We start from the raw sequence: 53,926 nt of genomic DNA on the forward strand, positions 1-53,926 counted from the left end.
GGCCGCAAAACGGGGCAGGAGGCGGCAAATCTGGAAGAGTTGATCGGATGGGTGGGGTTGCGCGCCCGCGCGGATGCCCTGCCGCCGGAATTGTCGGGCGGCGAGAGGCAGCGCGCGGCCCTCGCCCGCGCGGTGATCATGGACCCGGATGTCATTCTGGCCGACGAGCCCACGGGCAATGTCGATTGGGAGATGTCGCTGCGCCTGCTGACTTTGCTTGTGGAGTTGAACAAGATGGGCAAGACCGTCCTGATCGCCACCCATGATCTTGCCCTGATCCGCGCTGCCAAGGCGCAGGTTTCGGCCCGTGTGCTGCGCATCGGGGGCGGACGGATTCATCTTGCGGGGGCGGATTTATGAACGTCGTCTCCCGATTTCTGCGGTTTGTTCAAGGCGATAGCCAGGCCGATCGCGTGGTGCCGCCGACGGGCTATTCCGCGCGGCTGACCGTGTTCACGGCCGGGGCGATGGCCTTTCTGGCGGTCTTCGCGATGGCCTTGTCGCTGGCCGCGGACCGGTTGGCGGATCGCTGGTCCGACGCGCTGGCCCGCACCTCGACCATCCGTATCTCGGCTCCTTTGGCCGAATTGGAGGCGCAGACATGGGCGGTTCTGACGGTGCTGGAGCAGACCTCCGGCGTGGACAGTGCGCGGGCCCTCACCGATGACGAGCAGCGCGCGCTGCTGGAGCCTTGGTTCGGCCCCGATCTGCCGGTGGCCGACTTGCCGATCCCGCGGCTTGTCGAAGTGGTCGAAACGGCGGAAGGATACGATGCCGAAGGCCTGCGCCAGCGTCTGGCGGCGGAGGCGCCGGGCGCTGTGCTGGACGACCACACCCGCTGGCGCCGCCCGCTGGTGGAAGCCGCAAACGGTCTGCGTCTGCTCGGATGGGTCGCCATCGCGCTGATCCTTGCCTCCACCGCGGCGATGATCACCCTTGCCGCCGGGTCCGCTCTGGCGGCCAATCAGGGTGTCATCAAGGTGCTGCGTCTGGTGGGTGCGCGGGACAATTACATCGCGCGCGCCTTCGTGCGCCGGTTCACACTGCGCGCGCTCAGCGGAGCGGCGGCGGGCACGGTTGCCGGCATGATCGCTGTTGCCCTTCTGCCACGGGCGGGGGACGAACAGGCGTTTTTGACCGGGCTCGGCTTTTCCGGTCTTCATTGGCTCTGGCCGCTGACCGTGCCGGTCCTTGCCGCCGTCACGGCCTTCTGGGCCACGCGCATCGCCGCATTCCGAACGCTTGGAGGGCTCAGATGATGCAATGGCTGCGATCGCTCGCCTTCATCGTGCAGATGTATCTGGCGATGCCGGTGGCGGCGATCATCTATCTGCCATGGGCAGTGTTCAGCCCGGCGGGCGCTCACGCGGCGTGTCACGCCTATTGCCGGTGGGTGTTGTGGACGCTGCGATGGATGGTCGGCCTTCGGGTCGAGGTGCGCGGCACGCCACCGACGGATGAGGTGATGGTCGCCGCGAAACACCAGAGCTTTCTCGATATCCTCGTGATCTACAACGCCATGCCGCGCGGCAAGTTCATCATGAAACGCCTGATCATGTTCGCGCCTATCATCGGGCAGTTCGCCTTGCGCATCGGCTGCGTCCCGGTTGATCGGGGCAAGCGCGGGGCCGCGATCAAGAAGATGCTGAGCGATGTGAAAAGCGGGCGGCAACAGGGCGGGCAGTTGATCATCTATCCGCAAGGAACCCGCGTCGCGCCCGGCGTGTCGGCCCGCTACAAGGTGGGAACCGGTGCGCTCTACGAACAGCTCGGGCAGCCTTGCGTTCCGGTGGCCACCAATGTCGGCGTCTTCTGGCCCAAGCGCGGCATCACCCGCAAGCCCGGTCTTGCGGTTGTGGAGTTCCTGCCGCGGATCGAGCCGGGCCTTTCAGTCGCCGATTTCATGGCCCGGCTGGAGCACGACGTCGAAAGCGCAAGCGACGCGCTACTGCAAGAAACCGGATTGGATCGGAGCCTGACATGAAGACGATCACGGATATCGAGGCGCTGGAAACCCTCTACGATGTTGTGAACCCGCTGGCGATCCGCAAGGTCACTCCGGTTCTGACCCCGCTCTACCGGCAATGGGTCGGGGCCGCGCGTTTCGTGGTGTTGTCGACCATCGGCCCCGAGGGCACCGATGGCAGCCCGCGCGGCGATGACGGCCCGGTGGTCCGGATCGTTGACGACCGCACCCTCTGGATGCCCGACTGGCGCGGCAACAACCGGATGGATTCCCTGCGCAACATCGTGCGCGATGGGCGCGTGTCGCTGATGTTCATGATTCCCGGTGAAAACAACGTGGTCCGCATCAACGGCACCGCCGTGATCAGCGATGATCCCGAAGTGACACGCACCTTCGAACAGGGCGGACGGCATCCGCGGACGGTCATCGTGATCCGCACGGGCGAGGTCTATTTCCAATGTGCCAAGGCGCTGATGCGGTCCGGGCTCTGGACCCGCGACGGGATGGAGGGGCTGCCGACTGCGGGGCAGTTCCTGAAGGAACGTCAGCAGGAGTTCGACGGCGCGGCCTATGACGAAAACTACGCCGATTATGCGAAGGACCGGATGTGGTGAGGCCCCCGGCCGGGCACGTGCGTCCCGCCTGCGTTCAGATCGCGCCGAGTGCCGCCAGCGACACGTCGGCCTGATGATCGCGGCCATAGGCCACCAGTCCGAGAGAGCGAATGTCCTCCGGCCGGATCCGGGCCCTCAACATTCCGCCCGATGGCGTAAAGTCGGCCAGCGGGATCGTCACATCGACCCAGTCCAGCGGCGCATCGAACCCGGCCTGGTAATACTGCCACGGCAAGCGCGAGCCCGTTGTGCGCAGATGGATGAAGTATCGCTGCTCATTGCCGCGCACACGCAGCCGCAGAGCCGTGGCGGCCGGGGGCAACCCATCGGGTAGGGCGGTCCGGGCCTGAATGAAACCGCCCCGGTTTTCCGTGCTGACCGAGCCGCTCAGGCGCAGGGCCTCGCCGTGAAGCGCCGCGTTCCCCTCGGACACGCCGCCCATGACCGTGTCGGCCAGGTAGGTCCAGTCATAGCTGTTGGCCGGGGTCATGGTCAGGTTGCTCCAGCTTTCGGACAGCGCCGCATGGGGGGCAAGGCCCGCCGCCCACCCGGTCAGGAGGAGAAAGCGCCGGTCAAGAGGTGTCAGGCTGCCAATCCTTTGGAGCCCATATCCAGATACTTCTTCCGCCGGGCCTTCACGAGCGCCTTGCCGCTCTGCCCGTCCATCTCGGCCAGCAGCGCCCCGATCGCCTTGCCGACGGCGGCGATTGTCGCGTCGCGGTCACGCTGCGCGCCGCCCATGGGCTCCTTGATGATGTGATCGGCCACGCCGAGCCGCTTGAGATCCTGCGCCGTCAGGCGCAGCGCCTCGGCGGCTTCGCGCATCTTTTCGGCATCTTTCCAGAGGATCGAGGCGCATCCTTCGGGCGAGATCACGGAGTAGATCGAGTGTTCCAGCATCGCGAGCCTGTCCGCGGTTGCAAAGGCTACCGCACCGCCGGAGCCGCCCTCACCGATGATAACCGAAATGAGCGGCACCCGGATCTGAAGGCATTTCTCGGTACTTCGCGCAATCGCCTCGGATTGCCCGCGCTCTTCGGCGCCCTTGCCGGGATAGGCGCCGGGCGTGTCGACAAGGGTGACGACGGGCAGGTTGAACCTGTCGGCCAGATCCATCAGGCGCACGGCCTTGCGGTACCCCTCGGGCCGCGCCATGCCGAAATTCCGCTCGATCCGGGTCTTGGTATCGTGCCCCTTTTCATGGCCGATCACCATCACAGGCATGTCGTCGAACCGGGCAAGCCCGCCCATCACCGCATGGTCGTCTGCGAAGTTCCGGTCGCCGGCCAGCGGCGTGTATTCGGTGAAAAGCGTCTCGATATAGTCACGGCAATGGGGCCGGTCCGGGTGGCGCGCGACCTGACATTTCCGCCACGGGCTAAGATCGCGGTAGAGATCCACAAGCATGTCCGACGCTTTCTTGTCCAGCGCCTTGGCCTCCGCCTCGACATCCATCTCCTCGTTGCGACGTGCCAGCGCGCGCAGCTCCTCTGCCTTGCCTTCGATCTCGGCAAGCGGTTTCTCAAAATCGAGATAGTTCATGCGGGCCTCCGCCAAGCGATCCTTGCGAGGTTATATGACGGTGTGGACCGGCGGATGCAACTCGGCAAGATTTGTGAATGCAAGGCGCGGCATGACAGTGGCCGAACGCTCCGGAGGACCGGCCATGGCCACAAGCTACGAAGACAGGCTGCTGCGCGTGCTGGAATACATCCACGACAATCCGGCCGGTGACCTGTCGCTGGACGAACTGGCCGATGTCGCTGCGATGAGCCGGTTTCACTGGCACCGCGTCTTTCGTGCGATGACCGGCGAAACCTGCGCCCAGGCCGTGCGCCGGGTGCGCCTGAATCACGCTGCCGTGTGGCTGGTGCAGACGGACCGGCCGCTCAGGCGGATCGCCGCGGATGTCGGTTACCCCAGCCTGTCCAGCTTCAGCCGTGCCTTTGCAGCAAGCCATGGCCTGACCCCCGGTGCGTTCAGAACCCGCGGCGAGTTGATGCCGCCGCTTCTGACCGCTGAAAAAGGAGGCTACCCCGTGTACCCGATTGATATTGCCGACCACCCCGCGCGCCGTTTGGCGGCCATCGCCCATCGTGGCCCCTATGCCATGATCGGCAAGGCATTCGAAAGCCTTGGCGCCGTGTTCAGCTCCCGCAACCTCTGGCCCCACGCGGGCGGGATGGTGGGGGTCTACTATGACGACCCCGATGCCGTTGACGCCGACGACCTGCGCAGCCTGGCCGGTGTTGTGGTGGATGACGCCGCGCCCGTGGCCGCGCCGCTGGAAGAAGTCAAGCTTCCTGCCGGGCGCTATGCGGTCATGCATTACAAGGGCCCCTATTCCGGCCTCGCCGCCGCCTACAAGCATATGTATGGCGTCTGGCTGCCGCAATCGGGGGAGGAACTGGGCGATCACCCGCCGATCGAGGTCTATCTCAACAACCCGCAAGACACCGCGCCCGATGATCTTCTGACGGATGTCTGTGTGCCGGTGGTCTAGCCTGCGATCATCTCGGATTGCCTGACGATCACTTCGGCCTGCTTAATGGACGCGATATCGACCAGGCGACCCTTGTAAACCGTTGCTCCCGAGCCGCTTTTCTTGGCCGCCTCCATCGCGGCCAGGATCTCACGGGCTTCCGCCACGGCCTCGTCCGACGGTGTGAACACCTCATTGGCAAGCGCGATCTGTTTTGGATGAATGGCCCATTTCCCGACCATCCCGAGCGTTGCAGAGCGGCGGGCCTGGGCGCGGTAGCCGTCATCATCGCTGAAATCGCCAAACGGCCCGTCGACAGGCAGCACGCCATGGGTGCGGCAGGCGGCGACGATGGCGGTCTGGGCCCAATGCCAAGGGTCGCTGAAATGCCGCGTCTCGTCGTGAAGCATGTAGTAGTTTTCCTGCGTGCCGCCGATGCCGGTCGTCTGCATCCCCATGCTGGCGGCGAAATCGGCGGCGCCGAGGGACATGGCCTGAAGCCGTGTCGATGCCGCGGCGATCTCCTCCACATGGGACAGGCCGGCGGCACTTTCGATGATCACCTCGAAGCTGATCTTCCGGTCACGGCCCCGCGCGGCTTCAATCGCCGTCACAAGCGCGTCCACGGCATAGACATCGGCGGCGCAGCCCACCTTGGGAATCATGATCTGATCCAGCCGGTCGCCGGATTGCTCCAGCAGATCGACCACATCGCGGTACCAATAGGGCGTGTCCAGCCCGTTGATCCGTACGCTCAGGGTCTTGCTCCCCCAGTCGATGTCCCCGATCGCCTGAATGACATTTGCGCGGGCTTGCGGCTTGTCGTCGGGCGCAACGCTGTCTTCCAGATCGAGATTGATCACATCCGCCGCGCTATCGGCCATCTTCTGAAACAGCTTGGTATTGGAGCCGGGCCCGAACAACTGACAACGATTGGGGCGAGCAACGGGCTGGGGCTGGATACGGAAGGACATGGGGACACTTTCGGCGCAAGGATGTTTCGTGGGCGTTGCCGGAATGGGTAGGTTATTGCGTGGCCGGGCGCAAGTGCTGCGGCGCGGCATGGCGATGTACGGTAGTGTTCCGGCTGCGCGACTTTGCTCAGAACGGGCGCGACGCGGAGTTTACTGCAGGTCCTGGAAAGCGGATCGCATCCGCCGCACCGCATCCTCGATCACTGCCCGTGGCGCGGCGATGTTGAAACGCAGGAAATCCTCCCCGCCCTTGCCGAAGGTCGGCCCGTGGTTCACGGCGATTTTCGCTTCCTCCGCGGTGCGCCGGGTGAATTCCGCCATATCCATGCCCGTGCCCGAGAAATCGACCCAGGCCAGATAGGTGCTTTCCAGTTTCATCGAGTGCAGGCCGGGGATGGCGTTGATCCCGTCATCGAAGATCCGCGCGTTTTCGGCGAGATACGGGGTCAGGCTGTCAACCCAGGCGGCACCCGCGGGTGTGTAGGCCGCCGTGGCCATGAACAGCCCGAAAGAGTTCGGCGACATGCCCATCGCCATCATCCGGGTGTTGAAGCGCGCGCGCAGATCCGGATCCTCTATGATCACGTTGCCCACATGGGACCCCGCGATATTGAACGTCTTGGTCGTGGCCGTCATCATGATCAGCCTGTCGGCGATACCGTCGATCTTTGCCATCGGTATATGGGTATGCCCGGGCAGCACCAGATCGTGATGGATCTCATCGGAGACGATCAGCAGTTCGTGGCGTTTGGCAAAGGCGGCCAGCGCCTGCAACTCCGCTTGCGTCCAGACGCGGCCACCGGGGTTGTGCGGCGAACACAGGATCAGCATCCGCTCATTGCCGGTCATCTGTGCATCCCACGCGTCGATGTTCAGTTCGTACCGGCCGTCGGCATTGACCATCTCGCATTCCACCAGTTCACGACCGGCGGCACGGATCACCTTGGCGAAGGCATGATAGACCGGCGTCATCAGAACGATGCCATCGCCTGGCTGGGTATAGGCGTCGAGGCACATTGCCGTGCCGTTGACGAGGCCGTGGGTGGTGAAGATCCAGTCCGGCTCGATGGTCCAGTCATGGCGGTGCTTCATCCACCAGCAGATCGCCGCGCGGTACTTGCTGTCATCGCCGAAATAGCCGTAAAGGCCGTGGTCGATCATCGCCTGCAGCGCATCCTGAATGCACTGCGGCGGGCGGAACTCCATATCCGCCACCCACATGGCGATCCCGTCCGACGGAGATACGCCGTAAAGCTGCTCCATCATGTCCCATTTCACGCAATGTGTGCCGCGCCGGTCGATGATCTCGTCAAATGACATGAATGCCTCCGTCCTGTGTCCGCGCCAAGCTAGCTGACGCGGAGCCGGGCGCAAGAGCTAGCCGTCGGGCGGCAATTCGAAGAGATCATGCACACTGACCTCCAATTCATCCGCAAGACACAGGGCGAGATAGGTGGAGGGCGTGAAGATCCCGTTCTCGATCGTGTTGACGGTCTTGCGCGAAACGCCCACCGCGTCGGCCAGTTCGGCCTGGGTTAGTCCAGCCTTGGTGCGGTGGGCTTTCAGGTGAACGATCAACCGTGCCGTCATTCGGCACGGCCCCGCAGGATCGAGGCGAGGTAATGGGCCGGCGGCGCGGCGCCCAGAACCGGCCCGAGCCAGAAGAACGCCATGTCCGCATCAAGGAGCCCGCTCAGCACCAGCACGAGGAAAACAATAAACACGGCAAGGACGGCCCAGAACCCGAAGATCAGGCTGTCGCGATGCGCGGCGGTGTTCTGTTCGTCCCACGCCGCCTCTGCGGCTGCGGGGTGGCGCAGATTCATGATGAAGGACAACACGGCATAACCGATGCCCGCGCCGCCGATCAGCCAGGCCCAGGTCAAGCCCGAAGGCCCGATGGAAGCAAGGGACGCGATCACCGCTGTCAGGGTGAGGATGACGATCATGGCGCTGCCGATCAGGCGGATGCGGCTGACGGGATTGGTGGACATCAGAGGGGGTCTCCATAACAAGGAATAAGTAACCTTGGGGTTACATATCCGACTCAAAAAGTAACGTCAAGGTTACACATCGCATAACTTGCGAGATGTGCGGCGGGTCGCTAAATGCATGGCTATGAAACGTTCCATACTGATCCATCCCGACCCACGCCTGAAAAAGGTGGCCGATCCGGTGGCTGACAGCAGCGATGAGTTGCGCAGCCTTGCCGATGACATGCTGGAAACCATGTACGCCGCCCCCGGGATCGGGCTGGCCGCGCCGCAGGTGGGAATCCTGCAGCGGCTGATTGTCCTGGATTGTGTGAAGGAGGAGGGTGCCGCACCCCGCCCGCTGACGATGTTCAACCCCCGCGTGCTGTCCAGCTCCGACGAACGCAACGTGTATGAAGAGGGTTGCCTGTCGCTGCCCGAAATGTACGCGGATGTGGAGCGCCCTGCCGAGGTGACCGTGGAATGGATGGACCGGGACGGGCGACCGCAGACCGAGACCTTCGACGGCCTTTGGGCCACCTGCGTGCAGCATGAGATCGACCATCTGGACGGCAAGTTGTTCATTGACTATCTGCGCCCGCTGAAACGCCAGATGATCACCCGCAAGATGGTCAAGCTGAAACGCGAACTGGCCCGGGAGAAGGCGTGAGCCTGCGTCCCATCCTGCGGTGGCCCGATCCGCGCCTGAGCGAAACCTGTGCGCCGGTGACCGGCGATATCCGCGAGCTTTCCGGGGACATGTTGGAGACGATGTACGCTGCGCGCGGACGGGGGCTGGCCGCGCCGCAAATCGGTGTTTTGCGTCGGCTGTTCGTGATGGATGTAGGATGGAAAGAAGGCACTCCAACCCCCTTGATCTGTGTGAACCCGGAGATCGTAGACCGGTCTGAGCGGCAGATCAGGGGCCCGGAGGGTTGTCTGTCTATCCCGGGCGTCACGGCGCAGGTTATGCGCGCCGAATGGATCGTCCTGCGCTGGACCGATGCAGGCGGCACAGGCCATCAGGCGCAACTGGACGGGTTTGCCGCAATCTGCGCACAGCATGAACTCGATCATCTGGACGGGATTGTGACATTTGACCGGCTGGAGCCTGCGATCCGGGCCGAACTGGAGGCCGACTATGCCGGTTAAACCGTTTGTCATGTGGCCGGACCGGCGGCTGCAAACAGTCTCTGAGCCGGTCGAGGAGGTGACCGGCGCGGTGCGGGCGATCTGGACCGATATGATCGACACGATGGATGCCATGCCGGGTGTGGGCCTTGCTGCGCCGCAGATCGGCGTGATGTTGCGGCTGGCGGTTGTGGATGCGTCCGATGAGCGGGGCCGGGCGATACGCATGGCAAACCCCGAACTGCTTCATGCAAGCGTCGAGTTGCGGTCCCATCCGGAAGGCAGCCCGAATCTGCCGGGCGTTCACGCGGAGATCAGTCGCCCGCGCGCCGTGACCGTGGCCTATCTGGATGAAACCGGCGCACGGGTGGAAAAGGATCTGGTCGGGCTGTGGGCCACAAGTGTGCAGCACCAGATCGATCATCTGGACGGGCGGATGTATTTCGACCGGCTGAGCCGTGTCAAACGCGACATGCTGCTGAAAAAGGCGAGGAAACGGGCGTGAACATCCCGTCGGAGAGGCACGTATGAGAGTTGTGTTCATGGGCACGCCGGCGTTTTCGGTGCCGGTGCTGGAGGCGCTGGTCGACGCGGGCCACGATATTGCGGCGGTCTATTGTCAGCCACCGCGCCCCGCGGGCAGGGGCAAGAAGGACCGGCCCTCGCCGGTGCAATCGCGCGCCGAGGCGCTGGGGCTGACGGTCCGCCATCCAATCTCGCTCAAGACGCCCGATGCGCAGTCGGACTTCGCCGCGCTTGGTGCCGATGTCGCCGTGGTCGTGGCCTACGGGCTGATCCTGCCGCAGGCGATCCTGGACGCGCCGGCAGGCGGTTGCCTCAATATCCATGCAAGCCTGTTGCCCCGGTGGCGGGGCGCCGCGCCGATCCACCGGGCGATCATGGCGGGTGACCGGGAAACCGGCATCTGCATCATGGAGATGGAGGCCGGGCTCGATACCGGGCCTGTCCTGCTGCGCAGGACCGTCGAAATCGGGGCTGAGGAAACGGCCGGCGATTTGCATGACCGGTTGAGCGCTCTGGGCGCGGACGCGATTGTCGAGGCTCTGGCGCGGCGCGATGAGCTTGTGGCTCAGCCGCAGCCGGAAGCCGGTGTGAGTTATGCGGCGAAGATCGACAAGGCCGAGGCACGGGTGGATTGGGCCCGACCGGCGATGGAGGTGGATCGGCTGATCCGTGGACTCTCCCCCTTTCCGGGGGCGTGGACGATGTTGGCCAACCGGCGGATCAAGCTCTTGCGCAGCCGGGTCGTGCCGGGCGAGGGTGAACCCGGCGTCGTGCTGGACGGGCTGCGCGTGGCCTGCGGCACGGGCGCGGTGGAACTGACCGAACTTCAGGCCGAGGGGCGCGCCCGGCAGGATGGCGAGACGTTTTTGCGCGGAACCCCGGTTGCTCCGGGCACAGTGTTGGGAGACGGATGATGGGCTTTTTCGCGTTTTTCGGCTCGTTGATGATCGGCGGGCTCATGGGCTATCTCTTCGAACGCTGGGGGATCACCCATAACGGGATCATTCCATCGGTCCTGATAGCGCTGGGGGCGGTGATCGTCGTTTTCATGCTGCGGGTGATGTTTCATCTGAGCTTTGGGTCGCCCGGTGTGGATGCGATCATCGGGTCGGCGGCGGCACTGGTGCTGATCCCGACGGAATGGGCGCATCGGCGGCGCAACCGCCGGAAGTGACCGCCGATTTCCCGGAGAGGACGGGATTCGGGCGAGGGGCGTTTCACCCCGCTGTGGTTTGCCGTCGCTCAGGACCTGGGCGGGCGTGGCCGGTAGACCGGTAATCGCCAGCCAAAGGCAAGCGAGCCTGCCCGCAGGGCAAAGGTGGTCAGGATGCAGGCCATGATCGGGGCAAGCGGATCGGCGGTCAGATACGGTATGGCAAGGGCGGCCCCGGCCCCGGCAAGGGCGGCGGTGACGTAGAGCTCCCCCTGTTTCAGGACCAGCGGCACCTCGTTGCAGACGACATCGCGCATCAGGCCGCCAAGCGTGCCGGTGGCAACTCCCATCACAAGGATGATCGGCACCGACTGATCCATCGCGCCGGCCACACTGACGCCTGCGGCGACCGCGATGGCCAGGGCCGCGGCGTCCAGCCAAAGCAGCACCGTATACCGACTTTCCAGAAGATGGGCGGTGAAGAAGACGAGAAACGCGGCGGCGCAGGCAATGGCCAGATGGGTGGGATCGGCAAGCCAGAACACCGGGTCGCGGTCAAGCAGCAGGTCGCGGATCGTGCCACCGCCGACCGCCGTCAGGCAGGCGACGAAGAAGAAGCCGATGATGTCCAGCTGCGCGCGGGACGCGACCAATGCCCCGGTCAGCGCAAAGACCGCCACGGCGGCATAATCCAGCATGGCGATCATGTCGGCTTGTACGGGGCCATGCCGGCCCGGGCCAAGGCGTCGGCGCGTTCGTTTTCGGGGTGGCCGGCATGCCCCCTCACCCATTCCCAGGTCACAGTGTGGCGGGCATTCGCCGCATCCAGACGGCGCCACAGATCCTCGTTCTTGACCGGTTTTTTCGTGGCTGTGCGCCAGTTGTTCCGTTTCCAGCTATGCAGCCACGCGGTGATGCCGCCTTTGACATAGGCGCTGTCGGTGATGACGGTCAGCGTGGAGGGACGGTCCAGCGCCTCAAGGGCATGGATCGCGGCCAGCAGTTCCATCCGGTTGTTGGTGGTGTCCGCCTCGCCGCCTTTCAATTCGCGGGTCTTCAAGACGCGGTCGCCGTCGCGCGCGATCAGCAGGGCGCCCCAGCCGCCGGGACCGGGATTGCCGGAACAGGCCCCGTCGGTATAGGCGAACAACTCAGCCACGGGCGATGATCAGGATATAGGGGTCGAGCGTTCCCGCAAGGCCGCGGCCCTCGCCGGTTTCGGTGCTGAGAACCGTCAGACCGGCATCCTCCAAATGTTCGCGCAACGCGGGCTCGGTGTAATAGGTGTAGAACCGGCCGATATCGTCCCGCGCCTCGCCCGTGCCCAGCTTCATCCCGAGAAAGAGGAGCCCCCCCGGTTTCAGGGCCTTCGCCAGGGCGGTGAGATGGCGGGCAAAGTCGGCGCGACGCGCATGAAGCAGGGAAAAGCTGGCCCAGACCCCGTCATACAGATCGGTTCCGGTGACATCATCGAAACCGCCAAGTCTGGCATCCACCCCGCGCGCCCGTGCGACCTCGACGAATTCGGCGATCGGGTCTAGCGCCGTGACCCGAAGCCCGGCGGCCTGCATGGCCGCCGCATGGACACCCGGGCCGCAACCAAGATCGAGAATGTGCGCGCCGTTTGGCAGATGGGATATGAAATCCACCATTGCCCGGGCCTGAATTTCCGTCATCGCGACGGCGGCATATTCGTCTATACGGTCGGAATAGGCCCTGAGCGTCTCGTGATCCGTCATCTGACAATTCCCACCGCAAGGCAGGCCGCGACAACCGCCGTCAGCAGCAGACGCAACGCCATCCACCAACGTGGCGCGAGCCCCTGTTGCCAGAACATGTAATCCATCGGCAGCAACGCGATGAACCCCGCCAGAAGCGCGACTATGGCGCTATCGGGCCGGCCCTGGGCCATGAAAAACGCCCAGAGCGCGGGCAGCACCGAGAGCGCATACCCGGTTGCGGCGACGGCGCCCGTGGCCTTCGTGGCGAAGCCCCACAGCGCGCCGGACATGAAGCACAGGATCACGATGCCATAGGTTTGAAGCACAAACGGCCCGGTGAGTGCTGACCCCAGCACGCGCGCGGACCAGCCTTGCAGGGCGGGGTTGGTCAGAGTGGCGGCGCCCCACAGAAAAGGGATCAGGCCGGCAAGTCCGATAAGAAGGGCGAAGCGGGGAATTCTGCTCATGGTGCCTATGTGCCGGGGCTTGGCCGCTGCGGCAAGAGGGTTCCCCGCAAATGCCGCCATTCGGCAGCGGGGTGCAGCGGTTGCAACATGGGGTGTGCTTTCGCCCGGGCTCCGGCGGGTCGGAACGGATCAGGGGCCGTAGGTGGTGCAGGTCACGGCACGCGCCATCAACCGGGCACAGGCGCGCGCGGCCTGATCCTCGGTCATGCCGTCAAACCGCGCCTCGAACCCGCCGGAGCGGCTGACGACGCGGCGCAGGGCTTCGTCGAACGTGCCGAGTTCCGCCAGCGCCGTGGTCAGCAACAGACGTTCGGCACCGTGACGGGTTGGGTAGCGACCAAGCGAGACACCGTAAAGCCGGCTGCCGGTGGAAGAGGCGCGGGTCACGACCTCGGGTTCAAGCGGCATGGCGCGGGCCACAACCTCGGTCAGTTGCATGGGCCGGGGCGCGGGGGATGTATCCGACGGGGTCAGCGCGGCAACTTCGATGGCGTCGGGTTGGGCGGGCTCCATGGCCGCCGCCTCGGCAATCAGTGTGGCTGCGGGCGCGTCGGAGGGTTCGGCGGGGGCGGCCACCGTGGCTGCTGCATCTTCCGCCGCCGGGGCCTCCACCGTAGCGGTGACCGCATCTTCCAGGGCGTCTTCCACCGCGGCGTCGATCGCGGCAAGCAGCACGGGCGAGGCTTCGCGGACCGGACGGCGCACCGGAACGATGCTTTGTGCCACGGCCAGGGTTGCGGGGCTGCCGGGCCGGCTTGGCTGGTTGTCATAGGTCGGCAGACTTGGCCGCCGGATCGTTGCGCGCGTGGGTGCACGGGCGAACCCCATATCCAGAAGCTCCATGATCCGCTGATTTCGGGAGGCCGTGGATTGGCCCCCGAAAACGGTCGCGATGATCCGCTCCTGACCGCGCTCGGCCGAGGCGACGAGGTTGAACCCGGCTGCCCGGGTATAGCCTGTCTTGATCCCGTCCGCTCCGCGATAGGCGTCAAGGAACCGGCGGTTGGTGTTGCGAACCGTTGCAATTCCCGCATCGGTCGAACGCCGGGAGAAGATATTGTAATATTGCGGGTAGTCGAAAAAGAGACGGCGCCCCATCACGGTCATGTCACGGGCCGTCGACAGGTGGCCTTCTTCGGTCAAGCCGTGAGCATTGCGGAAGGTCGTGCGGGTCATGCCCAAGGCGCTTGCTGTACGGTTCATGCGACGTGCGAAGGCTGCTTCGGAGCCTTCTATCGCCTCGCCGATGGCTGTGGCCGCATCATTTGCCGATCGCACGGCCGCAGCGCGCACGAGATAGCGCAAGGAGATCCTTGATCCGGCCCTCAGACCCAACTCCGAAGGCGGCTCCGCAGCGGCATTGGCCGAGATCGTCACTGGTGTATCCATGGTGATTTCGCCAAGGCGCACGGCTTCGAACGCGATGTAGAGCGTCATCATCTTGGTCAGCGATGCGGGATGAAGACGGGTATCGGCGTTCCGGGAATGCAACACCTCTCCGGTCCGTGCATCCATGACCATGGCGGCATAGGGCGCCGCGCGTGCTGGCGCACTGATCGTCAGCACCACGCACAAAAGCGCAATGAACCCGAAGAGGGCCAATGAAATCCGTCTGTGTCTCACGAGACCTGCTCTATCTGCCTCTGGTGCCGTCTTGTGCGGCGTTTCCCCAATCGTAGGGGATTTTCCCAAGGAAATCCATGACAAAGACGTTAACGCCGGAAGCAATTTTTTGCATGCGGCGGGTTGTGAGGAACATATCGGTGATGCTCCGGATGATGCCGCAACATCTGCCACCGGCGAGATGATCCAGGGTCAATCGGTCGCGCATCTTGCTCTGGCCGAATGGTCTGGGCATAAATCGTCCGGAGCGAGAGAAGGACCACCATGACCGACATGTTCGAGACCCGCAAAGCCCGCGCCTCCGCGTGGTTCCGCAGTTTGCGCGATGAAATCGTCGCAGCCTTCGAAGGGCTGGAAGACACGCAGGGCGGCGGGCAGGAACCCGGCCGGTTTGATGTCTCCGAAACCACACGCGCGTCCGATGACGGCAGCGATGCGGGTGGCGGACTGATGAGCGTTATGCGCGGGGGGCGGGTGTTCGAGAAAGTCGGCGTCAACGTTTCCACCGTCTATGGCACGTTGGGCGAGCGCGCGGTGCAGGCCATGGCAGCGCGCAAGGACCTGTCGGGCCTCAGGGACGATCCGCGCTTCTGGGCTTCGGGCATCTCCCTGGTGGCACATATGCAGAACCCGCATGTGCCGGCCGTTCATATGAACACGCGCATGTTCTGGACCCCCAGTGCATGGTGGTTCGGCGGCGGGTCTGACCTGAACCCTGCGATCGAGTACCCTGAGGATACGGCCACGTTTCATGACGTGCTGAAGGATCACTGCGACCGGCATCAGCCGGCTTATTATCCGCGCTTCAAGGCCTGGGCGGATGAGTATTTCTTCGTGCCGCACCGGGGCCGGGCCCGCGGGGTCGGCGGCATTTTCTACGATGACCTGAACACCGGCGACTGGGAGGCCGACTTCGCCTTCACCCAGGATGTGGGCCGGGCATTCCTGCCCGCCTTTCTGGGGGTGGTCGAGAAGCGCCGGCATGCGGCATTCACCGAGGCCGACCGGGAGGCGCAACTGGTTCATAGAGGGCTCTATGCGGAGTATAATCTGGTCTATGACCGGGGCACGAAATTCGGGCTGGAGACGGGTCACGATGCGAATGCCGTGTTGATGAGCTTGCCACCGGTCGCGAAGTGGACCTGAAACAGGTTACAAAAAAGCACGATTTTCGGATCTTTTGCAACCTATTCCGCAGCATCCAGAAGCGCGCGGTAGATGGTCACGATCGCCTCTGCCTCGCGCTCGATCCCGAAATCTGACACCACATGGGACCGGGCGTTGGCCGATTGGCGGGACAGCTCGGACGGGTCGTCAAGCAGCTTCGCGGCAGCGCTGACCATCGAGGCGACATCGCCGGGCGGAATGAGTGCGCCCGTTTCGCCGGGAACGATCAGCTCCTCGAACGCGCCGACTGTCGTCGCAATCACCGGAACACCACAGGCCATGGCTTCCAGCGGGGTGAGGCCGAACCCCTCCCATCTTTGCGGCGCGATGAACAGATCGAGTGCCTGATACCATCTGGCAATGTCGTGAACGGGGACTTCCGGCGGAAACAGAAACCTGTCGGAAAGGCCGGTGGCGGCAACCCTTGCCTTCAGATCCCGCTCGAAGCCGCGGTGTTTCTCGGTCGCGCGCCCCATGACGATCGCCGCGGCCTTGGGCCGGTCGCGCAGCAGTTCGATCATCGCGTCGACGAAGACATCCGTGCCCTTCTGCGCGCGGATGCGTCCGAAGCACCCGACAATCGGCCCTGGCGGCAAGCCAAGCGAGGCCTTGATCGCTGCACGGTCTGCGGGCGGAGAAAAGTTTCCGGTGTCGATGCCATGCAGGATCACGCGGGACGGGCGATCCAGATAGTCAGCGGTTTTACATGAAGTGGAAATCAGGGCGTCCATCTGCCGGATCAGCCATTTCGAATACCCGGTGTGGCGGCGTTGGGAGGCGGAGGTGAAAAGCAGCTTCAGCCGTTTGCGAAACAGATGTTTCAGGACCAGTCCGGCCAGCATTTCGGAGTTCCGCCGCGCATGCCACACCCGGTGTCCCGACGGGCCGGAGGCGGACATCGTCAGAAGGTCGCGCCGGCGGATCTGCGGAACGTGATCGGGGAGCGCGGGCGCAACGGCGGCAATCGCGATACTGTCGGCCTGCAACGGCACCAGCCGCACCACGGTTGCCGTCACGCCCGACAGGCGACGCTTGAAATTCGGCGCAAGCACGTCGATCTGCCCGGGGTCGCGATAGGTCATTCTGCGCGCATAACTCTTGTGCGGGAGCCAGACAAGCGCCGAGCAGGGAACCTGATGACGGGTTCGGGCGTTCACGCAATAGTTAACAACCCGCGCGCTTGCTGCGTTTCGGGTTCGTTCTACTATCGATTATTATGGGTTTTGCCCATCAATAAACACGGAAAGAGGAAAAGATGCGTATCAAGACACTTGCACTAAGCACTGCAATGCTTGCGCTGGCCGCTCCCGCGCTTGCCTCTGGCCCGGTGCAAACGACAACGCCGCCGCCGGTGACGATCGTTCCGCCCGCGCCGGCCTATGACTGGACCGGCCCTTCGGTCGGTCTGCAGTTTGGCCAGATCGATGTGGAAACCAGCGGTGTGGCCGCGCTCAGCGGCGACGACATGCTGATCGGTATCCGCGCCTATTACGATTACGATTTTGGCGACTTCATCGTCGGTGGCGGTCTGCAATACGACACCACGGATGTGGATCTGGGCGGCGTGACGAATGTCGATTCCGTCCTGCGCGTCGGTGCCCGGGCCGGTATCGACCTGAACCGTAACTGGATCTATGCGACCGCCGGTTGGGCGCGGGTTGAAACCAGCGCCGCGGCCGTGGGCGATTCCGACGGGTACTTCGCCGGTTTGGGTTATGAGATCTTCCTGTCTCAGAACGTGACCCTTGGCGCCGAAGTTCTGTACCATGAATTCGACGATTTCGATCTGGGCGGACTGGAAGCCGAGGCAACGACCGCGGCACTTTCACTGAACTTCCGGTTCTGATCCGGGTCTTCACAACACAACCCCCCGGCTCGCCCGATGGACGGGCCGGGGGTGATTATGTGGGGTTCAGTCAAGCATGGCGCGAAAGTCCGTGTCGTATCCTTCCGCGTTCAGGTGCTGCCCGCGGGCAACCATCGCCCCTAATCGCCCCAACTCATCACAACATTTCGCGCCCGCCCCATTGCCACCTGTCAGAAGGGTGAGCCTGTCGGACAGCCGCGCGATATAGGGGAAGCCGGTTTCGGTAAAGCTGACCGCGCAACTGCCCGTATGTACCGACCGGATCGCCAGACCCGGCATCAACTCGCGAAGATGGCCGATCAGGTCCGAGCCGACCGCAGAGTTGCCATCGCCCTGAAACCACTCGGTCATGCCGGCATAATCCTGCAAGATCGGGCTGTCTCCCTCACCGCCGATTTTCAGGTAGAGCCTGCCATCGGGATAGCGGATGGGCGGCAGAACATAGAGATCATAAGCCAGCCCTTCAGGGATGAAGATAAGGGTTGGCATATGCGCCAGCCGCGCGGCCTCGGCCTCATCGACCTCGGCGAATGCGATGGTGCGGGCGTAAACCCGCAGGCGCGGGCGCGCGGGCAAGAGCCGGTCGGTGGCGGCATAGCCTCCGGTGGCCACGACCGCATGATCCGCCTCCAGATGCGTGCCGTCCGCCAGCCTGACCTCCCTGCCTTGCAAGCGTGTGGCGGGGCTGCGGACCAGTTCGGCGCCGGCACGTTCGGCCAGCAGAGCTTCGGCATCCCGGATCGCGCGGGGGTTGATGTGGCCGCCGGTCGCCTCCCAGGCGGCGCGGGTGCCGGGGGCAAACCGGAAGAACGGGAAGCGATCAGGCAGGGTGGTCGCATCGTGATACTCATGGGCGATGCCCAGATCCCTTGCGACGGCCAGGAAACCCTTGGTGAAGCTATCGCCCCGACCCGACACGGGGCCGGCCATCATGCCGCCACACGAGGTGAAGATGGAAAGGCCGCTGCGTGCCTCCAGATCGCCGTAACGCGCGATGGAGCGGCTCGACAGGCGGGACCAGTCCGGGTCATGGGCCAGTTTCCGCGTGATCCGGCCCTGATCGTGGTGGCTGCCGAAAGGGCCGGTAAATGTGGCGCGATCATCGGGTTCGTCGGGCCCGACCAGGACCACTGACGCGCCGGCTTCGGCGAGATGGCGGGCGCAGGCGCTCCCCATCAGCCCGCGTCCGATCACGGCGACGTCGAAGCCCGGTGTCATCAGCCGCGGATCGCCTCCAGCATCCGGTGCACGTTCTCGGGGTCCGCGTCCGGGGTGATGCCATGGCCCAGGTTGAAAATATGCGGTCCGCCCCTGAATGCCGCGACGATGGCGCGGGTATCATCGACCAGCGCCTGACCCCCGGTAACCATGTGCCGGGGATCCAGATTGCCCTGAATGCAGCTGTCAGGTTGCAGGTGCTTCGCCGCCCATGCGGCATCCACCGACGTGTCGATGGCAAGCCCGTCGGCGCCGACGGCCTTTGCGAAACCCAGATAGGCGTCGCCGGCTTCGCGCGGGAAGGCGATGACGGGCAGGCCGGGGTGGCGGGATTTCAGCTCGGATATGATCCGCTTTGCGGGCGCCAGCGCGTATCTCGCGAAATCGTCGCCTTTCAGCGACCCGGCCCAGCTGTCGAAGAGCTTCACGACCTCCGCGCCGGCTTCCACCTGTTTGGAGAGGTACTCGATCGTCGCCTCGGTCAGAAGGTGCAGCAGCGCATCGAATGTTGCGCGGTCCTCGGCCTTCAATTTGTGGGCCGGGGCCTGATCCGGCGTGCCGCGCCCGGCTATCATGTAGGTCGCAACCGTCCAGGGGGCACCTGCAAAGCCGATCAGCGCGGTCTCAGCCGGAAGCTCGCGCGAGAGGATACGGAGTGTTTCGTAGACCGGCGCCATGTGATCGTGGATGTCATCCTTGCCCTTCAGAGGCGCAAGCCCTTCGGGCCCCGTGATGGTTGACAGCCGCGGGCCTTCGCCGGTGACGAACCAGACATCCGCCCCAAGCGCATCGGGCAGGAGCAGGATATCGGCAAACAGGATCGCCGCGTCGAAACCATAGCGGCGGATCGGCTGCAACGTCACCTCGGCCGCCAGATCGGAATTGTAGCAGAGCGACAAGAAGTCCCCCGCCTCCGCGCGCGTTTCCCGGTACTCTGGAAGATAGCGCCCGGCCTGCCGCATCATCCAGACGGGCGGGGTTGGCAATGTCTCGCCGGCGAGGCTGCGGAGGAGTTTTTTGGTGTCAGGCATTCGTATGATCCTTTGTCTTCGCCGCACCGTCCCGTCCGGCAGGCAAACTGTCAAGCCAAGGCCCGTTGTCAAGACAAGTTGACACATATAGGAATATGAAATGACGACCGAAATGCCCTCCCCCGCCTCGCCTCTGAAGATTGGAACCCGTGGCTCGCCGCTCGCGCTGGCGCAGGCCAACGAGACCCGCGCCAGGCTGGCCAGAGCCTTCGATCTGCCATTTGAGGCCTTTCAGATCGTGATCATCAAGACCACCGGTGACAAGGTGCTGGACCGACCGCTGAAAGAGATCGGGGGCAAGGGACTGTTCACCAAGGAAATCGAAGAGGACATGTTGTCGGGCAAGATCGACATTGCCGTTCATTCGATGAAGGACATGCCGGTGGAGCAGCCGCCAGGATTGCTGCTCGATACCTATCTGCCACGCGAGGATGTGCGAGATGCGTTCGTATCGTTGACCCATGGCGCGATGGGCGACCTGGAACCCGGCGCAAAGGTGGGCACCTCAAGCCTGCGCCGGCGGGCGCAGCTTATGGCGCGGCGCCCCGATCTGGAGGTGGTGGAGTTTCGCGGCAATGTGCAGACCAGAATGATGAAACTGGGCAACGGCGTGGCGGATGCCACATTCCTTGCAATGGCTGGGTTGCGTCGGCTGGGCATGGAAGAAGTAGTGAAATCGGCGATTGAAGTGGAGGAGGTGCTGCCGGCCGTAGCACAGGGCGCCATAGGCATCGAAAGACGGGCCGACGATAGCCGCGCGGCAAAGTTTCTGGAGGCGATCCATGACGGACCAACAGGTCAGCGGCTTGCGGCGGAACGCGCATTTCTGGCCGGGCTCGATGGATCCTGCGAGACGCCGATCGCGGGGCTGGCCGAGCTGGATGGCGGCACGCTGCGCCTGCGCGGGGAGATCCTGCGCCCGGATGGATCCGAAGTGCTTAATGACGACAGGCGCGCGCCGGTTGAAGACGGGCCCGAACTGGGCGCCGCGATGGCGGCTGCGCTGCGGGCCGAGGCGGGGGAGGGGTTTTTCGACTGGATTTCCGGATAGAAAGCCCTTGACCTTCCAGTTGCTGGAAACCTTATGTGAGGCAGGACCGCAAATGCTGGACCTGCCCGATGCCCAAAGATCAAAGCTTTTCAGAAACCCGACTGAAGGTTGAAAACCTCACCTGCGGCAGCTGCGTGGCCCGGGCCGAGGCAGCGTTGGCCGCGCAACCCGGCGTCGTTTCAGCGACGGTGAACCTGGCCACGAAACGGGCGGATGTTACAAGCGAAGGGCCGTTGGACATGCCTGCGCTGGAACAGGCGATGTCTCAAGCCGGGTACCCTGTACATGCCGAGACATCCGCACAGATCACCCGGCTGAGTGTCGAAAACCTCACCTGCGGAAGTTGTGTGGCACGCGCCGAAACCGCGCTGCTGAGCATCCCTGGCGTGGAGAAGGCGCATGTGAACCTCGCAACCCACAGCGCGGAAATCGAAAGTGGCGGCCCGCTGGACCTGCACGCGATGCAATCGCATATGGCGGCGGCCGGCTACCCGGTCACGCCCGTTGCCGAGGCGGGCGACCCGGGTGACGACTCTGCCAGCGAGATCGCCGCGCTCTGGCGCAGCTTCTTGCTGGCCGGCGTTCTGACCCTGCCGGTTTTCATTCTGGAAATGGGCAGCCACCTGATCCCGCCGTTTCACCACTGGGTGATGGCCAATATCGGAACCTTTCCTTCGCATTTCACTCAGTTTTTGCTGACCACGCTCGTTCTGGCGGGGCCGGGGCGTATCTTCTTTCGCCATGGGGTGCCCGCGCTCCTGCGTGGCGCGCCTGAGATGAACTCGCTTGTGGTGCTGGGAACCTTCGCGGCCTGGGCCTTTTCCACGGTGGTGACCTTCGCGCCCGGGCTCGTCCCCGAGACCTCGCGCTTCGTCTATTTCGAAGCGGCGGCGGTGATCGTGACGCTGATCCTGCTTGGCCGGTATCTGGAGGTTCGTGCCCGCGGGCAGGCCGGCAATGCGATCCGGCAATTGATGGGGCTGCGACCGGAGACGGCGACTCGCGCCAATGGCGAGGCCGTCGCAGTGGCCGCCATTGCTCCGGGCGACGAGCTGCGCCTTTTCCCTGGTGAGCGGGTGGCCGTGGACGGGGTCGTGATCGACGGGGAAAGCTATATCGACGAGGCCATGATAACGGGCGAACCGGTGCCATCGGCCAAGGCCGCCGGTGACACGGTGACGGGCGGTACGCTGAACACGACCGGATCTCTGGTCTATCGCGCGACCCATGTCGGCGCCGATACGGTGCTGGCCCAGATCGTGCGGATGGTAGAGGATGCGCAGGCCACGCGGCTTCCCATCCAGAGCCTGATCAACAAGGTCACGGGCGTGTTCGTGCCAATCGTGCTGGTCATTGCGATCACGGCGGCCGGAGCATGGTTCCTGTTTGGTCCCGATCCGGTGAAGGCCTTGGTGATCGGGGTTTCCGTACTCATCATCGCCTGTCCCTGTGCGATGGGGCTGGCCACGCCCGTCTCGATCATGGCGGGGACCGGGCGGGCGGCGGAACTGGGCGTACTTTTCCGCAAGGGCGATGCCCTGCAAAGTCTCGGCCGCGTGGATCTGGTGGCGTTCGACAAGACTGGAACGCTGACCCTGGGCGCTCCTGCGGTGACGCGGATCGCTCCGGTTTCCGGGCCCGGCGACGCGCTTCTGGCGCTGGCTGCGGCGGTTGAACAGAACTCGGAGCATCCCCTTGGCCAGGCGGTTGTGGCTGAGGCCAGAGCCCGGAACCTTACGTTGCCCGAGGTGTCCGGCTTCCAAAGCGTCACCGGCGTGGGTGTGACCGCGCAGGACGGCGAGGCGGTGATCCGGATCGGGACCGAAGCGATGATGGCGGAGGCGGGCATAAGCGAAGAGCTGTCCGGCGACGGCAGCGAAACGCTTATCCATGTCGCCCGCGACGGCGACTATCTGGGAGCGATTGCCCTGGCCGACCCGGTCAAGGAGGATGCGGCCCAGACCATCGCCACGCTGAAGGCGCAGGGCAAACGCGTGGCGCTTTTGTCAGGCGATGCGCGGGGGCCCGTCGACGAGGTTGCGCATAGGCTTGGCATCGACGAAAGCTTTGCCCGGCTCAGCCCGGAGGACAAGCTGGCCCGGGTCGAAGCGTGGCAGGCCGAAGGCCTCAAGGTCGCGTTCGTGGGCGACGGCATCAACGACGCGCCCGTACTGGCGACGGCGGATGTGGGTGTGGCCTTGGGATCCGGCACTGATGTGGCGATGGAGGCCGCGGATGTGGTTCTGATAAGCGGGGCGCCATCAGGCGTAGCGACGGCGAGCGAGGTCAGCCGCCGGACGATGCGGAACATCGTGCAGAACCTCGTCTGGGCCTTCGGATACAACGTGGCGCTGATCCCGGTGGCGGCCGGTTTTCTGGCACTGTTCGGCGGGCCGTTCCTGTCGCCTATACTGGCGGCCGGTGCGATGGCTGCAAGTTCGGTTCTTGTGGTAATGAACGCGCTGCGGCTCAGACGGATGGAGGCGGCATGAATATCGGCGATGTGGCGGAGCGGACCGGGTTGCCGGCGAAAACCATCCGCTACTATGAGGAAATTGGACTGATCCACCCCCTGCGCGGCACCAATGGCTATCGCAGTTTCACCGACGCGCATGTTCACAAACTGGCCTTTCTGGGCCGGGCGCGCGGTCTGGGGTTTTCGATCGAGGAATGCCGGGCGCTGCTGGCGCTTTACGAGGATCGGGGCCGTGCATCGGCGGATGTGAAGCGGATCGCCAAGACGCATCTGGCCGGGATCGAGGAAAAGATGAAGGAGCTGTCAGCCATGCGCGATACGCTGGCCGATCTGGTCGAGAAATGCGCCGGCGATCACCGGCCGGATTGCCCGATCCTGAAAGACCTCTCCGAGGTCGGGCAGGACGCACCCTGACCGGCGGTCATGCGGTGGCGAAATCGGCGACCGCGTGATCCACCAGCGCGCGCAGATCGCTGAAGTATCCGCCGGATCGCGCGGGCAGAGTCGGATCGGACGTGATGGAAATAGACATGTCCAGCGCGGGCACCACCACCAGCATCTGGCCGCCGTAGCCCCGGCCGTAGCAGGCCTGCTGACCGGCAAAGCTGGTGAGGAACCAGCCATAGCCATAGGCATCGCCCGACCAGCGCGAGCGCCCCCGCGGCTGCCAGGAGGTGCGGATCCATTCGGCGCTCACCACCTGCTCGTCGCCGACGCGACCTTCATTGAGAACCAGTTCGCCGATCCGCGCCAGATCGCCCGGCGTCATTGCCATCTCGTTGCCCCCGAGATAGCGGCCCTGACGGTCCTGCACCCAGGGCGGGAACGCGATGCCCATCGGCGCGCCAAGCCATACGCGGGCCATCTCCAGCAGGCTGAGACCACTGGCCTGCGACAGCGCCGCGCCAAGAATGTGCCACGATCCGGTGGAATAGATGAAGCGTCCGCCCGGCCTGCTGACCAGATCGCGGGTCAGCGCGTAATCGACCCAGTCGCGGCTGGCGATCCAGGCACCGTAATTCTCGCCCGAGGTGCTTTCCAGCCCGGCCCGCATGGACAGAAGATCGCCGATGGTCAGATCGTCCCGCGCGTCGCCGAAGGGCGCGCGCCCCAAAACGGGCAGAACCCGTTGATCCGCCCCCTCCAGGATGCCGCGGTCGATGGCGATGCCGGTCAGCGTGGCAAGAACGGTTTTCGAGACGGATTTGATATTGGCGCTCTGGTCGAGCCTGCGACCGCCGAATGCGTTTGCGAAGCGGGTTTGCCCGCCGATCGTGATGATCAGCGTGCGAAGCTGATCGAGCCTGCCGGCATGGGTTGTCAGATCGTCTGGGCGGGGCGGCGTCTGCGCCAGAAGCGCAGGTGCGGCCAGCGTTGCGGGCAAAGCCCCAAGCAAGGTGCGGCGAGACATCAAGCGGCGCATGAACGGGGTGCCTGTGGTGTTGTTCGACCTCTTAGAACCTAGCTAAACCCGAACTGTCCCGAAGTCCAATATCTTGTGGCCGAAGGTGGGTAACGCCTCCGTTGGTTGTGTGACATGCCGGGTTTTCGGGCCGTGACGGAGCGTGTTGCCAACGTGGCGGGCGTTATCGCAGGCGCAGGCCGGATTCCGCGTCGAAGAACAGTGGTGCGTCGGCATCGAAGCTGAGCCCTACGGTGCTGCCGGGTGCGGGCGCGTTCTGATCATGGGCTTCGACGATGATGCGCGTGCCGTCCTGCGCCGTCAGATAATGATAGGCCACGCCGCCAAGCTGTTCGCTGAGATCCACACGATGGGTTTCCCCTTCCACGATCTTCAGATGCTGCGGTCGCAGGCCCACGGTTACCGCGCCGGTGCCGATATTGGTGAGGCCCGGAGCCATTTCCGCGCCGCCGAGGCCCGGCACGGTCACCAGCCCCGCGGCGGCCTGACCGGGGAAGAAATTCATCGCCGGCGAGCCGATGAAGCCTGCCACGAACTGATTGTCCGGATCGTTGTAGAGATCCAGCGGACGCCCGGCCTGTTCGATGATGCCGGCGCGCAGAACCACGATCTTGTCGGCCAGCGTCATCGCCTCCACCTGATCATGGGTGACATAGATCATCGTGGCGCCGATTTCCTGATGCAGACGCGCGATTTCCACCCGCATCTCGACCCGCAATTCGGCGTCCAGATTGGACAAGGGCTCGTCGAAGAGGAACACCTCGGGCCCGCGCACGATGGCTCGACCGATGGCAACACGCTGCCGCTGGCCCCCCGACAGGGCCTTGGGTTTGCGGGTCAGATAGTCGTCGAGCTTCAGGACGCGGGAGGCCTCGGTTACCTTTTTCCTGATCTCTTCCTTCGGATGGCCGTTCATCTTGAGACCGAAACCCATGTTCTCGGCCACGGTCATGTGTGGATAAAGCGCGTAGGTCTGGAACACCATCGCCACGCCGCGATCTGCGGGGTCCATATGGGTGACGTCGCGGTCGCCGATCTCGATCCTGCCGCCCGTGGTCTCCTCCAGCCCGGCCACCATGCGCAACAGCGTGGATTTCCCGCAGCCGGACGGCCCGACGAAAACGCAGAAATCGCCGTGATCGATTTGCAGATCGACGCCATGGATGACCTGCACGTCACCGTATTTCTTCACGACATTGCTGAGTGTGACGCCTGACATGGGTTATCCCCTCCCGATTTTCGGTGTGGTGTCCGCATCGGGAAAGCGCCAGCTTTGCGCCTCCTCTGCGATGGCTTGCGCGGTTCGCCGGATAAGCGGCACATGATCTTCCAGCGCGTCGAGAGAGGTGCGTTCTGTCGAGGATGTGACCGACAGCGCCCCGAGAACCCGGCTACTCGCGGTAAGAATCGGAAGCGCGACGCAGATGATGCCCGGCTCGTGCTCTTCCCTGTCGAAGGCGTATCCGCGCGACCGGATGCGCGCCAGTTCGGTGCGAAGCGCGGCTTCGGAGGCAAGCGTGTTCGGCGTGAACCTGTGAAAGGATTGCTGGGCCAGTATGGGCGAGAGGTCGTCCTCGGGCAGAAAGGCGATCATCGCCTTGCCCACACCGGTGCAATAGGCCGGGCCGACCTTGCCCGCCTGCGAATACATCGGCAGCGGGTCACGCGCGTTACGCTTGTCGACATAGAGAACCTGGGCCGCGTCAAGCTGCGCCAGATGCACGGTTTCCCCCACGGCTTCACTCAGCAGGTCGATATGGGGCCGAGCAATGGGGGCAAGCGACGAGGTCTGCCATGCCGCATGGGCCAGCCGGACCAGCCGGATGCCAAGCGTATAGGTCTGCCGTTCGGGCTCGTAGGCCAGCATGCCCTGATTGGTGAGGGTTTGCAGAAACCGGTAGAGCGTGGCCTTGGGATAGGGGCTTTGCGAGAGCAATTCGCCGAACCGGACCGGACGGCCGAACCCGGCCACTTCGTCCAGAACGCCAAGCGCCTTGCCCACGGTTCCGTCACCGGGTTTGTCTCCGTCACCGGGTTTGTCGCCGGAATTGTTCGCGGCATGTCCCAAAACTGTTCCTCCCATCGCGTCCTCCGTTCTCGGTCGGCACTCTGGCGGTGCGGAGGAAACTGTTGACAAGCCTAAGCCGAGTCGCGTTATGATTTCAACATAAGAAACTAAGTTTCACATAATGGAACCAATCGGGAGGAAACCATGCGGTCCATCTTTACCACCGGCGCTGCTGCCCTGGCGGCGGCCACCATCCTGTCTGGCTCGGCTTTTGCCGAGAGCCACGCGGCGCTTTCGGGCGATCTTGTGATCTTCTCGGACATGTCCAACCCCGCGCCCCGCGCGGTGATGGAAGGCATGGTCGAGCGGTTCGGCGAAATGCACCCCGATCTGAACATCGAACTGACGATCATCGACCGGGAAGCCTACAAGACGCAGATCCGAAACTTCCTTCAGGCCAACCCGCCCGATGTGGCGAACTGGTATGCGGGCAACCGGATGCTGCCCTATGTGGAGGCGGGCCTATTCACCGATATCTCCGATCTCTGGGAAGAGGGCGGGCTGACCGAGACTCTGGCTTCCACGCAGGCCTCGATGACGATCGGCGACGGCATTTATGGCGTGCCCTACACCTATTACCAATGGGGTGTTTACTACCGCGAGGACATCTTCGAAGAACTTGGGCTTGAAGCGCCCGAGACCTGGGATGAGGAGATTGCGAACTGCCAGGCGATCATCGATTCCGGCCGGTTCTGCTATACCATCGGCACCAAGTTCCTTTGGACCGCCGGCGGCTGGTTCGACTATCTGAACATGCGCACCAACGGTTATGATTTCCACATGGCGCTGACCAATGGCGAGATCCCGTGGACCGATGATCGTGTCCGGGCCACATTCGCCAACTGGCAGCAACTGATCGACATGGGCGCGTTTCTGGAAAATCACCAGACCTACAGCTGGCAGGAAGCGCTGCCCTTCATGGTCAACGGCGAAGCGGCGGCCTATCTGATGGGCAACTTTGCCGTGGCGCCGATGCGCGAGGCGGGGCTCACCGACGATCAGATCGGGTTCTACCAGTTCCCGCAGATCGATCCCTCGATCGAAATGGCCGAAGATGCGCCAACCGATACGTTCCACATCCCCTCCGGCGCCAATAACGTGGAGGCGGCGCGGGCCTTCTTGCTGTTCGTGACCTCGGCGGAAAACCAGACGCTGATCAACGGCGGCGATGGTCTTGGCCAGTTGCCGGTGAACTCCCAGTCCTCCGTCGATGACGACGAGTTCCTGAATGCCGGGTTCGAGATGCTGAGCCAGAACAGCCCCGGCGGTATCGCGCAATTCTTCGACCGGGACGCCCCGGCGGAGATGGCACAGGTGGCGATGCAGGGGTTCCAGACCTTCATGGTCGACCCCTCCTCGCTCGACTCGGTTCTCGACCGCCTGGAACAGGCGCGCCAGCGCTTTTATTGAGGATGCGAATGGGGGTGAGCCCCTTGGCCCATCCCCGTGGATCTGCGGCTCGCCGGTTTCCGGATCGGCGGGCCACCCTACCGGACCCAGGCCGATATGCATCGGCTGTGTCTCTGGATCATCCGCGGTGCGTGCAGCCTGCGTGAATCGCTCGCCGGAGGGCTCCCGCCATGACCATGACAGCCATGCCTGAAACCGAGATTGCCGCGCCTCCGCGCCGGTTCCGCCAGCAGGCCATCGCGCCTTGGCTGTTCCTTCTGCCCGGCCTCCTGTTTTTCTCGGTCTATGTCATCGTCCCGATTTTCCAGAGCTTCCAGATATCGTTCTACGATTGGAACGGGCTGGACCGGCCCGATGGCACCAGCACGGCGGTTTATGTCGGTCTGGAGAATTACCGCGATCTTTGGGACGATCCCGATTTCTGGACATCGCTCAGAAACAACGCGATCTGGCTGGTCCTCTATCTTCTGGCGATCCCCGGCGGTCTGTTCATCGCGCTTTTCCTGAACCAGACTGTCACCGGCATCCGCCTTTACAAATCCCTGTTCTTCTTTCCGTTCGTGATCAGCCAGGTGGTCGTGGGCCTTGTCTTCACATGGTTCTACGACCCGACTTTCGGCATGATCAACGAGCTATTGGGCCTTGTCGGTCTGGGCCCGGTGAACATTCTGGGCGATACGCGCTATGCCACATACGGCATCATCGCTGCCGGCCTCTGGCCGCAGACGGCCTATTGCATGATCCTCTATCTCACGGGCCTGAATGCGGTGGATCCGGAACAGATCGAGGCGGCGCGGCTGGACGGTGCCAAGGGTCCCAAGATGCTGTGGTACGTGGTGCTGCCGCAGCTTCGGCCGGCGACCTTCATCGCCTTCGTCGTCACGGTGATCGGGGCGCTGCGTTCCTTCGATCTGATCTCGATCATGACCGATGGCGGGCCCGGCTTCTACTCCACCAGCGTTCTGGCTTTCTACATGTGGGACGTCGCGCTCAGCGAGTTCGGGTTCCGGATGGGCTATGGAAGCGCCATCGCGGTCATCCTCTTCCTGATTATGCTGATCTATATCGCGGGCTTCCTGTGGAAGATGTACCGCGACGAGAAGGGGGTCTGAGAGATGTTTCCGACGCCTATCGCAAAAACATCCCGCACTTGGCAGCTAACCTATCAGACTTTGCTGCCTGTCGCGATGGTCCTGTGGCTGTTGCCGCTTCTGGCGGTGATGTGGTTTTCCATCAAACCCGGCGCCGATTTCACCACCGGCAACTATTGGGGCCGGCCAAGCAGCTTCGAGGGATTTGCCAATTACTTCCTCGTGTTCACCGGGTCGGACATGCCGCGATATCTGTGGAATTCGGTGATGATCACGGTGCCGACCGTGGCGGGCGCGGTAGCGCTTTCCTGCATGACCGGGTTCGCGCTGGGCGTTTATCGCTTCAAGGGCAATCTCCTGATCTTCTTCATGTTCGTGGCCGGTAACTTCGTGCCATTCCAGATCCTGATGGTGCCCGTGCGCGACCTGACGCTGGATATGGGGCTCTATGACACCCGCATCGGGCTCGTTCTGTTTCACATCGCCTTTCAGACCGGGTTCTGTACCTTGTTCATGCGCAATTTCATCCGGGCGTTGCCGCGGGAACTGATCGAAGCGGCGCGCGTCGAAGGGGTCAGCGAATGGCGCATCTTCTGGTATGTGGTCCTGCCGCTGATGCGGCCCGCGATTGCGGCGCTGGCGGTGCTGATCTTCACCTTCATCTGGAACGATTACTTCTGGGCGGTGGTCTTGACCCAGAGCCCCGAAAGCCAGCCGGTCACCGCCGGGATCACCAGCTTTAACGCGCAGTACCGGGCGATGTATCACCTGATGAGCGCGGGCAGCATCGTGGCGGCGATCCCGCCCGTGGCAATGTTTTTCGCCATGCAGAAACACTTCATAGCGGGCCTGACGCTGGGGGCCGTGAAATAACGATCTGGGTACCTTGATGGCGAGTTTTCCCGACAGCGCGGATATCCCTTCGGCCCCGGCGCATGCGCCGGTTGACGACCGCGCGGTCCTGCCTGTCCGCGGCGAGGCGCGGACATGGCGGCTGGACGATGGCGGGCGGCAGACGCTTGTGCTGGCCGCCCATGGCGACCGCCTGCCGCAAGTCGTTTATTGGGGCGCCCCGCTGCCCGATGATGAGGATCTGGCCACGCTGCACGCGGCCCATGCGATCGACGTGACCGGCGGTATGCTGGACGAAAACCCCGATCTGTCGCTCTGCCCCGAGGCTGTGCGAACGTTTCCGGGCCAGCCCGGGCTGATCCTGCGTGCGGGCGACGGTACGCCGCTTTTGCCGAAATTCTGCTTCATCGCCGAGGAAGGCGACGGGCAGAGCCTGCGGCTGATTTTCGCGGATGCCGAGAACGGCCTGACGCTGACATTTTTTTTCCTGGCCGATACCAGCACGCGGGTCATCACCGCGCGGTCGCGTCTGGATGCGTCGGACCCGGTACATCTGCACTGGCTGGCGGCGCCGGTTCTGCCCGCGCCGCAGCAAAGCGTGGAGATGATTGATGTCTCGGGGCGCTGGTGCGGCGAGTTTCAGTTGAATCGCACACCCTGGTCCGCCGGGATGCGATATCGCGAAAACCGCACCGGACGGACAGGGCATGAGCATTTTCCGGGCCTTCTGGTCCCCTGCATCGGGTGCAGCAATACTACCGGGGAGGCCTATGGCTTCCATTACGGCTGGTCCGGCGGGCACAAGATGATCGCCGAGGAGTTGCCCGATGGGCGGCGTCAGGTGCAGTTCGGCCATGCCGCGCGGATGGAAACCAGGCCTGCGAAACGCTTCGAAAGCGCCGCGCTCTACATCACTTATTCCGCAAGCGGGCTGAACGGTTGCGCGGTCGCGTTTCAACGTCACCTCCGGGACAGGATCGTGAACTGGCCAAAGCCTGCGGTCCCGCGGCCGGTGCATTACAATTGCTGGGAGGCCGTCTATTTCGACCACTCGCTTCCGGTTCTGAAGGATATCGCGAGCCGTGCGGCCGATCTGGGGGCGGAGCGGTTCGTGCTTGATGACGGATGGTTCGGCCAGCGCGATGACGATACCCGCTCCCTGAGCGATTGGGAGGTCGATGCGCGCAAGTATCCCGAAGGACTCGACCCGCTGATCCGACATGTCCACGGGCTTGGAATGAGCTTCGGGATCTGGTTCGAACCCGAGATGATCAACCCCGACAGCGACATTCACCGGGCCCATCCCGACTGGGCCCTTGGCGGCGAGGACCAGACGCTCGGGCGCCAGCAGAAAGCGCTGAACATGGCGCTGCCGGAGGTGCGCGACTTCATCTATGATCGGATGGCCGCCATCCTCTCGGCGCACGAGATCGACTATGTCAAATGGGACCATAACCGGGTTCTGCCGATGCCCGATGCGGACCAGACCCGTGGATCCTATGCCTTGATCGACCGGCTGCGCGCGGATTTCCCCGAGGTGGAGATCGAAAGCTGCGCCTCGGGTGGGGGGCGGATAGATTTCGGGATCATGAAACGGACTCAGCGTGTCTGGCTAAGCGACAGCAACGATGCGTTGGAGCGTCTTCGGATCCAGCATGACGCGGCGCTGTTTCTGCCGATGGTCGTCACCGGCTCCCATGTGGGACCTCGGCGCTGCCACACCTCGGGGCGTGTTCTGGATATCGCTTTCCGGGCCTGGGTGGCGGCACAGCGGCATATGGGCTTCGAGATGGATCCGCGTGAGCTGGACACCCGCGAAGCCGCCGTTCTCAGGCAAGTCACCGCGTGGTGGAAAGCCAACCGCGACTGGATGGCGGGCGCGGATATCCTCCGGCTGGACAGCGCCGACCCCGCCGTTCTTGCAGAGCAGCAGATGACCCGCGAGGGTGACAGGTTCGTGATCTTTGCGGGCAAGGCCGCGACCTCGACCCAGATCTCGCCGCGGCCCCTGCGGCTGACGGCGCTGGACCCGCCCGCGCGTTACCGGATCAGGTTTCTGAACCGGGCCGGCATTCCGGCGCTGAGCCGGGGGGAGCCGGTGCTCAAGACCGGACCGATCGAGGTTTCCGGCGCGTGGCTGATGCATCATGGTTTGGTTCTGCCCTGGGCCTTTCCGGAAACCATGTGGGTAATCGAAGGAGAACGGTTGTGATATCGGACCCGACGGAGATGACGGCCATTTTTCCCGACCTCAAAGGCGCCTCGGTGTTCATCACCGGCGGCGGGTCGGGCATTGGCGCGGCCCTGACCGAAGGGTTCTTGCGGCAAGGCGCGCAGGTGGCGTTCGTGCAGCGCTCCGACGCATCGGAGTTTGTGGCGCAGATGGAGATCGATACAGGTGCGCGCCCGCATTTCATGCCATGCGACATCACCGATGTTTCTCGGCTGAGAGCCTGTATCGCAGAAGCCGCCGAGGTGAACGGGCCCGTCACCGTTCTGGTCAACAACGCCGCAAATGACAGGCGGCACGCGACCGAAGACGTGACCGAGGAGTTCTGGGACTGGTCGCAGGCGATCAATCTCAAGGCCTATTTCTTTGCCTGCCAGGCCGTAATCGACGGTATGCGCAAGGCCGGCGGTGGTGCGATCGTGAACTTTTCGTCAGTATCCTACATGATGGGGAATGCGGGCTATCCGGCCTATACGACCGCCAATGGCGGCATCACCGCGATGACCCGGAGCCTCGCCCGGGAATTCGGCCCGGACGGTATCCGCGCCAACGCCCTGCTGCCTGGCTGGGTTCTGACCGACAAGCAGCTTGAGATGTGGGCCAGCCCCGAGGATCTTGCCGCACATATGGAAAAGCAATGCCTCAAGGCGCATCTGGCGCCGGCCGATATCGTGGGCGGAACACTGTTCCTGGCCTCCGAGGCCAGCCGTATGATGACCGGCCAGTCCCTGGTGATCGACGGTGGCGTGGTGTTTCCGGGATGAGCGGCGAGGCTGCATATGCCGACTGGATCGCGGTGGACTGGGGCACCTCGCGGCTGCGGGTCTGGGCGATGTCGCGGGAGGGTGTGGCGCGCGCCCGGGCCAGTTCCGAAGACGGCATGAACGGGCTTGCCCGCGATGCGTTCGAACCGGCCCTGCTGCATCTGATAGAGCCATGGCTGGGAACCGGGCAGGTTTCGGTTCTTGCCTGCGGTATGGTCGGCTCCCGGCAGGGGTGGGCGGAGGTGCCCTATCAGCCGGTGCCCTGTGTGCCCGGGGCGCTCAAACCGGTTGCCGTGCCTACACGGGACGCGCGGATTCGGCTGTTCATCATGCCGGGCATGAGCCAGATGACACCCGCCGACGTGATGCGTGGCGAGGAAACCCAGATCGCCGGTTTTCTTACAGAAGAGCCGGCGTTTGACGGTGTGCTGTGCCTGCCCGGCACACATACCAAATGGGTTCATATCAGCGCCGGTGAAGTGGTCAGCTTCCAGACCTTCATGACGGGGGAGCTGTTCCGGCTCCTGTCCGAGCAGAGCGTGTTGCGGCACGGGGTTTCACGGGAGAACATGGATGGCGCGCGCTTCACGTCTGCGGTGTCGGACGCGCTGTCGCGGCCCGAGAGGATGGCGCAGCGCCTGTTCGCCATCCGCGCCGAAGGTGTCTTGCAGGGTCTGACGCCCGAGGCGGCCCGGGGACAGCTTTCGGGAGGACTGATCGGGGCTGAACTTGCCGCGGCGCGCCCTTACTGGCTGGGCCAGCAGGTGGTGGTTGCGGGCGCGCCCGCGCTTGCCGCGCTCTATGTCGAGGCGCTTGCGTCGCAAGGTGCCACGGCGCGGATGCTGGATGCCGGTCCGCTGACCCGAACCGGATTGGCGCGCGCCTATCTGACCCTCGCGGAGACAACATCATGAGCCGGCCCCTCATCGCGATCCTGCGGGGCATAACGCCTTCCGAAGCCGCGCCGGTCGCTGACGTGCTGATCGCGGCGGGTATCGACCGGATCGAGGTGCCGCTGAACTCGCCCGACCCTTTGGACAGCATCGCCGTGATGGTGCAGAGCTTTGGCCGGGACGCGCTGATCGGTGCGGGAACCGTGTTGACCCGACAGGACGTGGCGCATGTGGCCGGTGCGGGCGGGCGGCTGATCGTCTCTCCCAATTTCGATGCCGAGGTGGTGGCGGCCACGAAGGCGGCGGGTATGCAAAGCTTTCCCGGGGTGCTGACCCCGACGGAATGCTTTGTAGCTCTGAAAGCGGGCGCCGATGGATTGAAGGTCTTTCCCAGTCATCTGATGGGGTTCGACGGGCTGAAGGCGTTGCGTGCGGTACTGCCGCGGGGCGTGCAGGTTTACATGGTCGGCGGTGTCGGGCCCGCGAATTTCGCGGACTGGATCGCCGCCAGCGCCGACGGTTTCGGGCTTGGCACGGGCATTTATACGCCGGGGATGCAGGTGGCCGATGTCGCCGCACGCGCCGCGGAGATCGTCGCGGCCTTCGACGAGGCATCGGGATGACAGCCGAGGTTTTCGATGACCGACGGAGTATTCTGGGCGAGGGGGCGCTGTGGCACCCCCGGCTGGAGCGCTTGTTCTGGTTCGATATCATGGGCAAGCGGCTGTTTTCACGGATGGGCGGGGAGCGGCAGGAATGGACGTTCGATCGTCATGCATCAGCGGCGGGCTGGGTGGATGACAGCACGCTGCTGGTCGCCACGGAACGGGACCTGATCCGTTTCGATATCCTGACAGGCGCGTCGGACGTGGTCGTGCCGCTGGAGGCCAGCAATGCCCTAACGCGCTCCAATGACGGGCGCGCCGACCCCTATGGCGGATTCTGGATAGGGACCATGGGCAAAATGGCCGATGCCGGGGCGGGCAAGATCTATCGCTATTATCAGGGCGAGATCAGGCCGCTTTATGACGGTATCACCATCCCCAACGCGATTTGCTTCACCCCGGACGGGCGGCAGGCCTGTTTCGCCGACACTGATAAACGGCTGGTCTGGCGGGTCTCGCTGAATGAGGAGGGCTGGCCAAGGGGGGAGCCGGAGATCTATCTTGATCACCGGGCGGCAGGGGTCAATCCCGATGGCGCCGTGATTGATGCGGAGGGATGCTTCGTCTGCGCCGAATGGGGCGGCTGGAGCGTGGGACGGTACGATTCCGGCGGCACTCTTATAGAAGAATTCTCCGTCCCGGTGGAGCAGCCATCCTGCCCTGCCTTGGCGGACGGGATCCTCTATGTCACGACGGCCCGGCAGGGTCTGCCCGAGGTTCAAGCCGACTCGCAGCCTCTGGCCGGCATGACCTTCAGGATCGAGACCGGCATGACCGGACAGCAGGAACATCAGGTCATCTTATGAAGCGCACGCTTGGAACCTGTTACTATCCCGAACACTGGACCGAGGATATCTGGGCCGAAGATGCCGCGCGCATGGCCGATCTGGGTCTGACCTGGGTGCGGATCGGGGAGTTCGCGTGGTCCCGGCTGGAGCCTGCCCCGGGCGACCTGCAATTTGGCTGGCTGGATCGGGCCTTCGACACACTGGCGCAGACAGGCCTGAAGATCGTGCTTGGCACGCCGACCGCTACGCCGCCGCGCTGGATGCTGGAGCGGCACCCGGACATGCTGGCCGTGGATGCACAGGGGCGGGCGCGGGGCTTCGGTTCCCGTCGGCACTACTGTTTTTCTCATGACGGGTACCGGGCGGAGGCGGTGCGGATCACAGCCCTGCTTGCCGAGCGCTATGGGCGGCATCCCGCGCTCGGAGCATGGCAGACTGACAATGAATACGGCTGCCACGATACCGTCCTGTCCTATTCCGAAGCGGCGCGCCGCGCGTTCCGCGATTGGCTGGCGCAGCGGTATCAGTCACCGGACGCTTTGAACCGGGCCTGGGGCAATGTCTTCTGGTCGATGGAATACCGCGATTTCGATGAAATAGAACTGCCCAATCTGACGGTGACCGAACCCAACCCGGCCCATGCGATGGATTTCCGCCGCTTCAGTTCGGATCAGGTCGCGCGATTCAACGCAGCACAGGTCGAGACGATCCGGGCCCACTCCGACGCGCCGATCAGTCACAATTACATGGGCCGGATCACGGAATTCGATCATTTCGCGACCGGGCGGCAGTTGGACATTGCCACCTGGGACAGTTACCCGCTGGGGTTTCTGGAAGACCGCCTTGAGGAGGCGGATGCCCACAAGCGTCGCTATGCGCGGCAGGGCGACCCGGATTTTCAGGCCTTTCACCACGACCTTTACCGAAGCGTCGGCCATGGCCGGTGGTGGGTGATGGAACAACAGCCCGGTCCGGTGAACTGGGCACCGCATAACCCCGCGCCTCTGCCGGGCATGATCCGGTTCTGGACATGGGAGGCATTTGCCCATGGCGCCGAAGCGGTCTGCTACTTCCGCTGGCGTCAGGCACCCTTCGCGCAGGAGCAGATGCATGCCGGTCTGCTCCGGCCCGATCATGCCGAGGCCGTCGGCCATGCTGAGGTGGCTGCGGTGGCGGCGGACCTGACCGCGGCACAGGATGTGGAAACGACGAAGGCCCCGGTTGCGCTGATCTTTGATTATCAGGCCGCGTGGAGCTGGGACGTGCAACCACAGGGCAGGGGCTGTGACTACTTCCGTCTGGTGTTCGAGGTCTATCGGGGCCTCAGAAAACTCGGGCTATCGATCGACATCCTGCCACCCGATACGAGGGATTTCACCGACTACGATCTGATATTGGCGCCGGGGCTGGACATGCCCCCGCCCGATCTGATCCCGGCGATTGCGGTGTCGGGTGCGCAGGCGCTTTTCGGTCCGCGTTTCGGCTCAAAGACCGATGCTTTCGCGATCCCGGTTCCATTGCCGCCCGCGATCTCCGGGCTGGATGCGGTGGTTGCGCGGGTTGAAACCCTGCGCCCAGACATGCCCGTGCCGGTGACGGGCGGCGGTGCCATCACGCTCTGGCGTGAACATCTGGAAGGCGGGGCGCAGGTGCTTGACCGTGATGCGGACGGCCTGCCGGTTCTTCTGCGCGCGGGGTCCCTGCATTATCTGGGCGGTTGGCCCGACCCCACCTATCTTGCGCGGGTTCTCACTCGTTTGGCAGGCGCGGCGGGGGTGCTCGTGCGGGAACTGCCCGACGATATTCGCATACGCCAATCCGGTCCGACACTTTTCATCTTCAACCACGGGCCCGATCCGGTCGAGTTCGACGGGACACGTATTCCGCCCGCCGGATTTCTGCGGCGCTAGCTTCGTGCGACCGGGGCGTTATAGGTCGCATCAAGCCGGGACATCAGGTAATCCGCGGCGCGCACGGGCGGATATTTCGGTGCACCGGTGCCGGGCAGGGCCGTCACCACCACATCCGGGTTCGCCTCCACGAAAAATGCGACGGATCGGCGGGCCCGTTTCGGTGGCAAGACCCGATGCGGGGTGGAGACGTAGATATCGTTGGTCCAGCGCATCAGGCAGTCGCCGATATTGACCACGTAGGCCCCGTCGATATGGGGGGCGTCAATCCAGTCTCCGCCGCGCGGGCGCACTTGCAGGCCCGCCTCCCCATCGGTCATCAGAAGCGTGATCGCACCGTAATCGGTATGCGCGCCCGCGCCGATCTCTCCGGCGGCGCCGGTGCCGGGCGGATAGTGCAGCATCCGCAACGCAGCCAGAGGATCGACAAAGGCACTGTCGAAATGGTGCTCATCAAGGCCCAGATCGAGAGCGATGGCGCGGTGGATATCCACGCCAAGCGCCATGGCCGCATCGTAATAGGCCAGCATCGTTTCGCGAAATCCGGGCAGGTTCGGCCATTGGTTCACACCACGAAAAGGTTCCCCCGCCAGCACGCGCGGATCGTCGGCGGCCAGATCAAGGCCCATGTTGAAGCTTTCCTTGCGGTCCGCCTGTCCGCTGCCTTCGTCCAGAGATTCCAGCCCATCGCGGGCCCAGCCCCGGTAATGAGGCGTCTTCAGGATCGATATCACCTCTTTTTCCGATTGCGGCAGGGCGAAGAACAGATCGGCCATCTCGAAGATGCGCGCCGACAGGGATGGGTCAACCCCATGCCCCGTCAGCAGGAAAAACCCCGGCCCCCGCGCCGCCGCGCCCAGATCGGCGACGAACCCGTTGCGATCCTCGCCCGAGGCAAAGCGCTGCCAGTCCAGAATCGGGATCATGCAGGGATCTCCGTCTTGCGTTTGACCGGGGCCGCCTTGCCGATGAGCCGGTCCATCTTGGCGGCGACCCTGGCCAGATGCGCGGCCCGGCTGGCATCGGTCGAACTGTCCATCAGGTAATGCGCGGCAAAGGCGGTTTTGCATCTTCTGGCGCACATCAGCCGCACACCGCGCAGCAAGGTCCGCCTGCCCGGCGCGCCGACGAAACGTGTCAGCCACCAACTGGCCCCGCAGGTCGTGAAGACGCCCATGCGCGTGATATGGGTGAGGCCGGGGCGGATATCCGTGTTGGTTTCGTCGGGCATCCTGAAGGCGACGCCCGGCACCATCACCCGATCCAGCCAGCCTTTCAGCATCGCCGGCAGGCCATACCACCATGTCGGATAGACGAAAATCAGCGTATCACACCATATGACATCGTCGATATCGCCCTGAACGGGGTCCCTGTTCAGGCCTTCATCCTCGTAATTCTCCAACTCCCGACCGCTCAACACCGGGTCGAACCCGTCTGCATAAAGATCCGTCACGCGGATATCGGCGCCTGCGGCCCGGAGCTTGTCCAGCACGACATCCCGCACGGCCGATGTGAAACTGCCCTTCCTCGGGTGGGAATAGATCACCAGCGCGCGCATTTTCAGAACGTCTCCATCTCTTGGCCGACGCGGCTCAGAAACCCGGCGCGCCGGACATCGCTTGCCCGGTTCATGTCATACAGGGCCAGATACCGCATCTTTTCGGGCCTGCACACATGCCAGAGCGCCCTTGTGACGCATTTGCGCGGCGGGTCGCCCGCGAGCAAGGCACGCATCCGCGTGCCGCCATAAGTGGTCACGGCAGCCAGCTTGCGGATATGGGTCAGGTTCGGGCGTACCTTGCCCGCCTCCAGCCGGAATGAGACGCCGGGCAGGAACACACGATCCAGAAACCCCTTCAGGATGGCCGGATAACCGAAGTTCCAGACCGGGAAGACCATCACCAAAGCCTCCGCCGCACGCAACCGCGCGACGTATTCCGCCACCGGCCGGGTGTTGTCTTCCAACGTATGATAGCCGCGGCGTTCGGCCTCCCCCAGAACCGGATCGAAGCCTTCGGCGTTCAGGTCGCAATCATCCACCTGCCAGCCCGCGCCTTGCAGCCGGTCCACCACGCGTTTGTGCAGGGCGGCCGAAAAACTCTCCGCGCAGGGATGCGCGAACAGCACCAGCGCCCGGCTCACCGGTTCCGCCCCGTATCCTGGCCGTACGAGGTTCGTGGGCGGTCCGCGGCGCCGATCCCGCAGCGGATCGAGGTGACCGGCGCGGCGATGGCACGCTCGTCCCTCATTCCGCTGCTTCCGCCGGTTTCGACATCGCGGGATAGGCATACATGCGGTCATACTTCCAGCCCGGGTCATCCCATGCGATCATCTTGCCGGGGTTCAGCAGGCCCTTGGGATCTGCCTCCCGCTTGAAGGCAAGCTGCCGGTCATCCACCGACTGGCGGCCGCCCTCCTCCAGCGTGTAGCGGTGGGGGTTGAAGATCATCGCACCGGCCTCTTCGTGGATGCGGATGATCTCCTCCAGCCGCGCCTCGTCTGAGAATTTCACCAGCGACAGGCCGGCGAACATCACCTTCCCGTTCTCCCGCAGGACCTCCAGATGTTGCAGGATCTCGGGCGTGAACTCATCGCGCATCCGTTCGATCAGTTCCAGATGCCGGGGGAAGGCATAGCGGACCTGCAGATAGGTTATGGCCGGGTCCACTTTCAGGGCTCTGAGTGTTGTGTGGTTCCAGCCATACTCGAAAACCGGGCCGGGTGTTTTCGGCCAGTCGGACCTGTCGGACCGATAGATGAGCCGCGCTTCCGGCCTGCGGGCCAGAAAGGTCTCGAACCCGTCCATGGAATGGGGTGCGACCATCAGGCCGATCAGGGTGTCATCGGCTTCGATATGCGGCCTGACCCGGCTGAAATAGTCGAACGGCGCCGGTGCCTCGTAAACGGACGCGAGCTTGATCAGAATGCCGTCTTCATTTGCGAGTTCCTCGGCAAAGCGCGCGGCCGCTATGAAATCCTTGGTCGCGACGAACATCTCGACCCAGTCATAAGCAGGCGCAAGCGGCATCTCGATCTCGGTGATGATCCCGTTGGTGCCATAGGCATGGCTGACCCGCGCCAGTTCCTCGCCACGAAATTCCAGAACGCGGGGTTCGGCTTCCATCGTCACCACACGCAGGCGGATGATGTTGCCGAGGTCGCGGAGGCTGCCCCAGGTGCAGGAGCCGACCCCGCCCGAGCCGCCAGCGATGAAGCCGCCAATGGTGGCGGTGGCCCAGGTGGAGCTGAACATCCGGATCTCCTGCCCGGAATGCTCCTTGCAGGCCGAGTCGAGGTCCTTCAGCAGGATGCCAGGTTCGCAGATTACGCGGCCCGGGTGGATTTCCTTCACCGCTGTCATGTGGCGCAGATGCATGACGCAGCCGCCCCGCATCGGCATCGCCTGACCGTAATTGCCGGTGCCGGCACCGCGGGTGGTGACCGGCACGTCATGGGCGTAACAGACCCGCAGGATCTCGATCACCTCGGCCTCGGTTTTCGGGTTTACCACGAAATCGGCCTCCAGATGGTCCATCCGGTCCTTCAGAACCGGTGAATACCAGAAGAAATCGCGGGATTTGGCTTTGATCGTGGCCGGGTTCTCGTCCTGTTCGATATGGGCAAGGGCGGCTTTGGCTGCGGCGGTGTTCGTGTCCATCATGTCCTCATCAGATCGTCCAGATCGGCGTAGTCGGGCAATGTGCGGTCGATCTGCCGCCCGTTGCGCAGCACGATCCGGTCCGCCTGCGGGCGGGCGAAGAGCTCGGTCCAGCTGCGGGCCTTGCAGATCACCAGATCGGCGGGCGCACCTTCGCTGAGATCCGGCGGCTCAAACCCGCAGATCGCGGCCGGCGTCACGCTGAAGGCTCCTGCCCAATCGGTGCGCGAGTGGTCCAGATGCCCGATCCGGGTCGCCTCGCGCATCACCTCCAGCATATCCATGTCGCCATAGGCATAAAAGGGATCGCGGGTGTTGTCTGACGCGAAACAGACGCGGATGCCGCGCGCCCGCATTTCATGAACCAGTGTGATGCCACGAAAGCGCGGGGTGCGGGCGGTACCCCTGGGCGCGCGATCCTGAAGATACAGATTGCACATGGGCAAGCTGACCACATCGATCCCTGCCTTTGCTACCAGATCGAGAGTGTCCCGGGCGCGCGCCTCCTCCTGCGTCGACAAGGAACAGCAATGGCCTACGACGATCCGCCGTTCGAAGCCGGTTTCCTGTGCGATCTCGGCAATATCGCGCAGTGTCTCGACCCCCGGATCCATCGTTTCATCCACATGGAAATCCACATCCAGCTCGCGCGCTGCGGCCTGACGGAAGAACCCCCGCAAGCGCTCGCGCAGATCGGCCATCGGGTAGGTGACCATACCCAGAACGCCGCCCGGCGTGGCGGCGACCAGATCGGCGGTATGACCGAAGGGGCCGCTGTCATCGGTCCATTTGTCGCAACCGATCAGACAGGCGGCCTGCAGCGTGATCCGCCCGGCCCAGTCGGCCCGTATTTCGCGGAAGACGGGCCAGGAGATGTCATCCTGAGGGGGGATCGAATCCAGATGGGTGCGGATCGCGCGGGTGCCATGGGCATAGGCCGACCGAAGGGAGAACCCGATCCGCCCGTGCAGGTCTTCGGCGGTCCAGTGGGCTGTGCTGTCGGCCCGGACCGTGTCCAGCGCGCCTGCGAAAGTCCCGTCCGGGTTCGGCGCGCGGCCCCAGATATGACCCTTGTCCAGATGGGTGTGCATGTCGACGAAAGCGGGCAACACCATCGCGCCCTGCATATCTACCGCCAGCGCTTGCGCGGGGCCGATCCTGCCCTCGACAATCGAGATATCGGTGCGGATCAGATCGCCCTCCCGGCCCAGAAGACAGCCGGGCACCGTCACATTCGACAGCGTGATCGGTCCGTTGGGAAGGGTCCGGAAATCCATTATCCCTCCCGCTTCAGGGCGCTTTCATGCCATTTGCGCAGCAAGAGGTGGGAAAAGATCGAGAGCGCGGCAAAGATGAACACTCCCATCGCCGCAACGAGCGAAAGCGCGGCGAACATCCGCGCGATATTGAGCCTGTAGCCGGCCTCCTGAATACGGAAGGCCAGACCCGATCCGATACCGCCGGTTCCTGCGACGAGTTCGGCCACTACCGCCCCGATCAGCGAGAGACCGCCCGCGATCTTCAGGCCGCCGAGGAAATAGGGCAAGGCCGATGGCAGTTGAAGATAGCGCAGCTTCTGCCAGCGGGAGGCGCCGTAGATGCGGAAGAGATCCCGCAGATTATGGTCCACGCTGTTCAGGCCGAGGGTTGTCGAACTCAAGACCGGAAAGAAGGCCACGATCCAGGCGCAGAGCAACATGCCCGCGATCTTGCTGTCCACATAGATGAAGATCAGCGGCGCGATCGACACCACGGGCGTGACCTGCAGGATCACAGCATAGGGGTAGAAGGACAGTTCCAGCATTTTGGACTGGTTGAACAGGATCGCCAGCCCCGCGCCCCCGACCACGGCCAGAAGCAGCGCCAGAAGCGTGATCCAGCCGGTCAGATAGGCCGCATCGAGCAGCATCCCCCAATCCTCGACCAGGCTCGTCCAGACCCGGCCAGGCCCCGGCAGGATGTAATGCGGAATGTCGTTGGCCGCCACGACCCAGGCCCAGCCGGCGATGGCCAGCACCATCATGACCACCGGCAGCGCCCATTTCGCGATGCCTTCGACCCGGCGGGCGCGGGCGCGCCGGGCCTCGTCCTCGTCCAGGGCCTCGGCAACGGGCAGCGGCCTGTTCTCCGCAATCGTCATGCAAGCTCCCCCATGGCTTCCTTTAGCGCTCCGGATGCGGCGCGGGTATGGGCCGCGTATTCGGCTGAAGTGCGGAACTCTTCGCCGCGGGGGTAGGGCGCATCCACCCGAAGCTCCTGCAGAACCCGGCCCGGGCGCGCGGCCATGACCACGATCCGGTCGGACAGGAAGACACTTTCGAAAACTGAATGGGTCACGAAAATGACGGTGCAGCCGATCTTGTCCTTAAGCCGCAACAGGTCGTTGTTCAGCTTGTGCCGCGTAATCTCGTCCAACGCGGCAAAGGGCTCGTCCATCAGGATCAGACGCGGGTTCGTCACCATCGCGCGGGCGATGGACACGCGCATCTTCATGCCGCCCGAAAGCTCGCGCGGATAGGCGTTGAGGAAGTTTTCCAGACCCACCAGCCGCAGCGCCTCCAGTACCTCGTCTTTCACCGTATTGTAGGTCTTGCCGCGCAACCGGTAGGGCAGCCAGACGTTTTGAGCCACCGTGGCCCATGGCATCAGCGTGGGCTCCTGAAACACCACGCCCAGATCGCCGATGCCGTGATCCCCTTCCCAGATCACCTTCCCGCGGGTGGGGTGCAGAAGATCGGAAATAATACGGAGCGCCGTCGATTTACCGCAGCCCGACGGCCCGAGAAGCGAGATGAAATCGCCCTGATTGACCACAAGGTTCATGTCCTTCAGAGCGACGACCGTGCCACCGAATACCTTGTCGACGGCTTGCATCTGCAACAGCGGCGGGCGTTCACCAAGGGGCAGGGTGGGGCGCCGAAGGGCACTCATGTGGGCGGCTCCGAAAATCAGCAAAGAGAGAGCGGTTGGGCGGGGCGCGGCCCCCGCCCGCGCGGCGAGTGGGTTTACTGGGCCGGGCGCAGATCCAGCCCGAGGCCCTGATTGACAAAGGCGGTCGTGTAGGTGGATTGCCAATCGAGCCCGGCCTCGACCACGCCTGCCTCGACCATGTCCTGATAAAAGCCGCCGACGACCTCCTCGGTCATCGCGCCGATACCAAGCTCTAGCGTGTCGCCTGAATCGACGATGCCATTGTCGATCATCATCGCTATGGCAAAGTCGATCTTGTCCTGGGTCATGTCTGGGTTGGCCTCCAGGATAAGCTCGTTCGCGGCGGCATTGTCGCCATAGAGGTAGTTGTACCAGCCCAGGATCGAGCCGTTCACGAAGCATTCCACCATCTCCGGGTGTTCATCGATCGTGGCTTGCATGGTCTCTATCGTGGTGGCGTAGCTGGAATAGCCCGCATCGGCGATCAGGAACACGTTTGGGGTGAAGCCGCCCTCCGTCTGGATCACATAGGGTTCCGACGACAGATACCCCTGCATTCCCAGCTGATCATCGGCGAGGAACGGCGCGGGGTTGAAGGTGTAGGGTTGGCGTTGCTCGACGGTGAACCCGTGCTCGGCAATCATCCACTGATAATAGGAGGCAAATCCGTTATCTCCGATCAGAAGCGTCAGGTCGCGCAGGTCTTCCCAGCTTTCGGCAACGCCCGGATGGGCCACGATCACCTGCGGATGTTTCTGGAAGATGGCCGCAACGGCGACGACGGGAATATCCTCGGCCGCGGCATTGAACGCCTGCAGCAGATCTCCGCCCATGTGGAACTGGATCCGGCCGGCCAGCAGCAGCGCGCGGTTGTTCACCTGCGGACCGCCCGAGATAATCTCCACATCCAGCCCGCATTCGGCATAGGTGCCATCGGCCACGGATTGGTAGAACCCGCCGTGTTCGGCCTGCGCCAGCCAGTTGGTGCCAAAGGTGACGGAGGTGTTTTGCGCAGCCGCGTTGCCGGCCGCGAGAGCCGCGCCGAACGCAAGACAGGATATCCGGATCATCATCGAGGTTTCTCCCCAGGTTGAAAACTGCCGCAAGCCTAGGTGGCCTGAGGGCGGAGCGAACGGGCGCCCCCCGAATTGCCCCGGCAGATGGCTGCGGATGCGCAGATCGGTGGCGTGTCCCGCGATGTTTGCATAGAAATTGAGCGTCAGGCAAAGGGATTGAGACCATTGCTGGACATTGGCCCGCACAGATCGTCTGTTGAGGGCAGAAATCGAGTCTCTCGCCGTTCGGAGGGCCCCATGCTGCGTGCTCTGACCCCTGCCGCGATCCGTCCGCCCTTTGCGGCCTATGCCCATGGCACCTATGTGCCCGCCGGAGCCGAATGGGTGCTGGCCTCAGGCCAGTTGGGCATCGCGCCCGATGAAACGGTGCCCGACGACGCAGAAGCCCAGGCCAGCATCTGCTTCGCCTCCATCGACGCTATTCTGGTCGAAGCCGGATTTTCCCGCGCCGACACCGTCCGGATCAACGCCTTCGTGACCGACCGCAGCCATATGGCCGGCTACATGGCCGCCCGAGACGCGTGGATCGCCGGGCTGGCACGCCCTCCGGCGTCGACCCTGGTGATCGTTTCCGGTTTCACCAGAGAGGAGTTCAAGGTTGAGGTCGAGGTGACCGCTGCGCGTGTGCCATGAGGTGTGCGCCCGGCGATTTTGAGGTTGACGGAACGCGTGGGCTGTCTTAGCACCGCGCACGGTCTGGCGGAGTAGCTCAGTTGGTTAGAGCAGCGGAATCATAATCCGCGTGTCGGGGGTTCAAGTCCCTCCTCCGCTACCATTGCACCCCACACTCCTTTCACGCCTTGTGGAAAGGCCTTTGGGCCGAGCAGGTGGTTGAGTCGTCCAGCGATTTCGACTTCCACTCCACCTTTGCGGTTGAGATCGCGTGAGACAGTGACAGTATCAACGAGTTCGCGCATGGCGTGAGCCGCTTCGGTGTCGCCGGACCGGACGCCCTTGGCGAGGGCGGCTTGGAGGTCTGCGAGTTGTTCCTCGTAATGTTTGAGAGTCGCCGGGTGCAGTGAGATGACTTCGGGTGGCTCCGGTGCCACTTCCAATTCTGCGCGGAGTTCTGTCTGCTCACCTTGAAGCGCCAGCATCTTGGGTTCGAGTTGCTGGATGACAACTGAACCGTCGCATATCGCGTCAACGAGCCGGGCAGTCTCACGTTCAATTGCGGCTAGCCGTTTCTCGATTCTGGTTCTCCCTTTGGCTACGTCGGCAGAGAGGCGCTTGCGCTCTTCATGGTAGGTGCGGACGTACTCAGCGATCACCTCGGGATGCCGAAGTTCGGCTCGAAGCCCGGACAGAACCGCTTCTTCGATCCGGTCTAGATAGAAGGTCTGCGCATTGGGGCAGGATCCACTTTCAGAATGTGCCGAACATCGAACGCGGACGCGACCGCTGCGATCCCGCCCATTGGTCGACATACCCGCGCCGCATGCCGCGCACCGCAGCAAGCCCGAAAGCAGATGGCGAGGACGCCGCCTGTCCGTTGGCGACGCGATGGATCGCGCCGCTTTCTTCTTTCCGGCTGGATAAGTCGGCCGGGCCGAGATAGGCGATGTCAATGCGCCCGTCCTTTTGAGCAACCTGAGCTCGCAACAGTCCGACCCGCCCGGGATTGAGCGCAGCTTTCACTGTGCCAAGCAACTCCCCATCCGGAGCAAGTACTTGTGGCTGACCCGCCATGTGCGCCATGTGATGGATCTGAACGGGCGAACCTGTGGGGGGCTGGACGCCACCCCATTCAACGTTCGCCCAGTATCGACGATCAGTCCAGACCGAGCTGTCTGCAGGAACGAAGCTCTTTGTGAACGCCAGCCACATATCCCTGGTGTCGGGCGTCGGCCATTCAGGTTGCGCGCTCCACGCGGTGACTGATTCAGAGTTCAACCATTGGCGAAGCTCTGAACCGGTCTGGAAGTTGGTGCCCGTGGAATGAGGACTACAACCAACACAGACCGCACTCATCCCTCGGAAATCTCACGCCGCAGGAATTTGCGATGAAATCGAGACTGGAAACCAAGGCCGCATGAGGCCAGAAATCACCCGACGGATTCTCCGCAAAGCTGGAGGGAGGTCGGGCCTCATGTCAGTAGCATGGGCTCTTGTGCCACAGCACGTTTCAGATAGTGATGCCCCCATCCATATTGATCGTCTGACCAGTGACAAAGCCGCTTTCTGGGGACGAAAGATACATCGCGAGCGCGGCCACCTCTTCCGGAGTTCCCAGACGACCGGTTGGTTGGCGGCTCAGGAAGAAGTTCCAAGCCTTGTCCATATTGCCAAATTTTTCTGCAAGATCTGCAACGCGCTCTCGCAGCGATGGGCTGTCCACGGTGCCAGGGCAGATTGCGTTGGCGCGGATGCCAGCGGCCAGATAATCCGCCGCAACCGATTTGGTCAGCCCGATCACGCCCGCTTTCATAGCGCCATAGGCGGCACGTCTGGGAAACCCCTTGATCGACGAACAGACCGAGGCGATGGTCACGATACTTCCGCCTGCATCTTTCATTTTGGGAATGCCTGCCCGCAATACGGTATAGCAACTGTCCAGCGTGATCCGGCTGGAGCGACGCCATTCGTCCGGGGTACATTCCTCGATCGTGCCCTGGTGAACATACCCTACGGCGTGTATGAGAATGTCGATCCGGTCCAGCCTTTCAAAGGCGGCTGCAACTTCCTTCTCGGATGTCGCGTCGAACACCGAGCACGTCGCGCCGCTCAGCGTCGAAAGTGTCTCGGAGTTTATGTCCGAGGCATGAACCTCGGCGCCCGCCGCGATCAGCGCTTCCGCACAAGCGCGGCCGATACCTTGCCCTGCCGCCGTGACCACGGCGATCTTCCCTGCCAGTTCTACGCTCATGATCGCTTCTCCGAAGCAATGACGGTCTGTTTTTGCTCGCCAAGCCCCGATACCGACAAAACCACCTCGTCACCGATGTCGAGATAGCGTTGCGGGGATTGGCCCATGCCAACCCCGGGTGGCGTGCCCGTGCATATCAGATCCCCGGGCTCCAGGAGGCAGAACTGGCTGAGATAATGCACGATCTCGGCGACCGGAAAGATCATCGTTCGTGTCGAGCCGTTCTGGAACGTCTGGCCGTTGACTGAAAGCCGCATCGCAAGATCGCCGGGATCGCCAAGCTCGTCGCGTGTGACCAGCAGCGGGCCGGCCGGACAGAAATGCGGATAGCCCTTGCCTTTGGACCACTGCCCGCCCCGCTCCAGCTGCCAGGCCCGTTCCGACACATCATTCACCACCGTGTAGCCGAACACATGATCCATTGCCGCGTCGGGCCCGATTTCCAGTGCGGCCTTGCCGATCACAACGCCAAGCTCCACTTCCCAGTCGAGCTTGGTCATGGAGGGTGATTTCAGGATCGGATCATTTGGCCCGCAGACTGTGCTGCCGGATTTGGTGAAGAGGATCGGCTCGGTGGGAACAGGCATGCCGGCCTCGGCGGCGTGATCGGAGTAATTCAGCCCTATGCACCAAACATTGCGGGGCCGGGCGAAGGGCGCGCCGATACGGGCGCCATGGATCGGCACTTCGGGCAGGTCCGACAGCGTGAGCGGCGCCATGCGGGTTTCGAGATATGGCAGAGTCTCCGGCCCGATATCGGAAACGATTTCCGAGAGATCGCGGGCAATCCCGTTTTCGTCCAGCACCGCGGGCGTTTCGGCGCCGACCGCACCAATTCGCATGAATTTCATTCCGTATCCTCCTTCACGCTCCGCTCGGCAGGGTGCCTGCGGGCATCTCTTCGGCTTCCGGCACACGCACGATCACGGGGCAGGCGCTCATTTGCTCAAGTGCCGCACCGATTGTCTTGGCATCGGCCACGCGCAGGGAGCGCAGAACAAACCTTGCTGGCGCCTGATCGGTCACGCGCACCGGGAAGTTCGTGTCCCAATGGGTGTTGATCGACCAGATCGTGCCGCCATCTGCGGTTTCCGGGGCCGTATGCGGGTTCCGCCAATGCGGCCCGCCCGGCTGGTAAAGCGGGGTGTCGAGCGGGGCGAGTGCTACACCCGAGCCGTCGCCGAAGCGAAATCCGAGACCGGATTGAAGGCATTGCCAGCGCAGGCAGGAGCTTGGGACATGGTCTGCAAGCGCATCGACCAACCCATCGCCCGTGTCGATCAGCGTGGTCTCGACGGGTTGGGCGAAGCGGAGCGGCCAGTGAACCGAATATGGCAGATCGGTCGGTTCCACACGTTGCAGCGCGGTCAACACAAATGTGCCGTCTCCCCCCTGTGGCGCGAGGCGCAGTTTGGCGAAAAACCCGCCCGGAAAGCTGATGCTCCAGTGCAGCGCGCCGGACCCGGCGTCGTCGTGGAATGAAACTTCGGGCTGCGTGTCATAGTCGAAGACCGGTTCCGGGCTCCATTGCATGGGCCGCTCCGAGCGCTCCCAATAGGGGGCCTGGAAGATATCCCGCCGGGATACGCCCGGTCGCATCCGCTCGAAGATCGGCGCAAGAAGAGGTTTTGCAGGCGCAAGCATCTCGGCCTCGTTCTCCTTGTCAAGCCAGCGCGAGAAACCGCCGGTCTGGGGGCAGATCTCGATCCTGACAAGGGGCGTTTCGATCCAGCCCGGACCGGTCTCAACCCCGGTCGTCACCACCGGTGACGGGCGCAGGAACCGCACTTCACCCGGCGCCAGTTGCGCCTGCAGACGGTGCTGCCCGTCAGGCCGAAACCGGCTTTGTGCATCGGTCCAGCCATCGGCCCCGAAGCCCGGGAAGAACGCGTCGCAGCCATAGGCCTGGGGGATCGCGATTTGCGGGCCGGCCCCGCGGTCGAACGGCACCGGCCAGTCAAGCGCCATCGGCTGGGTCGAGGGGTTGGCGACCATATACCCCTGGGCATCGGCGCTCAACTCGGGATGAGACTGCGCCGTGAAGCGCGGATCCCCTTCGACCGCATGCCCGGCCCTGCGCGCCCTTGCCAGATGCCGCGATGCCCCGGCCACCGCATGCAGGCTGGCGGCGAATGCGCCATAGGCGAAGGAGGATTTTTCGGTCCGCTGTATGGTTGCGAAAATGTTGTCCGGTGCTGTTGCCGCACTGTGCGCGCCCCAGGTGTGTTCGTTGTAAAGCGCGAGGCGTTCGATCAGTTCCTCGAACGACCCATCCTCGGGCGGGCCCAGTCTTTCGATTACGGGCAGGAGCCGTTCGGCGCTGCGGGCCGCGGCGGTTTCAAGCGGGCTTGAGGCAACACCGTCGCACCAGCTGTCCATCCACTCGCCGCTCTGGACGGGCAGGTCGGGAACCTGAGCGAGTATGTCCCCCAGTTGGTCGAGCGTCACGATCTCCATCTGCAGATCATTGCGTGCGTTCCATGTGTGTACCGCTGCTGAAAGCTCCGTCTGGGGAAAGGCGTTGTCGCCGTTCGCGGCGTTCGTGATGGTAAGAACCGAGGCGTCAAGCGGCCAGTCGGGGCTTGCCGCGTGGCGCGCCAGCATCGCGCCGAGAGTGCCTGCATCCTGTTCTTCCGGGCGCCCCAGGCGCAGGAAGTTGCCGCCCCAGCCGTAATGCTCCCCCTGATGCACGAGGATGCGCCCGCCGGTCCGGTTTTCCCAGTGCCAGAGCGATGGTTGCCTTGGCCCGAAATAGCCGCGATGCGGGTTTTGATGGGTAGACAGAAAGGCGATGCCCCGTGCGGCCAACAGGTCGTTCCAGAACCATGCAAGCCCGTTCACGTCGCACTGCATCGCCGAGCGGATTTTCACCCCGAATTCGTTCCGCAATGCATCGATATCCCGCAACGTGTGCAAGGCCAGGGTGCGGCTGACCAGAGGCGTCCAGTGATAGCGCAGCGCCCCCACGGCGATGCGCCCCGCCCGATGAAGCGCAAGGAAACGGTCGACCTGCTGCGCCGATGCGTGGCGCAGGAAATCGAGCGTCGTCGAGGTCAACTCGCAGGTCCAGCGATGTTGTGCGCCGTCGGGAAGATCGAAACTCTCCTCACAAAGCGTGATCGCCCGGTCGAGGATGTTCCGGTGATGCCGACGCACGGAAGAGATATGGTCGGTATAACCAAAATCCGTGTGGGTGTGGCTCAGCAGGTAGAGCTTGGTGATTGGTCGGTCCGCCATGAAGAACTGTCCTTAAATCCGGCCCGCGCCGATTTGGTAGCTGGTGGTGAAAACCTCGCCCTCGCTCAGCTGCAGCGCGGTCGGGATGCCGGAGCGGGCTATGGGATTGGCGGGGTTGGAGGAGATCTCGGGGCCGAGATCGAAGGCGCCGCGCAAGGGCTCGATCCCGACCGCCGTGAACTGGCCGTTCCACGGGTAGGCGCGGCGACCGCGGTTCGAAACCCAAAGCAGGACGGAGGGGAACACTGTCTGATCAAAGGCGATCCAGGCCTCATAGGCTTCGGCATGATTGCGAAGCGTTACCCTGCCCGCCACGCCGAAAAGCTGCACTAGCTCTTCGGTGTCGACAGACAGCGGCAGGCGCGACAGCGGGATTGTCCCCCGGTGTGTCGGCACCTCCTCAAGGCTCTCGAAGACGAGATCCGGTGCAACCCCTGAAACCCCGGGCTCGACCACGCCCGGAAACGTATGCCCGCCGGTCACGCCCTCGGCCACGATCTCCGCACCTCCAGGCCTGCCCGGCAGAGCAAAAACCGGGTGGAGCGCGATGGGCAGGCTCGTGGCCTTGCGGGCGGTGATCGTCAGAGAGATATCAAGCTCGGCTTTCCCCACGATGCCGCGGATCTCGCGTCTCAGCCCTGCGATGGCGTGGTCTTCGGGGTAGGCGATTTCAAGCACAACGCGTCCGGGCCCGTCTTCGACGCACTCCCAGGCGTTGTGCGATCCGTAGCCGTGGAAATCCGTGCCTGTTCCCTTTGACGGAACGCCGCGCCATCTCTCCGGCAGGTCCGGCGGGCAGTTCGGCGCGCCGAAAGGCACGCAGGGCCATTCGCCCCGGAGCCGCTTCAGAATGGGGGGCAATGCATCATGTTCCGCACTGGTATCTTCGCCCCATGGGCCAACGGCCAGGGGGCAAATAGTGTGGCCGTCGGACAGATGAAAACGCACCGGCCCAAGCATTGCGCCGACAGCCTCGACCAGCGCCGCGCCCCGATCCCAGATCAGCTCGAAGCGCGCCATATGCTATACTCCGAACAGATAGGAGGCGGGGCCGCGCACACCCGGCTCGAAGGCAAGAAGCGCCCCTTCGCAGGGGTTCGAGAGCATATCCTCGGAAAGCTGGTTGGCGGCTGTCGTTACATAGAGCGTGCTCAGATCCGGGCCGCCGAAACAGCAGGCCGTGATGTTCTCCGCAGGCATGAGGATGCGGCTGTCCACCTCGCCGGTCGGTGCGATCCTGAGCAGGCAGCGGCCGGCATACCGCGCATTCCAGAGATATCCGTCTTCGTCGATGCAGGAGCCGTCGGGATACCCGTCGGTCGTCACCGCACAATGAGGCCGGAGCGGTGCAGGTTCCACGTCATTCACCGGCCAGTCGGTGGCGAATAGGCTCTGGGCAAGCGTGTCGCCCAGATACATCCGTCCCCGCGCCACATCCCAGGCCAGGGTGTTCGTGATCCCGAAGCACGGATCGGTGACACGTTGCACCGAACGGTCCGGTCCGACCCGATAGAAAGCGCCGCTGCTCCGGTCCATCTCGCGCATCGAGCCGTCGGGGTTGAGATTGGTTTGCATCGTGCCGACCCAGAATGCGCCGTCCGGCCCCACGGACCCTTCGTTCAGGCGGTTGCCGTCGGGCTCCCCGGGCAGGGTGACGAAGGGTGTGACCGCGCCGGTGTCCATATCCACCAGCGCCACACCAGCGGCGAAAGCGACAACTGCCTGGCCCGGTGTCTGGCAGAGGCCGATCGCAGTTGGAAAATCCGGTGTCTCTAACATCCGCGTGGCGCCGGTGGCCGGTTCCAGAGCGCGGATCACACGGCCGATGATGTCGACCCAGTAAAGCCACCCGCTGCGCGCATCCCAGACCGGGCTTTCGCCGACAAGATCCCGGACGCCCGGGGCCGCTATGACGACCTCTTGCATCTCAGCTTTCCAGCGCCGGATCGACGTCATCGAACAGTTCGGGCGCCCGCGCACGGGCGCGTGTCAAGCTCTCCAGCACACGTCGGAGATGCTGCTGCATCGCCTGAACCGCGCGTGCCGTATCGCCGGCAGCGATTCCGTCGAAAATCGATCTGTGCTGCTCGACAAGCAGATCCATCACTTCTTCCATCCGAAGATCGGCCTGACGTACGCGATCAAGCTGAGCGTGAGAGCTTTCCAATGCTTCCCACACCCCGGAGACGCCGGACTTCTCGAAGATTATCCGGTGAAAACGCTGATCGGATTCGAAGAAACGGGCCCACTGTCCTGCCTTGGCATAGGTGTTCTGGACCTCCAGCTCGGTTTCCAGCGCGCTTAGCAGGCCAGCGTCGCGGGTATCGACGGCGCGCCTGACCATTTCAACCTCGACTGACTCTCGGATCAGTTGCGCCTGATGGACCATTGGCACCGAAATCCGCGTCACGACCGAGCCGCGCTGCGGATAAATCCTGACGAGGTTTTCGACAGACAGCCTGAGCAGTGCTTCGCGCACAGGTTGCCGGCTAACCTCGAAATAGTGGCACAGGTTTGCCTCGGACAGATGCGTGTCGGGTTCGATACCGCCGCGCAGGATCTCATAGCGCAGGTATTTGTAGACCTGCAGGGAAGCTGGCTGCCCGGTGCGCAGCGTGAACCCTT

60 protein-coding genes and 1 tRNA gene (2 of these 61 running past the window's edge) are annotated in these 53,926 nt (G+C 63.7%); 27 read left to right on the forward strand and 34 right to left on the reverse strand.

The window, feature by feature from the left end:
• The 4 genes in view from D9R08_RS01370 to D9R08_RS01385 are tightly spaced (each overlapping or abutting the next) and all read left to right on the forward strand, a layout consistent with a single transcriptional unit that may run on beyond the window.
• A protein-coding gene (locus D9R08_RS01370; RefSeq protein WP_121896205.1) for a cell division ATP-binding protein FtsE crosses the window boundary here: on the forward strand, positions 1 to 360 show its 3' portion. It extends 318 nt beyond the left edge of the window; 360 of the gene's 678 nt are visible here — the last part of the coding sequence; the start codon falls outside the window, past its left edge; its stop codon occupies positions 358 to 360.
• Entirely contained in the window at positions 357 to 1,259 is a 903-nt protein-coding gene (locus D9R08_RS01375; protein ID WP_121896206.1) for a cell division protein FtsX, read from the forward strand. The genes D9R08_RS01370 and D9R08_RS01375 overlap by 4 nt, the downstream gene beginning before the upstream one ends.
• Positions 1,259 to 1,984, forward strand: a complete 726-nt coding sequence (locus D9R08_RS01380; RefSeq protein WP_121896791.1) for a lysophospholipid acyltransferase family protein — start codon at positions 1,259 to 1,261, stop codon at positions 1,982 to 1,984. Before D9R08_RS01375 ends, D9R08_RS01380 begins: the two co-directional genes overlap by 1 nt.
• On the forward strand, positions 1,981 to 2,580 hold the full coding sequence (locus tag D9R08_RS01385) for a pyridoxamine 5'-phosphate oxidase family protein (protein WP_121896207.1): 600 nt from the start codon (positions 1,981 to 1,983) through the stop codon (positions 2,578 to 2,580). The genes D9R08_RS01380 and D9R08_RS01385 overlap by 4 nt, the downstream gene beginning before the upstream one ends.
• Positions 2,581 to 2,614: 34 nt before the next feature.
• On the opposite strand, the gene D9R08_RS01390 is transcribed toward D9R08_RS01385, so the two are convergent.
• Together D9R08_RS01390 and D9R08_RS01395 are read right to left on the reverse strand one after the other, a co-directional pair.
• Positions 2,615 to 3,070: a CIA30 family protein gene (locus D9R08_RS01390; protein ID WP_121896208.1), complete on the reverse strand. Its 456-nt coding sequence runs from the start codon at positions 3,068 to 3,070 to the stop codon at positions 2,615 to 2,617.
• 92 nt (positions 3,071 to 3,162) lie between these two features.
• A complete protein-coding gene (locus tag D9R08_RS01395) occupies positions 3,163 to 4,122 on the reverse strand; it encodes an acetyl-CoA carboxylase carboxyltransferase subunit alpha (RefSeq protein WP_121896209.1) in 960 nt (319 codons plus the stop codon).
• 124 nt (positions 4,123 to 4,246) lie between these two features.
• Between D9R08_RS01395 and D9R08_RS01400 the strand changes: the two genes are divergently transcribed.
• Entirely contained in the window at positions 4,247 to 5,083 is an 837-nt protein-coding gene (locus D9R08_RS01400) for an AraC family transcriptional regulator (RefSeq protein WP_121896792.1), read from the forward strand.
• Here D9R08_RS01400 and D9R08_RS01405 read toward each other — a convergent pair.
• From D9R08_RS01405 to D9R08_RS01420, 4 genes are all read right to left on the reverse strand, one after another.
• The gene (locus D9R08_RS01405) at positions 5,080 to 6,036 is read right to left on the reverse strand and encodes an L-malyl-CoA/beta-methylmalyl-CoA lyase (protein ID WP_121896210.1); all 957 of its coding nucleotides are present in this window, start codon (positions 6,034 to 6,036) and stop codon (positions 5,080 to 5,082) included. The genes D9R08_RS01400 and D9R08_RS01405 overlap by 4 nt on opposite strands.
• A gap of 150 nt (positions 6,037 to 6,186) precedes the next feature.
• Positions 6,187 to 7,356, reverse strand: a complete 1,170-nt coding sequence (locus tag D9R08_RS01410) for a MalY/PatB family protein (RefSeq protein ID WP_121896211.1) — start codon at positions 7,354 to 7,356, stop codon at positions 6,187 to 6,189.
• Between the two features lie 57 nt (positions 7,357 to 7,413).
• Positions 7,414 to 7,626, reverse strand: a complete 213-nt coding sequence (locus D9R08_RS01415; RefSeq protein WP_121896212.1) for a helix-turn-helix transcriptional regulator — start codon at positions 7,624 to 7,626, stop codon at positions 7,414 to 7,416.
• The gene (locus tag D9R08_RS01420) at positions 7,623 to 8,030 is read right to left on the reverse strand and encodes a hypothetical protein (protein WP_121896213.1); all 408 of its coding nucleotides are present in this window, start codon (positions 8,028 to 8,030) and stop codon (positions 7,623 to 7,625) included. The genes D9R08_RS01415 and D9R08_RS01420 overlap by 4 nt, the downstream gene beginning before the upstream one ends.
• A 124-nt stretch (positions 8,031 to 8,154) precedes the next feature.
• Here D9R08_RS01420 and def (D9R08_RS01425) point away from each other — a divergent pair, with 124 nt between their 5' ends.
• Genes def (D9R08_RS01425) through D9R08_RS01445 form a run of 5 tightly spaced genes read left to right on the forward strand, consistent with a single transcriptional unit; the run spans position 8,155 to position 10,839 of the window.
• On the forward strand, positions 8,155 to 8,679 hold the full coding sequence (def, locus tag D9R08_RS01425; protein WP_121896214.1) for a peptide deformylase: 525 nt from the start codon (positions 8,155 to 8,157) through the stop codon (positions 8,677 to 8,679).
• A complete protein-coding gene (gene def, locus D9R08_RS01430) occupies positions 8,676 to 9,161 on the forward strand; it encodes a peptide deformylase (RefSeq protein WP_121896215.1) in 486 nt (161 codons plus the stop codon). Before def (D9R08_RS01425) ends, def (D9R08_RS01430) begins: the two co-directional genes overlap by 4 nt.
• Positions 9,151 to 9,645: a peptide deformylase gene (def, locus tag D9R08_RS01435; protein WP_121896216.1), complete on the forward strand. Its 495-nt coding sequence runs from the start codon at positions 9,151 to 9,153 to the stop codon at positions 9,643 to 9,645. Before def (D9R08_RS01430) ends, def (D9R08_RS01435) begins: the two co-directional genes overlap by 11 nt.
• Positions 9,646 to 9,667: 22 nt before the next feature.
• Entirely contained in the window at positions 9,668 to 10,579 is a 912-nt protein-coding gene (gene fmt / locus D9R08_RS01440; protein WP_121896217.1) for a methionyl-tRNA formyltransferase, read from the forward strand.
• Complete coding sequence (locus D9R08_RS01445) at positions 10,579 to 10,839, forward strand: hypothetical protein (RefSeq protein ID WP_121896793.1); 261 nt, start codon at positions 10,579 to 10,581, stop codon at positions 10,837 to 10,839. The genes fmt and D9R08_RS01445 overlap by 1 nt, the downstream gene beginning before the upstream one ends.
• A 68-nt stretch (positions 10,840 to 10,907) precedes the next feature.
• Here D9R08_RS01445 and D9R08_RS01450 read toward each other — a convergent pair whose 3' ends face one another.
• From D9R08_RS01450 to D9R08_RS19180, 6 genes are all read right to left on the reverse strand, one after another.
• Positions 10,908 to 11,525, reverse strand: coding sequence for a trimeric intracellular cation channel family protein (locus D9R08_RS01450; protein WP_121896218.1), 618 nt, complete (start codon positions 11,523 to 11,525; stop codon positions 10,908 to 10,910).
• Positions 11,522 to 11,977 (reverse strand): ribonuclease HI, encoded by a 456-nt coding sequence (gene rnhA, locus D9R08_RS01455; protein ID WP_121896219.1) that lies wholly within the window; start codon positions 11,975 to 11,977, stop codon positions 11,522 to 11,524. Before rnhA ends, D9R08_RS01450 begins: the two co-directional genes overlap by 4 nt.
• Positions 11,970 to 12,557, reverse strand: a complete 588-nt coding sequence (locus tag D9R08_RS01460) for a class I SAM-dependent methyltransferase (protein ID WP_121896220.1) — start codon at positions 12,555 to 12,557, stop codon at positions 11,970 to 11,972. Before D9R08_RS01460 ends, rnhA begins: the two co-directional genes overlap by 8 nt.
• A complete protein-coding gene (locus D9R08_RS01465; protein WP_121896221.1) occupies positions 12,554 to 13,006 on the reverse strand; it encodes a DUF3429 domain-containing protein in 453 nt (150 codons plus the stop codon). The genes D9R08_RS01460 and D9R08_RS01465 overlap by 4 nt, the downstream gene beginning before the upstream one ends.
• A gap of 129 nt (positions 13,007 to 13,135) precedes the next feature.
• Positions 13,136 to 14,629 (reverse strand): D-alanyl-D-alanine carboxypeptidase family protein, encoded by a 1,494-nt coding sequence (locus tag D9R08_RS01470; RefSeq protein ID WP_407690584.1) that lies wholly within the window; start codon positions 14,627 to 14,629, stop codon positions 13,136 to 13,138.
• A 10-nt stretch (positions 14,630 to 14,639) separates the two neighbouring features.
• Complete coding sequence (locus D9R08_RS19180; RefSeq protein ID WP_199709248.1) at positions 14,640 to 14,837, reverse strand: hypothetical protein; 198 nt, start codon at positions 14,835 to 14,837, stop codon at positions 14,640 to 14,642.
• Between the two features lie 56 nt (positions 14,838 to 14,893).
• On the opposite strand from D9R08_RS19180, the gene hemF reads away from it, so the two are divergent.
• Positions 14,894 to 15,775, forward strand: coding sequence for an oxygen-dependent coproporphyrinogen oxidase (gene hemF, locus D9R08_RS01475; RefSeq protein WP_121896223.1), 882 nt, complete (start codon positions 14,894 to 14,896; stop codon positions 15,773 to 15,775).
• 41 nt (positions 15,776 to 15,816) lie between these two features.
• Here the strand turns inward: hemF and D9R08_RS01480 are convergent, their stop codons facing one another.
• Positions 15,817 to 16,878 (reverse strand): glycosyltransferase family 4 protein, encoded by a 1,062-nt coding sequence (locus D9R08_RS01480; protein ID WP_121896224.1) that lies wholly within the window; start codon positions 16,876 to 16,878, stop codon positions 15,817 to 15,819.
• A 173-nt stretch (positions 16,879 to 17,051) separates the two neighbouring features.
• Here D9R08_RS01480 and D9R08_RS01485 point away from each other — a divergent pair, with 173 nt between their 5' ends.
• Positions 17,052 to 17,642: an outer membrane protein gene (locus D9R08_RS01485; protein WP_121896225.1), complete on the forward strand. Its 591-nt coding sequence runs from the start codon at positions 17,052 to 17,054 to the stop codon at positions 17,640 to 17,642.
• 66 nt (positions 17,643 to 17,708) lie between these two features.
• Here D9R08_RS01485 and D9R08_RS01490 read toward each other — a convergent pair whose 3' ends face one another.
• Positions 17,709 to 18,881 carry an NAD(P)/FAD-dependent oxidoreductase gene (locus D9R08_RS01490; protein WP_121896226.1) on the reverse strand — a complete coding sequence of 391 codons (1,173 nt, stop codon included), beginning with the start codon at positions 18,879 to 18,881 and terminating at the stop codon, positions 17,709 to 17,711.
• Positions 18,881 to 19,912: a uroporphyrinogen decarboxylase gene (gene hemE, locus D9R08_RS01495; RefSeq protein ID WP_121896227.1), complete on the reverse strand. Its 1,032-nt coding sequence runs from the start codon at positions 19,910 to 19,912 to the stop codon at positions 18,881 to 18,883. Before hemE ends, D9R08_RS01490 begins: the two co-directional genes overlap by 1 nt.
• A gap of 100 nt (positions 19,913 to 20,012) precedes the next feature.
• Here hemE and hemC point away from each other — a divergent pair, with 100 nt between their 5' ends.
• The 3 genes from hemC (at position 20,013) to cueR (ending at position 23,853) form a co-directional block, all read left to right on the forward strand.
• On the forward strand, positions 20,013 to 20,963 hold the full coding sequence (gene hemC / locus D9R08_RS01500; RefSeq protein ID WP_121896228.1) for a hydroxymethylbilane synthase: 951 nt from the start codon (positions 20,013 to 20,015) through the stop codon (positions 20,961 to 20,963).
• A gap of 68 nt (positions 20,964 to 21,031) precedes the next feature.
• Complete coding sequence (locus D9R08_RS01505; protein WP_121896229.1) at positions 21,032 to 23,455, forward strand: heavy metal translocating P-type ATPase; 2,424 nt, start codon at positions 21,032 to 21,034, stop codon at positions 23,453 to 23,455.
• Positions 23,452 to 23,853: a Cu(I)-responsive transcriptional regulator gene (gene cueR / locus D9R08_RS01510; RefSeq protein WP_121896230.1), complete on the forward strand. Its 402-nt coding sequence runs from the start codon at positions 23,452 to 23,454 to the stop codon at positions 23,851 to 23,853. The genes D9R08_RS01505 and cueR overlap by 4 nt, the downstream gene beginning before the upstream one ends.
• Positions 23,854 to 23,860: 7 nt before the next feature.
• On the opposite strand, the gene D9R08_RS01515 is transcribed toward cueR, so the two are convergent.
• The 3 genes from D9R08_RS01515 to D9R08_RS01525 form a co-directional block, all read right to left on the reverse strand.
• On the reverse strand, positions 23,861 to 24,850 hold the full coding sequence (locus D9R08_RS01515) for a serine hydrolase domain-containing protein (protein WP_121896794.1): 990 nt from the start codon (positions 24,848 to 24,850) through the stop codon (positions 23,861 to 23,863).
• 175 nt (positions 24,851 to 25,025) lie between these two features.
• Entirely contained in the window at positions 25,026 to 26,081 is a 1,056-nt protein-coding gene (locus D9R08_RS01520; RefSeq protein WP_121896231.1) for an ABC transporter ATP-binding protein, read from the reverse strand.
• A 3-nt stretch (positions 26,082 to 26,084) separates the two neighbouring features.
• Positions 26,085 to 26,945 (reverse strand): IclR family transcriptional regulator, encoded by an 861-nt coding sequence (locus D9R08_RS01525; RefSeq protein WP_121896232.1) that lies wholly within the window; start codon positions 26,943 to 26,945, stop codon positions 26,085 to 26,087.
• A gap of 129 nt (positions 26,946 to 27,074) precedes the next feature.
• Between D9R08_RS01525 and D9R08_RS01530 the strand changes: the two genes are divergently transcribed.
• The 9 genes from D9R08_RS01530 to D9R08_RS01570 all read left to right on the forward strand — a co-directional run bounded on the left by D9R08_RS01530 (position 27,075) and on the right by D9R08_RS01570 (position 37,533).
• Positions 27,075 to 28,340 carry an ABC transporter substrate-binding protein gene (locus D9R08_RS01530; protein ID WP_121896233.1) on the forward strand — a complete coding sequence of 422 codons (1,266 nt, stop codon included), beginning with the start codon at positions 27,075 to 27,077 and terminating at the stop codon, positions 28,338 to 28,340.
• Positions 28,341 to 28,516: 176 nt separating this feature from the next.
• Positions 28,517 to 29,452 carry a carbohydrate ABC transporter permease gene (locus D9R08_RS01535; protein ID WP_121896234.1) on the forward strand — a complete coding sequence of 312 codons (936 nt, stop codon included), beginning with the start codon at positions 28,517 to 28,519 and terminating at the stop codon, positions 29,450 to 29,452.
• 3 nt (positions 29,453 to 29,455) lie between these two features.
• The gene (locus D9R08_RS01540; protein WP_121896235.1) at positions 29,456 to 30,304 is read left to right on the forward strand and encodes a carbohydrate ABC transporter permease; all 849 of its coding nucleotides are present in this window, start codon (positions 29,456 to 29,458) and stop codon (positions 30,302 to 30,304) included.
• A gap of 16 nt (positions 30,305 to 30,320) precedes the next feature.
• Positions 30,321 to 32,495, forward strand: coding sequence for an alpha-galactosidase (locus tag D9R08_RS01545; RefSeq protein WP_121896236.1), 2,175 nt, complete (start codon positions 30,321 to 30,323; stop codon positions 32,493 to 32,495).
• 17 nt (positions 32,496 to 32,512) lie between these two features.
• Positions 32,513 to 33,277 (forward strand): SDR family NAD(P)-dependent oxidoreductase, encoded by a 765-nt coding sequence (locus tag D9R08_RS01550; RefSeq protein ID WP_121896795.1) that lies wholly within the window; start codon positions 32,513 to 32,515, stop codon positions 33,275 to 33,277.
• Positions 33,274 to 34,191 (forward strand): 2-dehydro-3-deoxygalactonokinase, encoded by a 918-nt coding sequence (locus tag D9R08_RS01555; protein WP_121896237.1) that lies wholly within the window; start codon positions 33,274 to 33,276, stop codon positions 34,189 to 34,191. The genes D9R08_RS01550 and D9R08_RS01555 overlap by 4 nt, the downstream gene beginning before the upstream one ends.
• Positions 34,188 to 34,793 carry a 2-dehydro-3-deoxy-6-phosphogalactonate aldolase gene (locus tag D9R08_RS01560; RefSeq protein WP_121896238.1) on the forward strand — a complete coding sequence of 202 codons (606 nt, stop codon included), beginning with the start codon at positions 34,188 to 34,190 and terminating at the stop codon, positions 34,791 to 34,793. Before D9R08_RS01555 ends, D9R08_RS01560 begins: the two co-directional genes overlap by 4 nt.
• The gene (locus D9R08_RS01565; protein WP_121896239.1) at positions 34,790 to 35,641 is read left to right on the forward strand and encodes an SMP-30/gluconolactonase/LRE family protein; all 852 of its coding nucleotides are present in this window, start codon (positions 34,790 to 34,792) and stop codon (positions 35,639 to 35,641) included. Before D9R08_RS01560 ends, D9R08_RS01565 begins: the two co-directional genes overlap by 4 nt.
• Positions 35,638 to 37,533, forward strand: a complete 1,896-nt coding sequence (locus D9R08_RS01570) for a beta-galactosidase (protein ID WP_121896240.1) — start codon at positions 35,638 to 35,640, stop codon at positions 37,531 to 37,533. Before D9R08_RS01565 ends, D9R08_RS01570 begins: the two co-directional genes overlap by 4 nt.
• Here D9R08_RS01570 and D9R08_RS01575 read toward each other — a convergent pair.
• The 8 genes from D9R08_RS01575 to D9R08_RS01610 form a co-directional block, all read right to left on the reverse strand.
• A complete protein-coding gene (locus D9R08_RS01575) occupies positions 37,530 to 38,459 on the reverse strand; it encodes an isopenicillin N synthase family dioxygenase (protein ID WP_121896241.1) in 930 nt (309 codons plus the stop codon). The two genes, D9R08_RS01570 and D9R08_RS01575, sit on opposite strands and share 4 nt — an antisense overlap.
• Positions 38,456 to 39,091 (reverse strand): NAD(P)H-dependent oxidoreductase, encoded by a 636-nt coding sequence (locus D9R08_RS01580; protein ID WP_121896242.1) that lies wholly within the window; start codon positions 39,089 to 39,091, stop codon positions 38,456 to 38,458. Before D9R08_RS01580 ends, D9R08_RS01575 begins: the two co-directional genes overlap by 4 nt.
• A gap of 2 nt (positions 39,092 to 39,093) precedes the next feature.
• Positions 39,094 to 39,675, reverse strand: coding sequence for an NAD(P)H-dependent oxidoreductase (locus tag D9R08_RS01585; protein WP_233557152.1), 582 nt, complete (start codon positions 39,673 to 39,675; stop codon positions 39,094 to 39,096).
• Between the two features lie 103 nt (positions 39,676 to 39,778).
• The gene (locus D9R08_RS01590; RefSeq protein ID WP_325048850.1) at positions 39,779 to 41,194 is read right to left on the reverse strand and encodes an FAD-binding oxidoreductase; all 1,416 of its coding nucleotides are present in this window, start codon (positions 41,192 to 41,194) and stop codon (positions 39,779 to 39,781) included.
• Positions 41,191 to 42,468: a cytosine deaminase gene (locus tag D9R08_RS01595; protein ID WP_121896244.1), complete on the reverse strand. Its 1,278-nt coding sequence runs from the start codon at positions 42,466 to 42,468 to the stop codon at positions 41,191 to 41,193. The genes D9R08_RS01590 and D9R08_RS01595 overlap by 4 nt, the downstream gene beginning before the upstream one ends.
• The gene (locus tag D9R08_RS01600) at positions 42,468 to 43,331 is read right to left on the reverse strand and encodes an ABC transporter permease (protein WP_121896245.1); all 864 of its coding nucleotides are present in this window, start codon (positions 43,329 to 43,331) and stop codon (positions 42,468 to 42,470) included. Before D9R08_RS01600 ends, D9R08_RS01595 begins: the two co-directional genes overlap by 1 nt.
• A complete protein-coding gene (locus tag D9R08_RS01605) occupies positions 43,328 to 44,122 on the reverse strand; it encodes an ABC transporter ATP-binding protein (RefSeq protein WP_233557153.1) in 795 nt (264 codons plus the stop codon). The genes D9R08_RS01600 and D9R08_RS01605 overlap by 4 nt, the downstream gene beginning before the upstream one ends.
• 74 nt (positions 44,123 to 44,196) lie before the next feature.
• Positions 44,197 to 45,192: an ABC transporter substrate-binding protein gene (locus D9R08_RS01610; RefSeq protein ID WP_233557155.1), complete on the reverse strand. Its 996-nt coding sequence runs from the start codon at positions 45,190 to 45,192 to the stop codon at positions 44,197 to 44,199.
• Positions 45,193 to 45,435: 243 nt separating this feature from the next.
• On the opposite strand from D9R08_RS01610, the gene D9R08_RS01615 reads away from it, so the two are divergent.
• Positions 45,436 to 45,831 (forward strand): RidA family protein, encoded by a 396-nt coding sequence (locus D9R08_RS01615; RefSeq protein WP_121896246.1) that lies wholly within the window; start codon positions 45,436 to 45,438, stop codon positions 45,829 to 45,831.
• 65 nt (positions 45,832 to 45,896) lie between these two features.
• Positions 45,897 to 45,973 (forward strand) — tRNA-Met (locus tag D9R08_RS01620).
• On the opposite strand, the gene D9R08_RS19595 is transcribed toward D9R08_RS01620, so the two are convergent.
• Together D9R08_RS19595 and D9R08_RS19330 are read right to left on the reverse strand one after the other, a co-directional pair.
• Positions 45,930 to 46,625, reverse strand: a complete 696-nt coding sequence (locus D9R08_RS19595; protein ID WP_199709232.1) for a zinc ribbon domain-containing protein — start codon at positions 46,623 to 46,625, stop codon at positions 45,930 to 45,932. The two genes, D9R08_RS01620 and D9R08_RS19595, sit on opposite strands and share 44 nt — an antisense overlap.
• The gene (locus D9R08_RS19330) at positions 46,564 to 47,169 is read right to left on the reverse strand and encodes a hypothetical protein (RefSeq protein WP_233557156.1); all 606 of its coding nucleotides are present in this window, start codon (positions 47,167 to 47,169) and stop codon (positions 46,564 to 46,566) included. The genes D9R08_RS19595 and D9R08_RS19330 overlap by 62 nt, the downstream gene beginning before the upstream one ends.
• Between D9R08_RS19330 and D9R08_RS19600 the strand changes: the two genes are divergently transcribed.
• Positions 47,106 to 47,234: an integrase core domain-containing protein gene (locus D9R08_RS19600; RefSeq protein WP_407690590.1), complete on the forward strand. Its 129-nt coding sequence runs from the start codon at positions 47,106 to 47,108 to the stop codon at positions 47,232 to 47,234. The two genes, D9R08_RS19330 and D9R08_RS19600, sit on opposite strands and share 64 nt — an antisense overlap.
• A gap of 89 nt (positions 47,235 to 47,323) precedes the next feature.
• On the opposite strand, the gene D9R08_RS01635 is transcribed toward D9R08_RS19600, so the two are convergent.
• The 6 genes in view from D9R08_RS01635 to D9R08_RS01660 are tightly spaced (at most 13 nt apart) and all read right to left on the reverse strand, a layout consistent with a single transcriptional unit that may run on beyond the window.
• A complete protein-coding gene (locus tag D9R08_RS01635; protein WP_121896247.1) occupies positions 47,324 to 48,064 on the reverse strand; it encodes an SDR family oxidoreductase in 741 nt (246 codons plus the stop codon).
• Complete coding sequence (locus tag D9R08_RS01640) at positions 48,061 to 48,915, reverse strand: fumarylacetoacetate hydrolase family protein (RefSeq protein WP_121896248.1); 855 nt, start codon at positions 48,913 to 48,915, stop codon at positions 48,061 to 48,063. Before D9R08_RS01640 ends, D9R08_RS01635 begins: the two co-directional genes overlap by 4 nt.
• Positions 48,916 to 48,928: 13 nt before the next feature.
• The gene (locus D9R08_RS01645; RefSeq protein WP_121896249.1) at positions 48,929 to 51,301 is read right to left on the reverse strand and encodes a glycoside hydrolase family 38 N-terminal domain-containing protein; all 2,373 of its coding nucleotides are present in this window, start codon (positions 51,299 to 51,301) and stop codon (positions 48,929 to 48,931) included.
• 12 nt (positions 51,302 to 51,313) lie between these two features.
• On the reverse strand, positions 51,314 to 52,321 hold the full coding sequence (locus D9R08_RS01650; RefSeq protein WP_121896250.1) for an aldose epimerase family protein: 1,008 nt from the start codon (positions 52,319 to 52,321) through the stop codon (positions 51,314 to 51,316).
• Positions 52,322 to 52,324: 3 nt separating this feature from the next.
• Entirely contained in the window at positions 52,325 to 53,257 is a 933-nt protein-coding gene (locus D9R08_RS01655; RefSeq protein WP_121896251.1) for an SMP-30/gluconolactonase/LRE family protein, read from the reverse strand.
• Positions 53,229 to 53,926 carry the 3' portion of a GntR family transcriptional regulator gene (locus D9R08_RS01660; protein ID WP_121896252.1) on the reverse strand. 40 nt of this gene lie beyond the right edge of the window, so 698 of the gene's 738 nt are visible here — the last part of the coding sequence; the start codon falls outside the window, past its right edge — the gene reads right to left on this strand; its stop codon occupies positions 53,229 to 53,231. Before D9R08_RS01660 ends, D9R08_RS01655 begins: the two co-directional genes overlap by 29 nt.

Source organism: Rhodophyticola porphyridii (assembly GCF_003688285.1).
In the GTDB taxonomy this organism is placed as follows: domain Bacteria; phylum Pseudomonadota; class Alphaproteobacteria; order Rhodobacterales; family Rhodobacteraceae; genus Rhodophyticola; species Rhodophyticola porphyridii.

Coding starts and splice junctions, on each gene's coding strand:
- D9R08_RS01375 (WP_121896206.1), top strand. CDS start 357: ATGAACGTCGTCTCCCGATTTCTGCGGTTTGTTCAAGGCGATAGCCAG.
- D9R08_RS01380 (WP_121896791.1), top strand. CDS start 1,259: ATGCAATGGCTGCGATCGCTCGCCTTCATCGTGCAGATGTATCTGGCG.
- D9R08_RS01385 (WP_121896207.1), top strand. CDS start 1,981: ATGAAGACGATCACGGATATCGAGGCGCTGGAAACCCTCTACGATGTT.
- D9R08_RS01390 (WP_121896208.1), bottom strand. CDS start 3,070: ATGACCCCGGCCAACAGCTATGACTGGACCTACCTGGCCGACACGGTC.
- D9R08_RS01395 (WP_121896209.1), bottom strand. CDS start 4,122: ATGAACTATCTCGATTTTGAGAAACCGCTTGCCGAGATCGAAGGCAAG.
- D9R08_RS01400 (WP_121896792.1), top strand. CDS start 4,247: ATGGCCACAAGCTACGAAGACAGGCTGCTGCGCGTGCTGGAATACATC.
- D9R08_RS01405 (WP_121896210.1), bottom strand. CDS start 6,036: ATGTCCTTCCGTATCCAGCCCCAGCCCGTTGCTCGCCCCAATCGTTGT.
- D9R08_RS01410 (WP_121896211.1), bottom strand. CDS start 7,356: ATGTCATTTGACGAGATCATCGACCGGCGCGGCACACATTGCGTGAAA.
- D9R08_RS01415 (WP_121896212.1), bottom strand. CDS start 7,626: ATGACGGCACGGTTGATCGTTCACCTGAAAGCCCACCGCACCAAGGCT.
- D9R08_RS01420 (WP_121896213.1), bottom strand. CDS start 8,030: ATGTCCACCAATCCCGTCAGCCGCATCCGCCTGATCGGCAGCGCCATG.
- def (WP_121896214.1), top strand. CDS start 8,155: ATGAAACGTTCCATACTGATCCATCCCGACCCACGCCTGAAAAAGGTG.
- def (WP_121896216.1), top strand. CDS start 9,151: ATGCCGGTTAAACCGTTTGTCATGTGGCCGGACCGGCGGCTGCAAACA.
- fmt (WP_121896217.1), top strand. CDS start 9,668: ATGAGAGTTGTGTTCATGGGCACGCCGGCGTTTTCGGTGCCGGTGCTG.
- D9R08_RS01445 (WP_121896793.1), top strand. CDS start 10,579: ATGGGCTTTTTCGCGTTTTTCGGCTCGTTGATGATCGGCGGGCTCATG.
- D9R08_RS01450 (WP_121896218.1), bottom strand. CDS start 11,525: ATGATCGCCATGCTGGATTATGCCGCCGTGGCGGTCTTTGCGCTGACC.
- D9R08_RS01460 (WP_121896220.1), bottom strand. CDS start 12,557: ATGACGGATCACGAGACGCTCAGGGCCTATTCCGACCGTATAGACGAA.
- D9R08_RS01465 (WP_121896221.1), bottom strand. CDS start 13,006: ATGAGCAGAATTCCCCGCTTCGCCCTTCTTATCGGACTTGCCGGCCTG.
- D9R08_RS19180 (WP_199709248.1), bottom strand. CDS start 14,837: ATGCGCGACCGATTGACCCTGGATCATCTCGCCGGTGGCAGATGTTGC.
- hemF (WP_121896223.1), top strand. CDS start 14,894: ATGACCGACATGTTCGAGACCCGCAAAGCCCGCGCCTCCGCGTGGTTC.
- D9R08_RS01480 (WP_121896224.1), bottom strand. CDS start 16,878: ATGACCTATCGCGACCCCGGGCAGATCGACGTGCTTGCGCCGAATTTC.
- D9R08_RS01485 (WP_121896225.1), top strand. CDS start 17,052: ATGCGTATCAAGACACTTGCACTAAGCACTGCAATGCTTGCGCTGGCC.
- D9R08_RS01490 (WP_121896226.1), bottom strand. CDS start 18,881: ATGACACCGGGCTTCGACGTCGCCGTGATCGGACGCGGGCTGATGGGG.
- hemE (WP_121896227.1), bottom strand. CDS start 19,912: ATGCCTGACACCAAAAAACTCCTCCGCAGCCTCGCCGGCGAGACATTG.
- hemC (WP_121896228.1), top strand. CDS start 20,013: ATGACGACCGAAATGCCCTCCCCCGCCTCGCCTCTGAAGATTGGAACC.
- D9R08_RS01505 (WP_121896229.1), top strand. CDS start 21,032: ATGCCCAAAGATCAAAGCTTTTCAGAAACCCGACTGAAGGTTGAAAAC.
- cueR (WP_121896230.1), top strand. CDS start 23,452: ATGAATATCGGCGATGTGGCGGAGCGGACCGGGTTGCCGGCGAAAACC.
- D9R08_RS01515 (WP_121896794.1), bottom strand. CDS start 24,850: ATGTCTCGCCGCACCTTGCTTGGGGCTTTGCCCGCAACGCTGGCCGCA.
- D9R08_RS01520 (WP_121896231.1), bottom strand. CDS start 26,081: ATGTCAGGCGTCACACTCAGCAATGTCGTGAAGAAATACGGTGACGTG.
- D9R08_RS01525 (WP_121896232.1), bottom strand. CDS start 26,945: ATGGGAGGAACAGTTTTGGGACATGCCGCGAACAATTCCGGCGACAAA.
- D9R08_RS01530 (WP_121896233.1), top strand. CDS start 27,075: ATGCGGTCCATCTTTACCACCGGCGCTGCTGCCCTGGCGGCGGCCACC.
- D9R08_RS01535 (WP_121896234.1), top strand. CDS start 28,517: ATGACAGCCATGCCTGAAACCGAGATTGCCGCGCCTCCGCGCCGGTTC.
- D9R08_RS01540 (WP_121896235.1), top strand. CDS start 29,456: ATGTTTCCGACGCCTATCGCAAAAACATCCCGCACTTGGCAGCTAACC.
- D9R08_RS01545 (WP_121896236.1), top strand. CDS start 30,321: ATGGCGAGTTTTCCCGACAGCGCGGATATCCCTTCGGCCCCGGCGCAT.
- D9R08_RS01550 (WP_121896795.1), top strand. CDS start 32,513: ATGACGGCCATTTTTCCCGACCTCAAAGGCGCCTCGGTGTTCATCACC.
- D9R08_RS01555 (WP_121896237.1), top strand. CDS start 33,274: ATGAGCGGCGAGGCTGCATATGCCGACTGGATCGCGGTGGACTGGGGC.
- D9R08_RS01560 (WP_121896238.1), top strand. CDS start 34,188: ATGAGCCGGCCCCTCATCGCGATCCTGCGGGGCATAACGCCTTCCGAA.
- D9R08_RS01565 (WP_121896239.1), top strand. CDS start 34,790: ATGACAGCCGAGGTTTTCGATGACCGACGGAGTATTCTGGGCGAGGGG.
- D9R08_RS01570 (WP_121896240.1), top strand. CDS start 35,638: ATGAAGCGCACGCTTGGAACCTGTTACTATCCCGAACACTGGACCGAG.
- D9R08_RS01575 (WP_121896241.1), bottom strand. CDS start 38,459: ATGATCCCGATTCTGGACTGGCAGCGCTTTGCCTCGGGCGAGGATCGC.
- D9R08_RS01580 (WP_121896242.1), bottom strand. CDS start 39,091: ATGCGCGCGCTGGTGATCTATTCCCACCCGAGGAAGGGCAGTTTCACA.
- D9R08_RS01590 (WP_325048850.1), bottom strand. CDS start 41,194: ATGATGGACACGAACACCGCCGCAGCCAAAGCCGCCCTTGCCCATATC.
- D9R08_RS01595 (WP_121896244.1), bottom strand. CDS start 42,468: ATGGATTTCCGGACCCTTCCCAACGGACCGATCACGCTGTCGAATGTG.
- D9R08_RS01600 (WP_121896245.1), bottom strand. CDS start 43,331: ATGACGATTGCGGAGAACAGGCCGCTGCCCGTTGCCGAGGCCCTGGAC.
- D9R08_RS01605 (WP_233557153.1), bottom strand. CDS start 44,122: ATGAGTGCCCTTCGGCGCCCCACCCTGCCCCTTGGTGAACGCCCGCCG.
- D9R08_RS01610 (WP_233557155.1), bottom strand. CDS start 45,192: ATGATCCGGATATCCTGTCTTGCGTTCGGCGCGGCTCTCGCGGCCGGC.
- D9R08_RS01615 (WP_121896246.1), top strand. CDS start 45,436: ATGCTGCGTGCTCTGACCCCTGCCGCGATCCGTCCGCCCTTTGCGGCC.
- D9R08_RS19595 (WP_199709232.1), bottom strand. CDS start 46,625: ATGTCGACCAATGGGCGGGATCGCAGCGGTCGCGTCCGCGTTCGATGT.
- D9R08_RS19330 (WP_233557156.1), bottom strand. CDS start 47,169: ATGAGTGCGGTCTGTGTTGGTTGTAGTCCTCATTCCACGGGCACCAAC.
- D9R08_RS01635 (WP_121896247.1), bottom strand. CDS start 48,064: ATGAGCGTAGAACTGGCAGGGAAGATCGCCGTGGTCACGGCGGCAGGG.
- D9R08_RS01640 (WP_121896248.1), bottom strand. CDS start 48,915: ATGAAATTCATGCGAATTGGTGCGGTCGGCGCCGAAACGCCCGCGGTG.
- D9R08_RS01645 (WP_121896249.1), bottom strand. CDS start 51,301: ATGGCGGACCGACCAATCACCAAGCTCTACCTGCTGAGCCACACCCAC.
- D9R08_RS01650 (WP_121896250.1), bottom strand. CDS start 52,321: ATGGCGCGCTTCGAGCTGATCTGGGATCGGGGCGCGGCGCTGGTCGAG.
- D9R08_RS01655 (WP_121896251.1), bottom strand. CDS start 53,257: ATGACGTCGATCCGGCGCTGGAAAGCTGAGATGCAAGAGGTCGTCATA.